General features: G+C 66.5%; 52 protein-coding genes and 2 tRNA genes (2 of these 54 only partly in view). 25 read left to right on the top strand and 29 right to left on the bottom strand.

Features of this window, described 5'->3' with window-relative positions:
* A protein-coding gene (locus KXZ72_RS01190; protein WP_226081926.1) for an Rne/Rng family ribonuclease crosses the window boundary here: on the bottom strand, positions 1 to 2714 show its 5' portion. Its footprint begins 361 nt before the window's first position; the window shows 2714 of its 3075 coding nt (coding positions 1-2714); it begins with the start codon at positions 2712 to 2714; its stop codon lies beyond the left edge, outside the window.
* A 301-nt stretch (positions 2715 to 3015) separates the two neighbouring features.
* Between KXZ72_RS01190 and KXZ72_RS01185 the strand changes: the two genes are divergently transcribed.
* Positions 3016 to 3615, top strand: a complete 600-nt coding sequence (locus KXZ72_RS01185) for a vitamin K epoxide reductase family protein (RefSeq protein WP_226081925.1) — start codon at positions 3016 to 3018, stop codon at positions 3613 to 3615.
* 71 nt (positions 3616 to 3686) lie between these two features.
* Here the strand turns inward: KXZ72_RS01185 and KXZ72_RS14685 are convergent, their stop codons facing one another.
* From KXZ72_RS14685 to ileS, 7 genes are all read right to left on the bottom strand, one after another.
* Positions 3687 to 3818: a hypothetical protein gene (locus KXZ72_RS14685; protein WP_264159426.1), complete on the bottom strand. Its 132-nt coding sequence runs from the start codon at positions 3816 to 3818 to the stop codon at positions 3687 to 3689.
* Positions 3811 to 4482: a DsbA family oxidoreductase gene (locus KXZ72_RS01180; RefSeq protein WP_226081924.1), complete on the bottom strand. Its 672-nt coding sequence runs from the start codon at positions 4480 to 4482 to the stop codon at positions 3811 to 3813. The genes KXZ72_RS14685 and KXZ72_RS01180 overlap by 8 nt, the downstream gene beginning before the upstream one ends.
* A gap of 50 nt (positions 4483 to 4532) precedes the next feature.
* Positions 4533 to 5615, bottom strand: coding sequence for an NAD(P)-dependent alcohol dehydrogenase (locus KXZ72_RS01175; RefSeq protein ID WP_226081923.1), 1083 nt, complete (start codon positions 5613 to 5615; stop codon positions 4533 to 4535).
* Between the two features lie 139 nt (positions 5616 to 5754).
* The gene (ndk, locus tag KXZ72_RS01170; RefSeq protein WP_226081921.1) at positions 5755 to 6171 is read right to left on the bottom strand and encodes a nucleoside-diphosphate kinase; all 417 of its coding nucleotides are present in this window, start codon (positions 6169 to 6171) and stop codon (positions 5755 to 5757) included.
* Positions 6172 to 6176: 5 nt separating this feature from the next.
* Positions 6177 to 6572 (bottom strand): DUF4233 domain-containing protein, encoded by a 396-nt coding sequence (locus KXZ72_RS01165; protein ID WP_226081919.1) that lies wholly within the window; start codon positions 6570 to 6572, stop codon positions 6177 to 6179.
* Complete coding sequence (locus KXZ72_RS01160) at positions 6572 to 7918, bottom strand: bifunctional folylpolyglutamate synthase/dihydrofolate synthase (RefSeq protein ID WP_404823674.1); 1347 nt, start codon at positions 7916 to 7918, stop codon at positions 6572 to 6574. The genes KXZ72_RS01165 and KXZ72_RS01160 overlap by 1 nt, the downstream gene beginning before the upstream one ends.
* A gap of 148 nt (positions 7919 to 8066) precedes the next feature.
* Entirely contained in the window at positions 8067 to 11462 is a 3396-nt protein-coding gene (gene ileS / locus KXZ72_RS01155; protein WP_226081915.1) for an isoleucine--tRNA ligase, read from the bottom strand.
* A 302-nt stretch (positions 11463 to 11764) separates the two neighbouring features.
* On the opposite strand from ileS, the gene KXZ72_RS01150 reads away from it, so the two are divergent.
* The 4 genes from KXZ72_RS01150 (at position 11765) to KXZ72_RS01135 (ending at position 14662) form a co-directional block, all read left to right on the top strand.
* Positions 11765 to 12475 carry a M50 family metallopeptidase gene (locus tag KXZ72_RS01150; protein ID WP_226081910.1) on the top strand — a complete coding sequence of 237 codons (711 nt, stop codon included), beginning with the start codon at positions 11765 to 11767 and terminating at the stop codon, positions 12473 to 12475.
* A 486-nt stretch (positions 12476 to 12961) separates the two neighbouring features.
* Complete coding sequence (locus KXZ72_RS01145; RefSeq protein ID WP_226081908.1) at positions 12962 to 13528, top strand: hypothetical protein; 567 nt, start codon at positions 12962 to 12964, stop codon at positions 13526 to 13528.
* A gap of 263 nt (positions 13529 to 13791) precedes the next feature.
* On the top strand, positions 13792 to 14112 hold the full coding sequence (locus KXZ72_RS01140; protein ID WP_226081905.1) for a hypothetical protein: 321 nt from the start codon (positions 13792 to 13794) through the stop codon (positions 14110 to 14112).
* Between the two features lie 55 nt (positions 14113 to 14167).
* Positions 14168 to 14662 (top strand): hypothetical protein, encoded by a 495-nt coding sequence (locus KXZ72_RS01135; RefSeq protein WP_226081904.1) that lies wholly within the window; start codon positions 14168 to 14170, stop codon positions 14660 to 14662.
* 170 nt (positions 14663 to 14832) lie between these two features.
* On the opposite strand, the gene KXZ72_RS01130 is transcribed toward KXZ72_RS01135, so the two are convergent.
* Positions 14833 to 15468 (bottom strand): hypothetical protein, encoded by a 636-nt coding sequence (locus KXZ72_RS01130; protein WP_226081903.1) that lies wholly within the window; start codon positions 15466 to 15468, stop codon positions 14833 to 14835.
* A complete protein-coding gene (locus KXZ72_RS01125; RefSeq protein ID WP_226081901.1) occupies positions 15465 to 16070 on the bottom strand; it encodes a TetR/AcrR family transcriptional regulator in 606 nt (201 codons plus the stop codon). The genes KXZ72_RS01130 and KXZ72_RS01125 overlap by 4 nt, the downstream gene beginning before the upstream one ends.
* Positions 16071 to 16211: 141 nt before the next feature.
* Here KXZ72_RS01125 and KXZ72_RS01120 point away from each other — a divergent pair, with 141 nt between their 5' ends.
* From KXZ72_RS01120 to KXZ72_RS01105, 4 genes are read left to right on the top strand one after another with little or no spacing between them, the layout of a single operon-like run.
* On the top strand, positions 16212 to 17858 hold the full coding sequence (locus KXZ72_RS01120) for an ABC transporter substrate-binding protein (RefSeq protein WP_404823657.1): 1647 nt from the start codon (positions 16212 to 16214) through the stop codon (positions 17856 to 17858).
* A 2-nt stretch (positions 17859 to 17860) separates the two neighbouring features.
* Positions 17861 to 18820, top strand: coding sequence for an ABC transporter permease (locus KXZ72_RS01115; RefSeq protein WP_226081899.1), 960 nt, complete (start codon positions 17861 to 17863; stop codon positions 18818 to 18820).
* Positions 18820 to 19626, top strand: coding sequence for an ABC transporter permease (locus tag KXZ72_RS01110; RefSeq protein WP_226081897.1), 807 nt, complete (start codon positions 18820 to 18822; stop codon positions 19624 to 19626). The genes KXZ72_RS01115 and KXZ72_RS01110 overlap by 1 nt, the downstream gene beginning before the upstream one ends.
* The gene (locus KXZ72_RS01105; RefSeq protein ID WP_226081895.1) at positions 19623 to 21248 is read left to right on the top strand and encodes an ATP-binding cassette domain-containing protein; all 1626 of its coding nucleotides are present in this window, start codon (positions 19623 to 19625) and stop codon (positions 21246 to 21248) included. Before KXZ72_RS01110 ends, KXZ72_RS01105 begins: the two co-directional genes overlap by 4 nt.
* On the opposite strand, the gene KXZ72_RS01100 is transcribed toward KXZ72_RS01105, so the two are convergent.
* A complete protein-coding gene (locus tag KXZ72_RS01100) occupies positions 21226 to 22596 on the bottom strand; it encodes a hypothetical protein (protein ID WP_226081894.1) in 1371 nt (456 codons plus the stop codon). The two genes, KXZ72_RS01105 and KXZ72_RS01100, sit on opposite strands and share 23 nt — an antisense overlap.
* Positions 22597 to 22873: 277 nt before the next feature.
* On the opposite strand from KXZ72_RS01100, the gene valS reads away from it, so the two are divergent.
* From valS to KXZ72_RS01080, 4 genes are read left to right on the top strand one after another with little or no spacing between them, the layout of a single operon-like run.
* Positions 22874 to 25459, top strand: a complete 2586-nt coding sequence (gene valS, locus KXZ72_RS01095; RefSeq protein ID WP_226081892.1) for a valine--tRNA ligase — start codon at positions 22874 to 22876, stop codon at positions 25457 to 25459.
* Positions 25456 to 25905, top strand: coding sequence for a GNAT family N-acetyltransferase (locus KXZ72_RS01090; protein WP_226081891.1), 450 nt, complete (start codon positions 25456 to 25458; stop codon positions 25903 to 25905). Before valS ends, KXZ72_RS01090 begins: the two co-directional genes overlap by 4 nt.
* Positions 25905 to 26171 (top strand): hypothetical protein, encoded by a 267-nt coding sequence (locus KXZ72_RS01085; protein WP_226081889.1) that lies wholly within the window; start codon positions 25905 to 25907, stop codon positions 26169 to 26171. The genes KXZ72_RS01090 and KXZ72_RS01085 overlap by 1 nt, the downstream gene beginning before the upstream one ends.
* A gap of 25 nt (positions 26172 to 26196) precedes the next feature.
* Positions 26197 to 26622 (top strand): VOC family protein, encoded by a 426-nt coding sequence (locus KXZ72_RS01080; protein WP_226081887.1) that lies wholly within the window; start codon positions 26197 to 26199, stop codon positions 26620 to 26622.
* A 42-nt stretch (positions 26623 to 26664) separates the two neighbouring features.
* Here KXZ72_RS01080 and KXZ72_RS01075 read toward each other — a convergent pair whose 3' ends face one another.
* The 8 genes from KXZ72_RS01075 to KXZ72_RS01040 form a co-directional block, all read right to left on the bottom strand.
* A complete protein-coding gene (locus KXZ72_RS01075; protein WP_226083384.1) occupies positions 26665 to 27465 on the bottom strand; it encodes a methyltransferase domain-containing protein in 801 nt (266 codons plus the stop codon).
* 311 nt (positions 27466 to 27776) lie between these two features.
* Positions 27777 to 29054, bottom strand: coding sequence for an ATP-dependent Clp protease ATP-binding subunit ClpX (gene clpX, locus KXZ72_RS01070; RefSeq protein WP_226081885.1), 1278 nt, complete (start codon positions 29052 to 29054; stop codon positions 27777 to 27779).
* Positions 29055 to 29255: 201 nt separating this feature from the next.
* Positions 29256 to 29918 (bottom strand): ATP-dependent Clp protease proteolytic subunit, encoded by a 663-nt coding sequence (locus KXZ72_RS01065; protein ID WP_226081882.1) that lies wholly within the window; start codon positions 29916 to 29918, stop codon positions 29256 to 29258.
* 29 nt (positions 29919 to 29947) lie between these two features.
* A complete protein-coding gene (locus KXZ72_RS01060; protein WP_226081880.1) occupies positions 29948 to 30529 on the bottom strand; it encodes an ATP-dependent Clp protease proteolytic subunit in 582 nt (193 codons plus the stop codon).
* A 90-nt stretch (positions 30530 to 30619) separates the two neighbouring features.
* Positions 30620 to 32092 (bottom strand): SulP family inorganic anion transporter, encoded by a 1473-nt coding sequence (locus KXZ72_RS01055; RefSeq protein ID WP_226081879.1) that lies wholly within the window; start codon positions 32090 to 32092, stop codon positions 30620 to 30622.
* A 151-nt stretch (positions 32093 to 32243) separates the two neighbouring features.
* Entirely contained in the window at positions 32244 to 32693 is a 450-nt protein-coding gene (locus KXZ72_RS01050) for a hypothetical protein (protein ID WP_226081878.1), read from the bottom strand.
* A 74-nt stretch (positions 32694 to 32767) separates the two neighbouring features.
* The gene (gene tig / locus KXZ72_RS01045) at positions 32768 to 34090 is read right to left on the bottom strand and encodes a trigger factor (protein ID WP_226081877.1); all 1323 of its coding nucleotides are present in this window, start codon (positions 34088 to 34090) and stop codon (positions 32768 to 32770) included.
* 55 nt (positions 34091 to 34145) lie between these two features.
* Positions 34146 to 34219: transfer RNA gene (locus KXZ72_RS01040), tRNA-Pro, on the bottom strand.
* A 230-nt stretch (positions 34220 to 34449) separates the two neighbouring features.
* Between KXZ72_RS01040 and KXZ72_RS01035 the strand changes: the two genes are divergently transcribed.
* The 3 genes from KXZ72_RS01035 to KXZ72_RS01025 all read left to right on the top strand — a co-directional run bounded on the left by KXZ72_RS01035 (position 34450) and on the right by KXZ72_RS01025 (position 36202).
* Positions 34450 to 34523, top strand: a tRNA-Gly gene (locus tag KXZ72_RS01035).
* Between the two features lie 825 nt (positions 34524 to 35348).
* Positions 35349 to 35846 carry a hypothetical protein gene (locus KXZ72_RS01030; protein ID WP_226081876.1) on the top strand — a complete coding sequence of 166 codons (498 nt, stop codon included), beginning with the start codon at positions 35349 to 35351 and terminating at the stop codon, positions 35844 to 35846.
* On the top strand, positions 35846 to 36202 hold the full coding sequence (locus KXZ72_RS01025; protein ID WP_226081874.1) for a hypothetical protein: 357 nt from the start codon (positions 35846 to 35848) through the stop codon (positions 36200 to 36202). Before KXZ72_RS01030 ends, KXZ72_RS01025 begins: the two co-directional genes overlap by 1 nt.
* A 397-nt stretch (positions 36203 to 36599) precedes the next feature.
* Here the strand turns inward: KXZ72_RS01025 and KXZ72_RS01020 are convergent, their stop codons facing one another.
* On the bottom strand, positions 36600 to 37844 hold the full coding sequence (locus tag KXZ72_RS01020; protein ID WP_226081873.1) for an amidohydrolase: 1245 nt from the start codon (positions 37842 to 37844) through the stop codon (positions 36600 to 36602).
* Between the two features lie 80 nt (positions 37845 to 37924).
* On the opposite strand from KXZ72_RS01020, the gene KXZ72_RS01015 reads away from it, so the two are divergent.
* From KXZ72_RS01015 to KXZ72_RS01000, 4 genes are all read left to right on the top strand, one after another.
* A complete protein-coding gene (locus KXZ72_RS01015; RefSeq protein ID WP_226081871.1) occupies positions 37925 to 38929 on the top strand; it encodes an FUSC family protein in 1005 nt (334 codons plus the stop codon).
* A 128-nt stretch (positions 38930 to 39057) separates the two neighbouring features.
* Complete coding sequence (locus KXZ72_RS01010; protein WP_226081870.1) at positions 39058 to 40701, top strand: leucine-rich repeat domain-containing protein; 1644 nt, start codon at positions 39058 to 39060, stop codon at positions 40699 to 40701.
* Between the two features lie 162 nt (positions 40702 to 40863).
* Positions 40864 to 41418: a hypothetical protein gene (locus tag KXZ72_RS01005; RefSeq protein WP_226081868.1), complete on the top strand. Its 555-nt coding sequence runs from the start codon at positions 40864 to 40866 to the stop codon at positions 41416 to 41418.
* Positions 41419 to 41560: 142 nt separating this feature from the next.
* Positions 41561 to 41755, top strand: coding sequence for a hypothetical protein (locus KXZ72_RS01000; protein WP_226081866.1), 195 nt, complete (start codon positions 41561 to 41563; stop codon positions 41753 to 41755).
* Between the two features lie 20 nt (positions 41756 to 41775).
* On the opposite strand, the gene KXZ72_RS00995 is transcribed toward KXZ72_RS01000, so the two are convergent.
* A complete protein-coding gene (locus tag KXZ72_RS00995; RefSeq protein WP_226081864.1) occupies positions 41776 to 42309 on the bottom strand; it encodes a gamma carbonic anhydrase family protein in 534 nt (177 codons plus the stop codon).
* Positions 42310 to 42444: 135 nt separating this feature from the next.
* Between KXZ72_RS00995 and KXZ72_RS00990 the strand changes: the two genes are divergently transcribed.
* Both KXZ72_RS00990 and KXZ72_RS00985 read left to right on the top strand, forming a co-directional pair.
* Positions 42445 to 42930: a Dps family protein gene (locus tag KXZ72_RS00990; protein ID WP_226081863.1), complete on the top strand. Its 486-nt coding sequence runs from the start codon at positions 42445 to 42447 to the stop codon at positions 42928 to 42930.
* Between the two features lie 174 nt (positions 42931 to 43104).
* Positions 43105 to 46908, top strand: coding sequence for an SCO7613 C-terminal domain-containing membrane protein (locus tag KXZ72_RS00985; protein ID WP_226081861.1), 3804 nt, complete (start codon positions 43105 to 43107; stop codon positions 46906 to 46908).
* Between the two features lie 46 nt (positions 46909 to 46954).
* On the opposite strand, the gene KXZ72_RS00980 is transcribed toward KXZ72_RS00985, so the two are convergent.
* From KXZ72_RS00980 to KXZ72_RS00955, 6 genes are read right to left on the bottom strand one after another with little or no spacing between them, the layout of a single operon-like run.
* Complete coding sequence (locus KXZ72_RS00980) at positions 46955 to 47950, bottom strand: Fpg/Nei family DNA glycosylase (RefSeq protein ID WP_226081860.1); 996 nt, start codon at positions 47948 to 47950, stop codon at positions 46955 to 46957.
* A gap of 3 nt (positions 47951 to 47953) precedes the next feature.
* On the bottom strand, positions 47954 to 48451 hold the full coding sequence (locus tag KXZ72_RS00975) for a ribose-5-phosphate isomerase (protein WP_226081858.1): 498 nt from the start codon (positions 48449 to 48451) through the stop codon (positions 47954 to 47956).
* 15 nt (positions 48452 to 48466) lie between these two features.
* A complete protein-coding gene (locus tag KXZ72_RS00970; RefSeq protein ID WP_226081856.1) occupies positions 48467 to 49081 on the bottom strand; it encodes a mycothiol-dependent nitroreductase Rv2466c family protein in 615 nt (204 codons plus the stop codon).
* 47 nt (positions 49082 to 49128) lie between these two features.
* The gene (locus KXZ72_RS00965; RefSeq protein WP_226081854.1) at positions 49129 to 49614 is read right to left on the bottom strand and encodes a hypothetical protein; all 486 of its coding nucleotides are present in this window, start codon (positions 49612 to 49614) and stop codon (positions 49129 to 49131) included.
* On the bottom strand, positions 49611 to 50660 hold the full coding sequence (locus tag KXZ72_RS00960) for a DUF1648 domain-containing protein (protein WP_226081849.1): 1050 nt from the start codon (positions 50658 to 50660) through the stop codon (positions 49611 to 49613). The genes KXZ72_RS00965 and KXZ72_RS00960 overlap by 4 nt, the downstream gene beginning before the upstream one ends.
* A gap of 35 nt (positions 50661 to 50695) precedes the next feature.
* Entirely contained in the window at positions 50696 to 51046 is a 351-nt protein-coding gene (locus tag KXZ72_RS00955) for a GntR family transcriptional regulator (RefSeq protein WP_226081847.1), read from the bottom strand.
* 203 nt (positions 51047 to 51249) lie between these two features.
* Between KXZ72_RS00955 and pepN the strand changes: the two genes are divergently transcribed.
* The 3 genes from pepN (at position 51250) to KXZ72_RS00940 (ending at position 55707) form a co-directional block, all read left to right on the top strand.
* Positions 51250 to 53799 carry an aminopeptidase N gene (pepN, locus tag KXZ72_RS00950; protein ID WP_226081844.1) on the top strand — a complete coding sequence of 850 codons (2550 nt, stop codon included), beginning with the start codon at positions 51250 to 51252 and terminating at the stop codon, positions 53797 to 53799.
* A gap of 133 nt (positions 53800 to 53932) precedes the next feature.
* Complete coding sequence (locus KXZ72_RS00945; RefSeq protein ID WP_226081841.1) at positions 53933 to 55213, top strand: mechanosensitive ion channel family protein; 1281 nt, start codon at positions 53933 to 53935, stop codon at positions 55211 to 55213.
* A gap of 125 nt (positions 55214 to 55338) precedes the next feature.
* The gene (locus KXZ72_RS00940) at positions 55339 to 55707 is read left to right on the top strand and encodes a globin (protein ID WP_226083383.1); all 369 of its coding nucleotides are present in this window, start codon (positions 55339 to 55341) and stop codon (positions 55705 to 55707) included.
* Here the strand turns inward: KXZ72_RS00940 and KXZ72_RS00935 are convergent.
* Complete coding sequence (locus KXZ72_RS00935) at positions 55704 to 56252, bottom strand: GNAT family N-acetyltransferase (RefSeq protein ID WP_226081839.1); 549 nt, start codon at positions 56250 to 56252, stop codon at positions 55704 to 55706. The genes KXZ72_RS00940 and KXZ72_RS00935 overlap by 4 nt on opposite strands.
* 55 nt (positions 56253 to 56307) lie before the next feature.
* A protein-coding gene (locus KXZ72_RS00930; protein WP_226083382.1) for a hypothetical protein crosses the window boundary here: on the bottom strand, positions 56308 to 56463 show its end. 510 nt of this gene lie beyond the right edge of the window; the window shows 156 of its 666 coding nt (coding positions 511-666); the start codon falls outside the window, past its right edge; the stop codon is at positions 56308 to 56310.

Raw genomic sequence — 56463 nt, 5'->3', positions numbered from 1 at the left:
GCGGGTGCGCTCCAGTCGTTGCCACCCGAGCGGGCGCGGCGCGAACCGGAGACACGCTCCGAGGCGGCGGGGGCCTCCTCTGCGGCGGACTCCACGCTCTCCTCGGCGGCCGACTCGGCGGCACCCTCGGTGCCCGTCGATCCGGCATCGCGGTTCTTTCCGCCGCGGCGACGCTTCTTGCGTCCCTCGGGCGTTCCCGAACCCGTGTGCTCGGCCTCCGCGGTGTCCTCGTGGGTCACCGGGAGCGTGCTCGCCGCGATCTGGGCGAGGGCGTTTTTGGCGTCATCGGTGATGGCGTGCGCGGCGGAGACCTTCGGGGCGGCCGCGGGGGCGGCCTGGTTTCCCTGCGAGGCGCCGGAACCGTTCTGCGCACCCGAGTTCTGTGCACCGGAGTTCTGCTTGCCGCTGCGGCGACGCTCGGGCTGCGGGGTCTGCTTATGCTTAACCACCGGGTCGTGGTGCACAATCACACCGCGGCCGGCGCAGGTCTCGCAGGGCTCGCTGAAGGATTCCAGCAGGCCCAGACCCAGCTTCTTGCGGGTCATCTGCACCAGGCCCAGCGAGGTGACCTCGGCCACCTGGTGCTTGGTGCGGTCGCGGCTCAGGCACTCGATCACGCGGCGCAACACCAGATCGCGGTTGGATTCCAGGACCATATCGATGAAGTCCACCACGATGATTCCGCCGATATCGCGCAGCCGCATCTGGCGCACGATCTCCTCGGCGGCCTCGAGGTTATTCTTGGTGACCGTCTCCTCGAGGTTGCCCCCCGAGCCCACAAACTTGCCCGTGTTCACGTCGATCACGGTCATCGCCTCGGTGCGGTCGATTACCAGCGAACCACCCGAGGGCAGCCAGACCTTGCGATCCAGGGCCTTCTCGATCTGCTCGGTGATGCGGTACTCATCAAAGACATCCTTGCTGCCCTCATAGCGCTCCACGCGGTCCACCAGATCGGGGGCCACCTGCTCGAGGTAGCTCGCGATCGTGACCCGGGCGTCATCGCCGGCGATGACCATCTTCTGGAAGTCCTCGTTGAAAACATCGCGGACGATCTTCACCAGCAGATCGGGCTCGCTGTGCAGCAGCGCCGGGGCGTTGGCCTTCTTCAGCTGCTCGCTGATATAGGTCCACTGGCCGGTGAGGCGGTTCACGTCGAGCGTGAGCTGCTCCTCGGTGGCGCCCTCGGCGGCGGTGCGCACGATCACGCCGGTATTCTCCGGCAGGACCTCCTTGAGGATCTTCTTCAGGCGCGCACGCTCGGTATCGGGCAGCTTGCGCGAGATACCGGACATCGAGCCATTGGGCACATAGACCAGGTAGCGGCCGGGCAGCGAGACCTGGCTCGTGAGGCGGGCACCCTTATGGCCCACGGGGTCCTTGGTGACCTGGACGAGGATCTTATCGCCGGGCTTCAGGGCCAGCTCGATGCGGCGGGGCTGGTTGCCGGTGGTGCCGGCGGCCTCCCAGTCGACCTCACCCGAGTAGAGCACGGCGTTGCGGCCGCGTCCGATATCAACAAAGGCTGCCTCCATCGAGGGCAGCACGTTCTGCACGCGACCGAGGTAGACGTTGCCGATCAGCGACGCCTCCTCGTTGCGGGCCACATAGTGCTCCACGAGGACGCTGTCCTCCAGCACGCCGATCTGGATCTTCTGGTTCTTCTCGCGAACCACCATGGTGCGGTCCACGGACTCGCGGCGAGCGAGGAACTCGGCCTCGGTGACCACGGGACGGCGGCGACCGGCATCGCGGCCATCGCGGCGGCGCTGCTTTTTGGCCTCGAGGCGGGTGGAGCCCTTGATCTTCTGCGGCTCGGTGATCAGCGCAACCTCGCGCGGGGCGCGGCCGGAGCGGGACTGCTCGGAATCGCGAGCGCCACGGTCATCGCGCTCGTTGCGGTCATCGCGCGAATTGCGGTCGTTGCGGTCATCGCGGGTATTGCGGTTATCGCGCTGGTTCTCCCGCAGGCCGCGCTCCTCGCGGGAGTTCTCGGGGCGCTGCGGCTCGCGACGGTCATCGCCGCGACGACGCGAGCGGCGGCGGTTGCCGCCGAAGTCGTCCTCGTCCTCGGCCTCGTGCTCCTCGTGGCGGCTGCGCGGGGGCAGCGGCGGCAGATCGGGGGCGAGGAAGATGAGTGCGGTGGAGGGGGCGGAGATAAACGGCTCGGGAAGAATCGAGACGACCGGGGCGGACTCGGCGACAGCCTCGGCGGCCTCCGCGGCCTCGACGATCTCGGTGGCCTCGGCCAGCACGCCGGCCTCCTCGATGGCAAGTTCCTCGGCCACCACGATGGCGAGCTCCTCGACGACGGCCTCCTCGGCGGCCTCCTCTACTGCGGCCTCCTCGGCCGCGGCGGATTCGCTCTCGGCGGGGGCCTCCGGCTCGGCGGCGGCACGCGCACTGCGCGGGGCTCGGCCCCGGGCGGGTGCGGCCGGGGCGGGTGCGGCCGGGGCGGCCTCGGCGGGAGCCTCGGCCTCGGCGACCGGCTCGGACTCCGCGGCGGGCTCGGCCTCGGAGGCGGCACGCGCACTGCGCGGCGCACTCTTCTTGGCGGCGCCACCCGCGGCGCGGGAGCGGCGCGGGGCCTTCTGGGTGGGCTTTTCCGCGGAGGTATCCGCGGCGGCCGCACCGGCATCGGCGGCCGTGGCCTGGGTGGATGTAGCTTCTGACTGCTCAACCGAATCGGCCGAGGTATTTTCTTTTTTCACCATTCCTGGTGCACTCCTCATCCGGTAGATGGCCGCGCCATTTTCCGGGAACTCGTGAGCGGGTCTTCGCCGAGGCGTTGAACCCACTAAATCCTGTGCACTACAGTGATCGGCCCTGTGGCTCTAATCACTTTGTGGAGATCAATTCACGACCCCCACGAATCAGGCCAACTCTGTGCCTAATAAGCCTTCTTTGTTTCCCCCCAGCGCGGCTGAGGCGAACCTCTCTTATTATCGCACGCTCAGCGATCAATGCGGGCTTTGCGCGGAATATTTTTCAGCCCGCTATGCAATAATTCAGGGCATGACCACCTTGGAATCCCGTCGTTCCCCGCGCCTTCTTGCCGCCTTTATGATCCTGGCCGGGGTCATCGGCTGGTGGGCGGCCTTCAGCCTCACCCTAGAGAAATTTGCGCTGGCCGATGATTCCTCCGCGGCCATCGGCTGCGACTTCAGCATCCTGGTGCAGTGCAGCGCAAACCTCACGTCCTGGCAGGGCAGCCTATTTGGCTTCCCCAACCCGATCATCGGCCTCGGCGCCTGGGTCGCCCCGATCGTGGTGGGTGTCGCCATTTTCGCGGGAGCCCGCTTTGCGCGCTGGTTCTGGGCGCTGTTTAACCTCGGCCTGGCCGGCGCGATGGCCTTTGTGATCTGGCTGATGTCGCAGAGCATCTTTGAGCTCAATACGCTGTGCCCGTGGTGCATGGTGACGTGGTCGGTCACGATCCCGCTCTTCCTGGCCGTGACGTTTTATAACCTGCGCGAGGGCAACCTGCCCGCGGGCCCGCGCACGCGCCGCGTCGCCGGCGCCCTGCTGCAGTGGATCGTGGTGGTAACCCTCGCGGCCTACCTCATCGTGGCCGTGATCGCGCAGCTGCGCCTCGACGTGATTTCCTACCTGTAGATTTCCCCGGTGCCGGGCGTGTCGCCCCGCACCAATAACGGCCCCGGGAGTGCTCCCAGGGCCGTTATTTTTTAGTCCTCGCGCGGGGAGGCCGGGCGCGGAAACTCGCAGCCCTCGGGGCCGCAGGCCTCGGCATCGCCCGAGCCCAGCACGATCAGCGGTGGGGCCGGGACCGGCACCGCTCCCCCGGCCGCGTTAGTCATCGCCGAGCTCCTCGTCCACCTGGGTCAGTACCTGGGCGAAGGATTCGGGGGCCTGCGCACCCGAGACGCCGTATTTACCCTGGACCACAAAAAACGGCACACCCTGGATGCCAAACGCCTGTGCCTGCGCCTGATCGGCGCGCACAGCGGGCAGGTATTCATTGCCCTCGAGCGAGGCCCGCAGCGCCTCGGCGTCGAGGCCCACCGCGGAGCCAAGCTCCACCAGGGTATCGATCCGGCCGAGGTGGCGGCCCTGCGTGAAATACGCGGTGAAGAGGGCCTCGGAGAGTTCCAGCTGCTTGCCGTGGGCCTTGGCGAAGTGCAGGGCCTGATGGGCGAGCACGGTATTGGTGTGCTTGAGGATATCGAAGTGGTAGTCGAGGCCCACCGAGGCGGCCACACCGGTGACCTGCTCCAGCATGGGGCGCAACTGCTCGATGCTCATGCCCTTATGCTGCGCGAGGAAATCCTCCTCGGAGCCGTCAAAATCTACCGGGGTATCGGGGGCCAGTTCGAAGGAGTGATACTCCACCTCGACGGGCGTGGCCGAGGTGCGCGAGAATTCCTCGACTCCGGCCTCAAATTTGCGCTTGCCAATGAAGCACCACGGACACGCAATATCGGACCAAATATCGACCTTGATGGGGGTGAGGGAGTCTGTCATACCGGGGACAACACGGGTGCCCCCGGTAATATTCCAGACTCCCCCGCCGGTTACATCGTGAGGATGGCCTTAATCGCCGCACCCGACTGGGTATCGGCAATTGCGCGCTGAATATCCGCAAACGGATAGAACGTCACGAGCTCATCAAACGGGAACAGGCCCGCGCGGTGCAGGGATACCAGGCGCGGAATGAAATCGCGCGGTACCGCGTCGCCCTCGATCACGCCGACGATGGTCTTGCCGGGGATCATCACGATCGGCAGCGTGGCCTCGGGCTTGGACACACCGATCAGGCCCACGGTGGCGCCAAAGGTGGTGGCGGCGATGATGTTCTGGATCACAAACTGATTGCCCGTGGTATCCAGCGCATAGCGCGCCCCGCCCGCGGTGATCTTCTGGATCTGCTCCACCACATCCGCGTCCTTGCCGTTGATGGCATGGGTCGCGCCGAAGTGCAGCGCGCTCTCCAGCCGGGCCGGAATGATATCCACGGCGATGATGATCGCGGCACCCGCGGCCTTTGCGGCCATGATCGCGGAGAGGCCCACCGCGCCGGTGCCGGAAACCACGATGCTGGAACCGGCGGGCACGTTCAGGGTATTCAGGACCGCACCGGCACCGGTCTGGATTCCGCAGCCGAGCGGGCCGGCCAGCCGAAGCGGCAGGTCATCGGGAACCTTCACGGCATTATGCTGCGATACCAGCGAGTATTCGGCGAAGCTCGACTGGCCAAAGAAGCTGCCGTGCACGGCGCGCCCCTCGGAATCGGTCAGGGTCAGGCTGCCATCGGCGCGCGCTCCCCCGAAGTTGAGCTCCATCATGCGCGAGCAATAGGCGGCGCGGCCCACCAGACAGTTGGCGCAGATGCCACAGGAGGCGAAGGACATCGCCACGTGATCACCCACGGCAAAATCGGTCACGGCCGAACCGATGGCCACCACCTCCCCGGCACCCTCGTGGCCGAGGACCACCGGCAGGGGCGAGGGGATATCGCCGTCCACGACCGCAAGATCGGTATGGCACAGGCCGGCGGCGGTGATTTTCACCACCAGTTCATCGGCTCGGGGTTCGTCCAGGGTGATGTCTTCAAAGAGAAATTCACCGTGCTGTTCTCGGATCACTGCAGCCTTCATGATGAGGCATCCTTTCATCGATAACTCCTCCCATTATCTCCTATTCAGATGAATAGTTCCTGGATCGGGGTGAATACCGGGCAAGAAAAAAGCGGCGGCCCCGACCCGAGGGTCGAGGCCGCCGCTATGCGGTGAGGGATTAGTTAAACCACAGTGCGAGCTCGCGCGTGGCGGACTCCACGCTATCCGAGCCGTGCACCAGATTCTGCTGCACCTTAAGGCCCCAGTCGCGGCCAAAATCGCCGCGGATGGTGCCCGGGGCGGCCAGCGTGGGATCGGTGGTTCCCGCGAGCACGCGGAAGCCCTCGATCACGCGGTTACCGGCCACCCGAATGGCCACAACCGGGCCCTCCAGCATGAACTCCACGAGGGGCTCATAAAACGGCTTTCCCTCGTGCTCGGCATAGTGGGCCTCGAGGCGCGTGCGGTCGGGCTGGACCATGCGCAGGTCCACTACCGAATAGCCCTTGGCCTCGATGCGGCGGATGATCTCACCGGTGAGCTTGCGGGCAACACCGTCCGGCTTGACCAGGACGAGGGTTTCTTCAACGGCCATGAAATTTATTCTCCCTGAGTGGTGGTGCCTTGGTTTTCCGCCTCCTGAGCGCGGAAGGCGGCATTGCGTTCGTCGAGCTGGGCGCCCTTATAGTTTCCGTAGATCCAGAGGGCCAGGAACATCGCGGCCACAAAATAGATCTGGGCAACCAGGAGGCCCGATAACACCATAACAATTTGCACGGCCCAGCCGAGAATCACCCCGGCGCGGCGGCCCATGAGGGCCAGCGCGATGATCATCACCACGATCACCACACCGCCGCCCACCAGCGCATACCAGGGCTCGCCCGGCGCGGCCTTCAGGCCAAAAACCACGAGGGCGGTCAGGCCCACCACGATGATCTCAAAGCCCAGGACAATCGACAGCAGGGACTCGCGCACCGTGCGCGTGCGGCCGCGCATTAGGGCTTCCACTCGCGGTCGAGGGCGGTCTCGATGGCCTCGCCACCGAGGATGATCGACCCGGCCACCAGCACGAGGCGGCGCGGCTTCTGATCGGCCCAGTCGCGGGCCTCGATCAGGGCGTCCACGATCGACTCATAGGGGGCCACCGCGCGATCCGGCAGCAGCTCGGCCGCGAGGGCGGCGAGCTGCTCCGCGGGAATCGAACGCTCCGATTCGGACTGCGTGGCGAGCACGGTGGTGGCGATCGGTGCGAGCTCGGTGAGGATGCCCGCGGCATCCTTATCGGCCAGCACCCCGATCACCAGGGCCACCTCGTCCACGTCAAAATAGCGCTCGATGGCCGCGCGCAGGCTGCGGGCACCATGCGGGTTATGGGCGGCATCCACGAGGATCGTGGGCTCCACCCCGATCAGCTGCAACCGGCCCGGGGAGGTGGCCTCGGCCAGCCCCTCCGTAAGCGGATCCTCGCCGAGCGGCGCGGTGCCATCGCCGAAGAAGGCCTCCACCGCGGTCAGTGCCACGGCGGCATTCTGTGCCTGATGATCGCCATAGAGCGGCAGGTAGAGCTGCTCATAGCTGCCCGCGCGGCCGCGCACGCTTATCTGCTGGCCACCCACGGCCACGAGGTCCTCGGTGAGCGCAAAATCGCGGTCCTGCAAGACCAGGGTGGCCCCCATCGCCTCCACACGCGCCTGAATTTCGGCGAGGGCGGCGGCGGGCTGGGCCGCGGAGATCACGGTGGCCCCGGCCTTGATGATGCCCGATTTGGTGCGGGCAATCTCGGCAATGGTCGAGCCAAGACGCTGGGTATGATCCAGGTCGATCGGCGTGAGCACGGCGATCTGGGCATCGGCCACATTGGTGGAATCCCATTCGCCGCCCATTCCCACCTCGATCACGGCCACATCCACGGGGGCGTCCGCGAAGCACGCAAAGGCGAGCACGGTGAGCGCCTCAAAAAACGTGATCCGCGGCTCGCCGCGCGATTCCAGCTCGGAGTCCACGAGGTCCAGGAACGGGGAGATATCCTCCCAGTTATCGGCCACCACGGAGTCCGCGATCGGCAGCCCGTCGATCGAGATGCGCTCGGTGAAGCGCACGAGGTGCGGGCTGGTGAACAGGCCCGTGCGCAGCCCGTGGGCGCGCAGGGTGGACTCGATCAGGCGCGAGGTGCTCGTTTTGCCGTTGGTGCCGGTGAGCTGGATGACCGGATAGGAAGCCTGCGGGTCGCCCAGCAGCTCCAGGACGCGCGCGGTCGCGGCCAGGCGCGGCTCGGGGGCCGCCTCCCCGGTGCGGCTGAGCAGCTCGGAGAACACCCGATCGGCACGATCGGTGGCCTCCACATCGGCCTCAAAGCTCGCCGCATCGGGTTCGCCCGGACCGAAGGCATCGGGGTCCCCCGCCACGGGCAGGCCGAGGGGCCCGCCCAGAGCGGCGAGTTCGGCGACATCCTCGGGGAGGGCGTCGGCGGGCAGATCGAGATCGTTCGGGTTAGACATCGTAGGTCCTCTCCATGCGCGAAACCGACACGATAAAGCGGCCGGCGTTGGCAAATTTCTCGGCGGGCACCGACTGGAAGAACTCGGCGTTATGGCCGGTCTCGGCGGCGAGCCACTCCACGGGTACCTGCACCTCGCGCTGCGAGACCACCAGCGGGTCCAGGCCCACGATGGCAAACTCGGTCGCGAGGGTTTCCCCCGCGATATCCACCAGCTCGGAGGCCACGGTCACGGCCGCGGCATCCGCCTCGTTAAAGAATACGAGGTCGAGGTGGATGCGGTCGGATATGTCAAAGCCGGCGGCCTTGCGGGTGTCCTGCACGGCGCGGATCACGTCGCGGGCCAGGCCCTCGGCCTCCAGCTCGGGGGTCGTGGCGGTGTGCAGCAGGACAAAACCACCCTCGGGCAGCAGGGCGAGCGCCGTCTCGGCGGCCCCTCCCGCATCGGCCACCTCGAGGGTGAGGTCATACTCGCTGGGCTCCAGCGCGATGCCGCCGGCGGTCACGACGCCGTTGGTTTCGCTCCAGTCGCCGGCGCGGGCGGCCTTGATCACCGTCTGCACCTCCTTACCCAGGCGCGGACCCGCGGCGCGGGCGTTCACGGCCAGGCGCGACGTGATGCCATAATTGGCGGCGCTATCGGCCTCCAGCTCCACAAATTCCACGGCCTTCACGTTGAGCTCATCGCGCAGGATGGCCTCGAAGCGGGCGAGGGACTCGGAGCCCGCGGCGACCACCGTGAGCGAGGCGAGCGGCAGGCGCACCCGCAGGCCCGCCTTCTTGCGCAGCGCAAGCGAGGTGGAGCTGATCGCACGCACCTGGTCCATCGCGCGCACCAGGGCCTCATCCGCGGGCAGCGCATCGGCCTCGGGATAATCGGTCAGGTGCACGCTGCGCCCGCCGGTGAGATCCTTCCAGATGCGCTCGGTCACGAGCGGGAGGAACGGCGCGGCCACGCGGGTCAGCGTCTCCAGCACGGTATAAAGCGTGTCAAAGGCGGCGGAACCGCTGCCATCGGCGGCCACTCCGGCCCAGAAACGATCGCGCGAGCGACGCACATACCAGTTGGTGAGTACATCGGCGAAGTCGCGTAGAGCGGCGGCGGCCAGCGGCGTATCGAAGTTATCCAGGTGTCCGGTGACCTCCTCCACAAGCGCGCGGGTCTTGGCGAGGATATAGCGGTCGAGCACGTCCTCCGAGGAGGTATCGATCTTCGCGGTATAACCGCCCTCGCATGCGAGGTTGGCGTACATGGCAAAGAAGTACCAGCTATTCCACATCGGCAGCAGCACCGAGCGCACACCCTCGCGGATGCCCTCCTCGGTGACCACCAGGTTGCCGCCGCGGATCACGGAGCTGGACATCAGGAACCAGCGCATGGCATCCGAGCCATCGCGGTTAAAGACCTCCATCACATCGGGATAATTGCGCAGCGATTTGGACATCTTCTGGCCGTCATTGCCGAGCACGATGCCGTGGCTGATGACGTTCTTAAACGCCGGGCGGTCAAAGAGGGCGGTGGAGAGCACGTGCAGGGTATAGAACCAGCCGCGGGTCTGTCCGATGTACTCCACGATGAAATCGGCCGGGTTATGGCTCTCGAACCACTCCTGGTTTTCGAAGGGGTAGTGCACCTGGGCGAAGGGCATCGATCCCGAGTCAAACCAGACGTCGAGAACGTCCTCGATGCGGCGCATCGTGGACGCCCCCGTGGGGTCATCGGGGTTGGGGCGGGTCAGCTCGTCGATATACGGGCGGTGCAGATCGGTGGGACGCACGCCAAAATCGGCCTCAAGCTCGTCCAGCGAACCATAAACGTCGATGCGCGGATACTCAGGGTTATCGCTCTTCCAGACCGGGATCGGGGAGCCCCAGTAGCGGTTGCGGCTGATCGACCAATCGCGGGCGCCGGCCACCCACTTACCAAACTGGCCGTCCTTCACGTTTTCGGGGACCCAGTTGATGTCCTGGTTGAGCTCGCCCATCCGACCCTTAAACTCGGGAACGCGGATGAACCAGCTGGACACGGCCTTATAGATCAGCGGGTTGCGGCAGCGCCAGCAGTGCGGATAGGAGTGCACATAGCTGGCCTGGCGCAGCAGGCGGCCCTTTTCCTTGATCAGCGCGGTGAGCGGCTTATTGCCGTCCATCCAGAGCTGCCCGGCCACATCGGTGACCTCGGGCAGGAAGCGACCACCGGCGTCCACCGAGAGGATCACGGGGATGCCCGCGGCCATACAGATCCGCTGGTCGTCCTCACCATAGGCGGGGGCCTGGTGCACGATGCCGGTGCCGTCGGTGGTGGTGACGTAGTCATCGGAGAGGATCTGCCAGGCATTGGACATATCGCGCTCCTCGGAGCTGGCGTAATAGTCAAACAGCGGCTGATAGCGCACGCCCACCAGCTCGGAGCCGGGCAGGTGCCGGGTGACCGCGGCGAGCGCCTCGGCGGGCTCGGCATAACCGAGGTCCTTGGCATAGCCGGAGAGCAGATCGGCGGCCAGCAGATAGGACACCGCGCCGTCTCCGCCGTCGTGGGCGCCGGCCTCGGCGGCGGGAACCACCACATAGTCGATCTCGGGGCCCACCACGAGGGCCACGTTGGTGGGCAGGGTCCACGGGGTTGTGGTCCAGGCCAGGGCGCGCACGCCGTCCAGGCCAAGCTTCTCGGCGCGGTCCCCGCGCATCGGGAAGGTCACGGTGACCGTCTGGTCCTGGCGGTCCTGATAGACGTCATCGTCCATCCGCAGCTCGTGATTGGACAGCGGGGTCTGATCGCGCCAGCAATACGGCAGCACCCGGTAGCCCTCATAGGCGAGGCCCTTATCGTGCAGGCGCTTAAACGCCCAGATCACGCTCTCCATGAACGTGATGTCGAGGGTCTTATAGTCGTTTTCGAAGTCCACCCAGCGCGCCTGCCGGGTGACATAGGTCTCCCAGTCATCGGTATAGCGCAGCACCGATTCCTTGGCCGCGGCGTTAAACGCGGCGAGGCCCATCTCCTCGATCTGGCTCTTATCGGTGATGCCCAGCTGACGCTCGGCCTCAAGCTCGGCGGGCAGGCCGTGGGTATCCCAGCCGAAGCGGCGGTGTACCTGCTTGCCGCGCATGGTCTGATAGCGGGGGAAGAGATCCTTGGCATAGCCGGTCAGGAGGTGGCCGTAGTGCGGCAGGCCGTTGGCAAACGGGGGGCCGTCGTAGAAGGTCCACTCGGTATTGCCCTCGCGGTTATCAATCGAGGCCTGGAACGTGTTGTCGTTTTTCCAGAACGCGAGGATGTCCTCCTCGATCGCGGGGAAGCGCGGTGAGGCCTGCACGCCGAAGGCGGCTCCGGGGGCCGGGGCGGCGCCCGCGGCGTCGGCCGGGTTCGAGGACTGGGGGTAGGGCATTTTGACTCCTGGCAGGTGATAGGGATCTCCTGCGAGGACGACGTGTGCCGCGGTACCACCTCGCTTGCCCCGCATCCGGTAGCTACCGGGCGTGGGGCCGCTTCATTGGGCTGTGACGGGCCTACCCGTTTGGTTCTACCCCGCTCGCCGTGGGGGCCGGGCGGATCTTCCAAAGGCTCCCCGGTGATGGCCGGATCGCTGCCGATTGCCCCAGTCTACCCCACCGCGGGTTTGCCCCATACCCGGGATTCTCCGGCCGGGACGTGGCACAATCGACGGGTCCCCCGAGTTCAGGAATCCTCATGATCGATCTGCCTACGCTATTTGGCCATACCGCGCCGCCCATGCTCTCCCCCACCGCGATCGCGCTGATTCTGCTCGCCGCGATTGCGCTGAGCGTGCCGCGGGTCACCTGGCGCTGGTTTGGTCTGTTTACCACGCTGGTGCATGAGCTGGGACACGCGCTCTCGGGGGCGCTGCTCGGTCGGCGGGTGCGGGCGATCCGCCTGAATGGCAATCACGGGGGTTCGGCCACCAGTTCGGGCGGAAAATTCAGCGCCGTGGTCTCCGGCTTTTTGGGCTATCCGGCCCCCGCGCTGGTCGGGGCCGGCCTGATCTGGTCGGTATTTTCCGGCTATACCGCGGCCGCCCTGGTGATCGGCGGCGTGCTGATGCTGGCCTCGCTGCTCGTGATCCGCGGCGCGGTGGGTGTGGGTGTGACCCTCGGCTCGGTCGCGATCGCGGGTGCGCTCTGGGCCTGGGCGCCGGTTCCCGTGCAGGCCTATGCGCTGCTCATTCTGGGCATCGCGCTGCTTGTGGGCTCGGTGCGCGCCCTGGGCAACGTGCTGGCCGTGCATACCTCCCGCCGCGCGGAGGTGACCTCCTCGGATGCCCATATTCTGTATCTGCAGACGCATATTCCCTCGCCGGTCTGGCTGCTGGGGTTTTGCGCCGTGATCGGCTGGAGCGTGTGGATCGCCACCCATACCGCGCTGGGCGCGTTCGGGGCCTAGTGCCCGTCCTCGTCCTCGTCCTCGCCGGACCCGCAGGAATGTCCCACGGCGTGGAAGGCGGTGAGGGGATCGCTGAGCGTGTTCTGCGCGATCCCCAAAAGTACTCCGTCGATGGTGACCGATTCATTATTCAGCCACTCATTGCAGAAAAACAGTCAACAAAAGGAGATGGGGCACCAGGGAAGATTTCGACATCGCGTTAGCGGTGGGTGTTGAGCGGACATGTTATCAAGGCTGGCAATAAGGAGGCTTAGCCGAGTGACACCGGTCGAGGTCGAGGCCAAACTGTGCCCGTCAGTCGTCCCGACCGGGTGACTAATAGCTCTCGCCCAGCAATGCGGCAGCACCGTCTCTCCGCGGACTCGTGGCGGGTGCGGCGTGCCCTGCACTCAAAGGGATGAACTTGAGAACTCTAAAAATTCGCCATTGACTAAAAAGTACCCCCCAAATAGGCTACGTATTGCCTTTTACGCACACCGGAGTGATATGTCTAAATTATTGTCAAAGCGCTACCTTTTTCCAGCCTTGCTATCCCTCAGTCTGATTTTGACCACTGCAGTACCTTCTCCCGCCAACGCTGTGGAAATCGATCAACTGCCGGACGAGACACTCGAGACCTGGTCAGATACACCGCTCGTGCCTAGTGACGTCAATAACGAAACCACCGGAACCTTTAGCGAAACTACGGGAGACTCGCTCCGGGCATTGCGGGCAGCACCGATCTACTGCAGAATTTCGCAGGACAACCCGCATCCTTCAAGTACGACGCCACGCACAATCAACACCCATTTGACGGGTGATTGCCCGGTGATTCCCACCGTCCATTCAATTGAGGGATCCTCTTATAGAAATGAGTGGTGGGGATGGGCTCACCAACGTTCGAGTCGCGGTTCAGCTCCGAAAAAATTCTTAAGAATCACCACTCCCTTTCTTTGCAATCCGGGCAGCTATCACCAGTACCGCACCACGGGACGCTACTACACCGCATTTGCTAATGGCTATACAGGGGTCAGTTATCGCACCAAAACCGCCTTTGCGCCGTGCAACGGCTAAACGGATTGAGATCAGCGCTTGCCGCCGTGACCATAATCGCCCTCGGGTTAGCAGTGATATCGTGTGGCGTTATGGCATCAACGCCTCAGTCAGAGTCGGGAGATTCGGTGGACGCAACAGCTAACAACACCGAGTTTCCCACGCTGAAGAGTTTCCCACGCTGGCCTCTCGCTTCAGTAAGCGGCGGATCTCCGCCGATCGTTAACGCGTATTGGGGCGAGGACCTGGCACTTGACCCACCCGGTAGGGTTTATTGGGACGTCATGCTCGCGCCCGATGAACCACTCATCCTCCACACGCGATTTGCGCCGACTGAACTCACCATCACAAATGTATCGACCCTGGATTCTGACGGCATACCTCTGAGCTGGAGCACCCAAGATATCGATTATGCGCCGCAATCCGCGGGGCGCCTGCAGCCCTCCGATCATTCCGAGGTTGTTTACCTCTACCCGGATGCACTCATCCCGCAAGGTTGGACCCACGCGATTATTCAGGTCACCTGGGTGCTGTTAACCGAGGACACCATCCCCGCTCCGTTATCCGTACAGGCCAGCTATGCGCTCGCCCACATTCGAACATAGACTCAGAAAAAGAACGTACCCATTTCACGCCGGGAAAAACGAAAGCGCGGTTACCATGACAGATCCCAACTACGGTCAGTATGACCCGTTTCCGGATTCCACCGTGCCCACACTCGCGATATTTCCCACCTGGCCAGCGGCCACCATATCCGGCACCACGCTCCCCATGTACTACGCAGATTGGGGCAAGAATGAGATTCCCCTCAACTCGTGGCCCCTGGACTGGACGGCGGTGCGCGCGCCCGGCGAAAACCCCGTCATTCACACCGGGCATATGCCGGTCGAGCTGGCCATCAGTATCGTGAGCGCAATCGATGAGTATGGACTTCCCGTCACGCGGACCCTCTACGAACTCGAACTTGGGCATCCCGACGAGCCACAGGATTCCTACGAGATTCGCGGTGACAGCATCATCATCGACCTCGATTCCGTCTTCGACGGAGCCTGGACCCACCTGATTATCCATGCCGCCTGGGCGGTGGCCCCCACCAAAAACAGCGGCCCCGAGGCCCTACAGGTGGCCTACGCCCTGCGCAATCACCGGGATTAACGCGCGCGGGGCAGCGCAATCACGGGTTTTATTCATCGCCCGCGCATTATGAATCCCCGGGGCCCACCCGCGCTCGAGCGTTGTGATCCCCCGACGCATCTCCGGTTTAAATGTCCCCCGGAAACCGCTGGTTTGATCGCCGCCCATACCGCGCCGGGCGCGTTCGGGCCCTAGTGCCCGTCCTCGTCCTCGCCGTGATCCTCGCCCGAGCCGCAGGAATGTCCCACGGCCTGGAAGGCGGTGAGGGGATCGCTGAGCGTGACCGCCCCGGTCGCGGAGGTCTGTTCGATGCGGTATTCCGCGAGCGTGCCAAAGGGATGCGCGAGGAGCACCTCCCCCGGTGACCCCTCGACCGTGCAGCCGCCCTCCCCGGGGGTGGAGTCCTCGGGCGGGGTCCAGCCCAGACGCTCGGAGACCCAGGCCTCGTCCTGTCCCAGCGCGGATCCCACCCGGTAGAGACCCTCGGGGCGCACACTCATATCGTTGCAGTGCACGGCGCCGGTGGCGGAGAAGGGTTCGCAGCGCTGGCCCACGGTGAGGGAACACTCGGTGCCGCCCTCGGGCACCACGCAGGAGCCGATGACCACATGGGTATCCACAAAGGCGGGATTCAGCCGCAGCTGCACAAGACGGGACTCGGAGCCCGCGCCAAGATTCAGCGCGAGCAGCGCGGCCACCGCGGCGAGCACGGGAATCAGGAGCAGCCACGGCCAGCGCCGGCGGCGGCGCGGGGCCACGGGCTCACCCTCGCCGGGGAATACCGGGGAGCTGGGCAGGTTCAGTGGTGCGGGGATTGGTTCACTCATGATTCCTCCCGGAATCCGGCCAGCGCGGGAAGCAGGGCCGCGGCAATATAGGCGTTCAGGGGGTCGCGGCGCACACCCGCGTCGATCCACTCCGCGAGCCCCGCGGCCACGGCACCCACGCTCACGCAGGCCACCGCGCGGATGCGGGCGCGGCCGGACCAGCCCTCCAGGAAGGCCTCGATGGCGCGGGTCTGCGCCGTGAGGCGGGCCAGCGCGGAGGCCTCCAGCTCGGCCCGGGTGCCCATCAGATCGGCCTGGCTCAGCGCCCACGGCACCCGATCGGCGGGATGCCGGGCGGCCACGGCGAGCACGGCGGCGGCAAGCGCGTCGAGGCGCGCGGCCCCGGCCTCGCGCGGGGACTCGGCGAGCGCTGCGGGCAGCAGGGCAATCGAGCGGTCCAGATCGATCCAGAGCAGATCGGATTTGACCCCGAAGTAGTTAAAAAACGTATTGCGGCTGACCCCGGCGCGCTGGGTGATCTGCTCGATGGCCGTGGCGGCATAGCCCTGTTCCAAAAACAGTTCGGCCGCGGCATCCTCGAGCATCTGCTGCGAGGAGCGTCGCGGGCGACCCACGCGGGGCGCGGTGGGGGTCTGGGCCATCGGCGGGCTCCCTTCGATCTCGACTCAGGCTATCGCGTGCCCCCGGTATCGGCGCCGAGAAATACCGGCTAGAGTCTTATTGCACCCCGTCCAATAATACGCTTTTGCGTCGCGACCCCCTCGCCCAACCTCAGGATTCTTGTGAACACAGCCTCGACCGTGCGCCGCCTGGCGCTTCCCGTTCTCGCCGCGGGTCTGGCGCTGGGACTGCTGTCCTGCGCGCAGACCACCCCGGGTAATACCGCCCCCGCGGGCGGCGGCACCCTCACCTATGCCAGCGGAGATGCCGAACCCACCTGCCTGGACCCGCATGTGGGCGGTAACTATCCACAATCGCTGCTGGCCGCGCAGTTCCTCGAACAGCTCGTGACCCTCGATAAAAACGGCGCCGCGGTGCCCTGGCTCGCGAGCGCGTGGACCGAGAGCGAGGACGGCCTGACCTGGACCTTCACCGTGCGCGAGGGCGTCTCCTTCAGCGATGGCACGCCGCTGAACGCCGCCGCCGTGGTGCGCAATATCGAACACGTCCAGGATCCCGCCACCAAATCCTCCACGGGCTATCTCGCGCTGGGCAAGGTCACCGCGGCCGCCGCGAGCGATGAGCACACCGTGACCCTCACCCTGAGCGAACCCGATAGTGCGCTGCTGGAATCGCTGTCGATGCCGTGGCTGGCCATCGAATCCCCCGCCGGGCTCGACCGCAGCCAGGAGGAAAACTGCCAGACACCCGTGGGCACCGGCGCGTTTATCGTGAGCGAGTGGAAGCGCCAGGACCGCGTGGTCCTGACCCGCAATACCGGCTATAACTCGGCCCCCGAGGGAGCCGCCTCGGCCGCCCCGGCACTCGCCGATACCCTCAACTGGCGCTTTATTCCCGATGCCGCCACCCGCTATGCGGCCCTGCAGTCGGGCGATGTCCAGATCATCGATAATGCGCAGCCGGATAATATCGTGGCGGCGGGCAATACCCAGGGGCTTGGCCACCTGGACGCACCCCGGCCCGGCTCGGTAAACCGGATCGAGTTTAATTCCTCGCGCGGCCCGCTCTCCGATATCCGGGTGCGGGAGGCGCTGATCCGCGCGGTGGACCTGGACGCCGGAATCAAAACCCTCTTCTTTGGTACCGCTGAACGCTCCTATTCCCCGCTCTCCAGCGTGGAGCCGCTGGGCCTCACCGATAAGGCCCCCTTTGGCCACGATGCGGCGGCCGCCAATGAGCTGCTGAGCGCCGCGGGCTGGAGCGAACCCAGCGCGGCCAATCCCATCCGCATGCGCGATGGCGAAAAGCTCTCGCTGGCGTTCCCGGTGAGCACCAATCAGTCGATCCCCGCGGAACAGTCGCTATTTGAACAGATTCAGGCGCAGGCCCGCACGGTGGGCATCGAGATCACGCTGGAACCCACGGATCTGTCCACCTGGTACGAGCGCCTCGGCGCAAATGAATACGATCTGGTGAGCGCCCCCTATACCAAGGTGGGCCCGGATGTGCTGCGGATCCTGTACCACTCCTCGGGCATCACCCCGGCACCCAGCGGCTATTTTGCCAATCACGCGCAGATCAACGATCCCGCGTTGGATGAGCTGCTCACGCGCGGCTCCGAGATCACCGCGGAGGATGAGCGCGCCGATCTCTACCGCCGCGCGCAGCAGATTGTGCTCGATGGCTATTACATCCTGCCGCTCTACGATCAGCAGAACCACTTCCTCTACTCGGAGAAGCTCGACGGGATGGGCGAGACCAATAGTGTGGGCAATCCGCTGCTGCGGAGCGTGGCCCCGACCCGGTGAGCATGACCCCCACTAGCCTGGGCAGCATGACCGTGCTGCGCCGAGTGCTCCCGCGTCTCGCGGGGGCACTCGGCGTGCTCTGGGCCGCCGCGACCGTGACGTTTTTTGCCGTCCGGCTGATCCCCGGGGATCCCGCCCAGGCCCTGCTGGGCGGGCCGGGCTCGCAGGCCAGCGCCGAGGCACTCGCCCGGGTCCGGGCCGAAAACGGCCTCGATCTGCCGCTCTTCACCCAGTATCTGGCGTTCCTCGGGCGCCTGCTGCGCGGCGACCTCGGCCAGTCCTATTCCCTGCACGAGGGCGTGGCCGCGGTGATCGGCGAACAGCTCGGCGGCACGCTGATCCTCGCGCTCTGCGCCCTCGCCGCCGCCTGGGCGCTGGCGCTCGCCCTGGCCCTGTGGTCGGTGGCCGCCGGCCCGCTCGCCTCGCGCGTGGCCGCTGGGCTGGAGATGACCGCCGCCTCGCTGCCGCATTTTTGGCTCGGGAGCGCCCTGATCCTGCTCTTTTCCTCCACGCTGGGTTGGCTTCCGGCGATCGGCACGGGCGATGCGCGCGGCCTCATCCTGCCCACCCTGACACTCGCGATCCCCCTCGCCGGTTTTCTCGCGCAGCTGCTGCGCGAATCGCTGCTCGCGGCCGCCGAGGAGCCGTTTATCCTGACCGCGCGCTCGCGCGGGGAATCCGAGGCGGGTATTTTTCTGCGCCATACGCTGCGCCACGCAGCCCCGCCCGCGATCGGGATCACCGGGTGGGCATTTGGTTCGCTGCTGAGCGGCGCCGTGGTGGTGGAGACGATCTTCGCCCGGCCCGGCCTCGGCCGCACCCTGGTGGGCGCCACCCAGGTGCGCGATGTGCCGCTTGTGGTGGGCATCGTGCTGATCGCCGCAGCCGCCTATCTGCTGGTCTCCCTGGTCTCGGATCTGACCGAGCGCGCGCTGATTCCCACCGTGCGGGGGCGCTCCTGATGCGCGGCCTGCGTGCGCCCGAATGGGTGAGTCTCGCGCTGCTGCTGGCGCTCACGCTCGCGGCCGCCCTGCCGGGGCTATTTGCGCCGGGAGATCCGCTCGCAATTGACCCCGCCGCGGGCTTTTTACCCCCGAGCCTGGCCCACCCGTTTGGCACGGATGCCTCGGGCCGCGGAATCTATACCCGCGTGATCCACGGCGCGGGACCCTCGCTGCTGATCGGCCTGCTGGCCACCGCGATCGGCATCGGCCTGGCCACGATCCTCGGCTTCCTCGCGGGGCTCGGCCCGCGCTGGCTGGATTTTTCCACCACGCGCGTGATTGAGGTGATGCTGGCGTTCCCCGGGCTGATCCTCGCACTGCTGATCATCACGATTGCCGGGCCCGGGATTTTCAGCGCCACCGTGGCCGTGGGCCTGGCCACCGCCCCCGGCTATGCGCGGATCGTGCGCACCCGCGTGCGGGAAATCTCCGGCTCCGGATATGTGGAGGCCGCGATCGTGCAGGGCCGCTCGGGCGCGCGCATCCTCACCCGGCATCTCCTCCCCAATGTGGCTCGCCCGCTGCTGGCGCTGCTCACGCTGGGCATCGGCCAGTCCATCGTCTGGGTCTGCGCGCTGAGCTTCCTCGGGCTGGGCGCGGTGCCACCCGCCGCCGAATGGGGGGCGATGCTCGCCGATGGGCGGCAATATATTTCCAGCTTCTGGTGGATGACCTTTTTCCCGGGCCTGTTTATCGTGCTGACAGCCGTGTGCTCCACGGTGCTCGGCCGCGCGCTGGCCTCCCCCGAACGGAGACGCGGATGACTCAGAGTCGGCTTTCCATCCGCGATCTGCGGGTAGGTTTTGGCCCGGATAGGGCCGTGGACGGGCTCTCGCTGGAGATCGCGGCGGGCGAGTGTGTGGCACTGGTGGGCGAGTCCGGCTCGGGCAAAAGCGTGACCGGGCGCGCAATCCTGGGACTCACCGGCGGGAGCGTGAGCGCCACCCGGCTGAGCGTGGACGGGATCTCCGTTCCGGACCTCGGGCCGCGCGCGCTGCGCCGGCTGCGCGGCGGAACCGTGGCCCTGATCCCGCAGGACGCGCTGCTCGGGCTGGATCCGCTGCGCCCGATCGGCCGCGAAATCTCCACCACGCTGCAACTGCATACCGGGCTGGATGCGCGCGGCCGGGCCGGGCGCGTGCGCGAGCTGCTGGAGCGGGTGGGCATGCCCGATCCCGCTGCGCGCGCCGCCTCCCGCCCCGGGGAACTCTCGGGGGGCCTGCGTCAGCGCGCGCTGATTGCCGCGGCCCTGGCCGGGGACCCCGCGCTGCTGATCGCGGATGAACCCACCACGGCGCTGGATGCGCGGGTGCGCCGCGGCATTCTGGAACTCCTGGGCTCGCTGACCGCGGACGGCCGTTCGGTGTTGCTGATCAGCCACGACCTGGTCGCGGTGCGCGGCATCGCCGATCGGGTGGCGGTAATGAGCGCCGGCAGGATCGTGGAACAGGGTCCCACCGAGCGGGTCCTGAACGCGCCGGAACACCCGTATACGCGCTCGCTGCTGGCCGCCTCCCCCGCGGGGCGTGCCCGCGGAACCCTGCTGCTGGGCGAGACCCCCGCCGCGCCCAGTCCCGCACCCCCGCGGGCGGCAGCGGCCACCCCGATCCTGGAGGCCAGCGCGGTATCGCGCACGTTCCGCCGCTCGGGCCTGCGGGTCGAGGCCGTGCGCGCGGCCTCGCTGAGCCTGCGCGCGGGCAGCACCCTGGGCCTGATCGGCGAATCGGGCTCGGGAAAAAGCACCCTCGCGCGCATCCTGCTGGGCCTGGATACCCCCGGGGGCGGGCAGGTGCGGCTCGACGGGCAGCCCTGGGTGCCGCTACCCGAACGCGAGCGGCGCGCGCGTCGGCACCGGATCGGCGCGATCTCCCAGGATCCGCTGGGCTCATTTGATCCGCGCCTGAACGTGGAACAGCTGCTCACGGAGGCCCTCTCCGCGGGACAGACCATCCGGCCCCGCGGCCACGAGGGTACGCTCGTCGCGGCGCTGGACGCGGTGGGCCTGGCCCGTTCCCTGCGCACCCGACGCCCGCTCACGCTCTCGGGCGGCCAGCGGCAGCGCCTCGCGATCGCGCGGGCCCTCGCCGCGGACCCGGAGATACTGCTGTGTGATGAGCCCGTCTCGGCGCTGGATCTTGGCGTGCAGGCGCAGGTTTTGGATCTCCTGAACGAAATCCAGCGCGAGCGCGGCCTGACGATGCTTTTTATCACCCACGACCTGGATGTGGTGCGCCATATGAGCGATGACCTGGCCGTGATGTATGCCGGGCAGATCGTGGAGACCGGTCCCACCGAGCGGCTCTTCTCCGCTCCGCGGGCCGAGTACACCCGCGCGCTGCTCGCCGCGGGCCTCGGCCCAGCGCCTAGCTCGTTTCCCGGTCGGTGACGGTGCGTTCGAGGGCGCTATAGGGCGGCTTTGAGGTCCCATAAAACGATCGTTTCCGGGTGTAGTTCCGCATTCCGTAGACCAGATCCTCCCAGGCCTCCTCGATCTCCTCGGCAGCGGTATTTCGACGCAAATACACCTCGATCAGGTGTTCCTCCACATCCCGGGCCGGCCATACCTGATCCGTATCGTTGGTGAGGATGGCCCGTTCCAACTCGTTGATATCCTCGGCACCCAGGGATTTTGAGAGCGAGATGAGGAGGTGGATGGCCTCGGCCGCCTCCTCATAGGACGCGCTCTGCCGCACCGCTTTGAGCACCGGAGGGATGAAGTGCTCCGAGGGAACACCCGTGGCGAGGATCGGCTTCAGCCCATCCAGGTCCAGCGTCGCGAGCCGCTCCCGATACTGCTGCGCGCAGAAGTCATCCGCGGGCACACCTCCGTTAAAGAATCCCGCCTCGATCAACTGGCCGGCCTCGGCCCCCGCCAGCAGCGCCTCCAGGCGGCTGCGCGCGGTATCGGGCAGCGCCGAGACCATTATCGAGCTCTGCCCAAACGCCCCCACGAGCCGCAGCAGGGTGTCATCATCGTTGCTATTGGAGCGTTCCCAGGCCGCGAGGACGTGGGTGAGCCCCCGCTCCATGAGGCCCGGTTCGCGCTCGATCAGGGCACGGGCAGCGGCCCGATGCCGCGCCATAGTACGTTCCGGATGGGTGCAGGAGGGCTCTTTGAGACAGCCCTTAATCAACACGCGGGTGAGATTATCTCGCGCGGACTCGCGCGTATTTCGAAAAAACCGCTCCATGAGATAGGCCCCGATATCGGGCGTATCGGGCCAGGACTCACCCTGAATCTCGCTCATAAAATAGGCCAAAACCTGTTTGCCGATGATCGGGCGCTGGGAAAACAGCGCCCGATGCGCGCTGACAATATGATTACGTACCAGCTCCGAGCCCGGGGTGAATTGGTCCGCGGCATCCAAAAAATTCGGGTGGGCACACAGATTGCGATCGCGCGCGAGCCGCTGCAGCTCCTCCGCCTCACGATTATTAAGCAGCGGGAGTGTGGTGGAGATAAAAACCAGCAGCGAGCTTTCCAGGTCCTGCATCTTCCGCATATTTTGTGTGCGGGCGGCCTCGTCGATCTCCTTCACCTTGGCCACGGCCGCGGCATCCTGCGAATCGGCCAGGTGTCGGATCTTGATAATCGCATCCGAGCACACGGCTACCCATAGCGCCACAATCGAGGCCCGAAAGGCCCCCGCACGATAGGCGTCGATGGATTCCCGGAGCAGGATTTTTGTCTCCGGCTCCTCCACCGTGGTCGTGAGCGTATCAAGATCTATCATGGGTTCCTCCGCGGCGGTGCAGGGCATACGCATACATTCGGCAGCGTTCGTTTCGGGGCGGACTTGCCCCGGCTCAATCCCACGGTGCCCATCCGCGACCCCAAAAACAAGGCCACTGTCGCAAACCGTCGCACCCCTCCGTATGGCATATCCGGCGACGGAAACGCCCAGGAACCCGCGGACTCTCCCCCGCCGCTTTCTTCCGCTAAACTGGGCCACAATCACATCTTCAGGCACGTTCACACGGTGCCGCCCATAGCGAAAACGGAGTTAAGCGATGACCACGCATGTCCCTGATAAGCCCGCCCTCGAAGGACTGGAAGCCAAGTGGGGCGCCGAGTGGGACTCCTCCGGCACCTATCGCTTTAACCGCGCCGCGGCCCTCGCCGGCGGCCACGACTGCGTCTACTCGATCGATACCCCGCCGCCCACGGCCTCGGGTTCGTTGCACATCGGGCACGTATTCAGCTATACCCATACCGATGTTATCGCCCGCTTCCAGCGCATGCGCGGCAAGCAGGTGTTCTATCCGATGGGCTGGGACGATAACGGCCTGCCCACCGAGCGTCGCGTGCAGAACTACTACGGTGTGCGCTGCGATCCCACGCTCCCCTATACCGAAAACTTTGTGCCTCCGCACGAGGGCGGCGACGGCAAGTCCGCCAAGGCCGCCGATCAGCTGCCCATCTCGCGCCGCAATTTCATCGAGCTCTGCGAGAAGCTGACCGTCGAGGACGAGAAGCTCTTTGAATCGCTGTGGCGCGACCTCGGCCTGTCCGTGGACTGGGACCAGAGCTACCGCACCATCTCCCCCGAGGCCATCCGCACCAGCCAGCTGGCCTTCCTGCGCAACCTCGAGCGCGGCGAGGCCTATCAGGCCATGGCCCCCACGCTGTGGGATGTCACGTTCCGCACCGCCGTGGCCCAGGCCGAGCTGGAGGATAAGGACCAGCCGGCCGCCTATCACCGCCTGGCGTTCACCAAGCCCGATGGCTCCACGATCGAGATCGAGACCACCCGTCCCGAGCTGCTCGCCGCCTGTGTGGCCCTCGTGGCACACCCGGATGACGAGCGCTTCCAGGGCCTCTTTGGTACCACCGTGACCACCCCGGTCTTCGGCGTGGAGGTGCCCGTTCTTGCGCACCACCTCGCGCAGCCCGATAAGGGTGCCGGTATCGCCATGATCTGTACCTTCGGTGACCTCACCGACGTGATCTGGTGGCGCGAACTGGACCTGCCCAACCGCACGATCATCGGCAAGGACGGCCGCATCCTGGCCGAGGCCCCCGATGTCATCACGAGCGAGGCCGGCCTCGCCGCCTTCGCCCAGCTCGCGGGCAAAACCGTATTCAGCGCCAAGGCCGCAATCGTGGACCTGCTGACCGCGGAGGGCTCGCTGATCGGCGAACCCAAGAAGATCACCCACCCCGTGAAGTTCTTCGAAAAGGGCGATCGCCCGCTGGAGATCGTCTCCACCCGGCAGTGGTATATCCGCAACGGTGCGCGCGATGAAAACCTGCGCGCGCGGCTGCTTGAGCTGGGTGCCGAGCTGAACTGGCACCCCGAGTTTATGAAGGTGCGCTACGACAACTGGGTCAACGGCCTCTCGGGCGATTGGCTGATCTCCCGCCAGCGCTTCTTTGGTGTGGCCCTGCCGCTGTGGTATCCGCTGGACGAGAACGGCGAACCGCGCTATGACGCGCCGATCGCCGCCACCGTGGAGTCCCTGCCCGTGGACCCGAGCGTGGATCCCGCGCCCGGCTTTGAGGAGTCCCAGCGCGGCGTGGCCGGCGGATTCATCGGCGAGGTGGACGTCATGGACACCTGGGCCACATCCTCGCTCACCCCGCAGCTCGCGGGTGGCTGGGAGCGCGATCCCGAGCTGTGGAACCTGGTGGCGCCGTTTAGCCTGCGCCCGCAGGGTCAGGACATCATCCGCACCTGGCTGTTCACCACGATGCTGCGCTCGGCGCTGGAGGACAACCGCAAGCCGTGGAGCGATGCGGCACTATCCGGATGGATCCTCGACCCCGACCGCAAAAAGATGTCCAAGTCCAAGGGCAACGTGGTCACGCCCGCCGATATCCTGGAAAAGCACGGCTCGGATGCGGTGCGCTATTGGGCCGCGACCAGCCGTCTCGGCACCGATGCGGGCTTTGATCCGCAGAACCCCACGCAGATTAAGATCGGCCGCCGCCTGGCCATTAAGGTCCTGAACGCCACCAAGTTCATCCTGGGTATCGAGGGTTCGGCCGAGGCCGAGATCACCGAGGCCCTGGACCTGAGCCTGCTCGCGACGCTCTCGCGCGTGGTGGCCGAGGCCACCGCCGCGTTTGAATCCTATGACCACGCCAAGGCACTGGAGCTCACCGAGACCTTCTTCTGGGAGTTCTGCGATGACTATCTGGAGCTGGTCAAGGAGCGCGCCTATGACCCCAATGACCCCGGTCAGGCCTCGGCCGCGGCCACGCTGCGGGTGGCACTGAACGTGCTGCTGCGCATGTTTGCGCCGTTCATTCCGTTTGCCACCGAGGAGGCGTGGTCCTGGTTCCAGGAGGGTACGATCCACACCACCTCCTGGCCCGCCGCCGATGAGGTTCCCGCGCAGGGCGATCCCGCGCTGCTCTCGCTGGCAAGCGCCACGCTGATCGGTATTCGCCGCGCGAAGACCGATGCCAAGGCCTCGCAGAAGACCGCCGTGGCCCATGCCACTATCTCCGGCACCCCCGAGCAGCTGGTGCTGCTGGGCCTCGCGGCACACGATCTGAAGGGTGTGGGTCGCATCAGCGAGCTGCACACCGTGGCCGGCGAGGACCTCGCCGTGACCGAGATCGTTTTTGCCGAGACCGAGGAAACCGCGTGATCATTCGCCCCGTGAAATCCGGCGAGTTTTTCGCCTGGTACGGCCTCTACGAGCAGTATGCGGAGTTTTATGGCACCGCGCTGGGCGATGAGCATGCCGTGCGGGTGTGGGGCTGGATCGATCGGGGCGAGCACGCGATGCGTGCGCTGGTGGCCGAGAACGCCTCCGGGGAGCTGGTTGGGCTCGCGCATGTGCGCGGGTTCGCCCGGCCCCTCGCGGGCGAACTGGGCCTCTATCTGGACGATCTTTTTGTGGCGCCCGCGGCCCGCTCCGCCGGCGTCGCGACCGCGCTGATCGAGGAGGCCTCGCGGTTGGCATCCGCCGAGGGCGCCGGCGTGCTGCGCTGGGTCACCGCCCCCGATAATACTGTGGCGCGTCGGCTCTATGACCGCCTCGCCACCGCGACCGAGTGGGTCACCTATGACCGCGCCGTGGCGGGTGCCTGATGCAGCTCGGTACGCGCTGGAATTTTGGCGGAACACCGCCGGCCGCACTGCCGGCCGCGGCCGGGCCCACGCTCGCCGCAATCGAGGCCAACCTCGTTGCCGCGGGGCCCGCGGCGGGGCTGGAATCCGCGCGCTGGACGCTCACCTGGCTGGAGGGCCGGGCGCGCCTGGAATTGGATGACGGCACGCGCGTGGTGCTGCACGCCGATGGCAGTCTCGCGGAGCTGCTGCCCGCGGACGCCCCCGATCCCGATGACGACTGGTAAGCCCTCCCCGAGTTAAGGTGTTCCCATGATGATCCCATCCCCCACCCCGGCCCGCGATGCGCAGGTTCCGGATTCTGGTTTTGGGCTGGGCCTGCAACACGTCCTGCTGGCCATGCCGCGCGGGCGCGAGGATGAGGCGCGCGCGTTTTTCCGCGATCTGCTGGGCATGACCGAGGTGCGCAAGCCCACGGTCCTGGTGCCGCGCGGCGGCGTGTGGTTCCGCGCCGATGCGCTGGAAATCCACCTCGGGGTGGAGGACCCCTTCCGCCCCTCGCGGCGCGCCCGCCCGGGCATCACGGTGAACGATCTGGATCTGCTGGCGATCCGCCTCGCCGATGCCGGCCACGAGGTGGAGATGGACGAGTTTTTCCCGCCCTATCGCCGCCTGATCACGGCCGACCCGTTTGGTAACCTGCTGGAGTTTCTTACGCCGCGCGGTAACGCGGGCTAGGGTGCGGCGCGGGGAGGGAGTCCTCCCCGCGCCGCTACCGGGCTAGGCCCGGGCGATGATCTCGCCGTGCGGCATTCCGTACCAGCCGGCGTTGGTCTCGACCCACTCGGTCCAGGCCGCGGCCACTGCCGCCACCTGGGTTTCGGTGGCGATGCCGCTGGCCACCGCGTCCGGGCCCCAATTGGAGGCCACGGCCCGCTCGGCCCAGGCGCCGCCCCACCATTCGCGCTCCTCGCGCTCGGAGAAGCACCAGATCGAGGCCCCGGCGTTCACCTCGGAGAACCCGGCCTCCAGGGCCCAGGCCTTCAGGAAACGACCCCCGTTGGGTTCGCCCCCGTTATGCCGGGCAAGGCCCTGATAGATGCGCATCCATTCGTCCAGCCCCGGCAGCAGCGGATACCAGCTGGCCGAACCGTAGATCACGTCACGAGCCGCCACGATGCCGCCGGGCTTCGTGACGCGGCGCATTTCCCGGAGTGCGGCGACCGGATCGGCGAGGTGCTGGAGGACCTGATGTGCGTGCACCACGTCAAAACTGTCATCGGGGAAGGGCAGGGAATAGGCATCGCCCGCCACAAAGGTCACGTTGCCGATGCCGGCCTGTACCGCGCGGGCATTGGCCTGCTCGGTCACGGATACGGAGGCGTCTAAACCAAAAACATCGCCGGGAAAAACTCTCTCGGCGATGTCGGTGGTGATGGTACCCGGTCCACTACCCACATCTAACACGCGACAGCCCTCGACAAGGTACGGCAGCAAATATGCTGCCGAGTTCTCTGCCGTGCGCCAGGAGTGTGTGCGTAGGACGCTGGGGTGATGCCCAAGCGTGTACCGTTCCATCATTTCCATGGTTTGAGCCTACGACCCAATGGATCACGACCGTCAAATGTGTCGTCACGAAACCCCGCCCGGATCGCGGGGCGCATTCGGGCAAAAAATCCGCGGAATTCCGGGTATTCCCGCGGCCACCAAGATGACGTAACACGCCGGAGCGCCTCAACGCGAGCCTCGCGCCGCGCTCCCCGCACGCGAGTTATGGGGTGCCCGTGTTTTTAAGTGCCCCGGCGAAGGCCAGCGGGGATCCGTGCCTTCCCCGAGCACGCTCCCCCACACCTCCGGGGCACTCGCGCGCAGGGCGCGGGGCCGCGGGCGGGTTAGGCGGATTTTTCGCGCACGCGCAGCGTGCGCGGCAGCAGCCGGGGTGCGGCGTTATCCAGCACCGAGGCGCGCGTGACGATCACGGTGCCCACCTCATCGGTGGACGGGACCTCAAACATGATGGGCCCCAGGACCTCTTCCATGATGGCGCGCAGACCACGCGCGCCGGTCTTGCGCAGCACCGCCAGATCGGCGATGGCCTCGATGGCATCGGGCTCAAACTCGAGCGCCACGCCGTCCAGCGAGAACATGCGCTGATACTGCTTCACGAGGGCGTTTTTGGGAACCGTGAGGATCTCCATGAGCGCCTCCTGGTCGAGGGGGGTCACGGCGGTCACCACGGGGAGGCGGCCGATGAACTCGGGGATCAGCCCAAATTTATGCAGGTCCTCGGGCAGCACATCGGCAAACCAGTCGGTTTCATCGGAGTTGGAGTGCAGGGGCGCACCAAAGCCGATGCCCTTTTTACCGGCACGGGCCGAGATGATCTCCTCCAGCCCGGCAAAGGCACCCGCCACGATGAATAGAACATTGGTGGTGTCGATCTGGATGAACTCCTGATTGGGGTGCTTGCGCCCGCCCTGCGGCGGCACCGAGGCCACCGTGCCCTCCAGGATCTTCAGCAGCGCCTGCTGCACACCCTCGCCCGAGACATCGCGGGTGATGGAGGGGTTCTCCGATTTACGGGCGATCTTATCCACCTCGTCCACGTAGATGATGCCGGTCTCGGCGCGCTTGACATCAAAATCGGCGGCCTGCAGCAGCTTAAGCAGGATGTTCTCAACGTCTTCGCCCACATAACCGGCCTCGGTCAGGGACGTGGCATCGGCCACCGCAAACGGGACGTTAAGCTGCTTGGCGAGGGTTTGCGCCAGATAGGTTTTGCCACAACCGGTGGGGCCGATCATGAGGATATTGCTCTTGGCAATCTCGACCTCCTCGGCGCGATCTTCCGCGCTGGCGAGGGCGGTCTTGGACTGCACGCGCTTATAGTGGTTATATACCGCCACGGCGAGGGCCTTCTTGGCGGCGTCCTGGCCGATCACATACTCCTCAAGGAAGTTATAAATTTCCTTGGGCTTGGGAAGCTCAAACTCGGCGGATTCCTCCACGCCGGCCTCGGCGAGGCGCTCCTCGATGATTTCGTTGCACAGCTCCACGCACTCATCGCAGATATATACGCCCGGACCGGCGATCAGCTGCTGGACCTGCTTTTGGCTTTTTCCACAGAAGGAACACTTCAGCAGATCGGCGCTTTCCCCAATTCGAGCCATCGTTCCTCCTATAGTTGAACATCATCCGTGATGCGTGCGGTGTTCCGAGCCTACCCCGAGCCCCCGACACTGCGGAATTGCCCCGCCGTTTTCCGTCACGCCCGGCAAAAATAGCGTGTCATCCCGAGATAAACGCTGCGCCAATGGGAACGCCCGGAACCCCGCCAATGGCGGGATCCCGGGCGCATCCACACGGGGAACCTAGGCCGTGATGGCCGGCGGGTTCTTGCGGGTCTCGAGGACCTGGTCGATCAGACCATACTCCAGCGCCTCGGCGGCGGAGAGGATCTTATCGCGGTCGATGTCCTTATGGACCTCCTCCACGGTGCGCTTGGTGTGGTGGGCAAGGGTCTGCTCCAGCCATACCCGCATGCGCGCCATCTCGGCGGCCTGGATCTCGATATCCGAGGCCTGTCCGCCACCCTGGCCCACGGCCGGCTGGTGGATCAGGATCCGGGCGTTGGGTAGCGCGAGGCGCTTACCCGGGGTTCCACCCGCGGTGATGACCGCGGCGGCCGAGGCCGCCTGGCCGAGCACAACCGTCTGGATATGCGGGCGAATGTACTGCATGGTGTCATAGATCGCCGTCATCGCGGTGAACGAGCCACCGGGAGAGTTGATATACATCTGGATATCGCGGTCGGGGTCCATCGACTCGAGCACGAGGAGCTGGGCCATAACGTCATCGGCGGAGGCGTCGTCCACCTGCACACCGAGGAAGATGATGCGATCCTCGAAGAGCTTGGCGTAGGGGTCCTGGCGCTTATAACCATAGGCCGTGCGCTCCTCGAAGCTCGGCAGGATATAGCGCGAGCTCGGGGACTGGAGAACGTTACCGGCCGCGGCGAAAGTAGGTGTCTGCATGATAAGTGATTCCTGTCTTTCTTCGGCGGTTATTTGGTGCCGCCGCCGCCGGCGACGTCGGAGGCGGAGGAACGGATGTGGTCAACAAAACCGTATTCGAGGGCCTCCTCGGCGGTGAACCAGCGATCGCGGTCACCATCCTCGTTCACCTGCTCAACGCTCTTGCCGGTCTGGTCGGCGGTGATCTGGGCGAGGCGCTGCTTCATGTCGTTAATCAGCGCGGCCTGGGTCTGGATATCGGAGGAGGTTCCGCCGAAGCCACCGTGGGGCTGGTGCAGGAGGACGCGGGCATTGGGCGTGATATAGCGCTTGCCCTTGGTTCCGGCGGTCAGCAGCAGCTGCCCCATCGAGGCGGCCATACCGATTCCCACAGTGACGATGTCATTGGGGACGAACTGCATGGTGTCGTAGATGGCCATACCGGCGGTGATCGAACCACCGGGAGAGTTGATGTAGAGGTAGATATCGGCCTCGGAGTCCTCGGCGGCAAGGAGAAGCAGCTTGGCTGCGATCTCGTTTGCGTTATCGTCGCGGACTTCGGAACCGAGCCAGATGATACGGTCCTTCAGAAGTCGGTCAAAAACACCGGGCTGCAGTGTCGGTTCGGCCATGTCGCGCTCCATTCCATTTTGTGCGTCGCATTGAATCTATCGCGCCGGGCGGCCCGGCGCAGGCATGTTCGCCCACGGCGTGCGCCGAGTCTAGAGCGTGCCGCTTAACCGGCGGCGCAGGTCGGCACTGCGGGCGTTCAGCCCGGTCAGTGTCACGGTGATGCCGCGCCGGGCATAGCGTTCCTCGATGCCGTCCAGTGCGGCCACGGTCGAGGCATCCCAGATCTCCGCGCCGGTGAAATCGATCACCACCGTGGCGGGGTCCTCGGCATAGGAGAACTGGGTGACCAGGTCGTTGCTGGAGGCAAAAAAGAGCGCACCCCGCACCCGATAATATGCGGTGTCGGCACGCAGCTCGCGCTGCACCGTGGCCAGGTGCGCAACCCGGCGGGCAAACACGGTCATGGCCGCGAGCACCCCCGCGATCACGCCGATCGCGAGGTTCTCGGTGGCGACCACCACGATCACGGTGAGCAGCATCACGCCGGTCTCCCCGGGCGGCATCCGGCGCAGCGTGGCCGGCGCAAAGCTGTGCCAGTCAAACGTATCCACCGAGACCATGATCATCACGGCCACCAGCGCGGCCATCGGGATCACCGCCACAATATCCCCTAAAAACACCACCAGCGCAAGCAAAAATACGCCCGCGGCAAACGTGGAGAGCCGGGTGCGTGCGCCCGAGGCCTTCACGTTCACCATGGTCTGGCCGATCATCGCGCAGCCGCCCATCCCACCAAAAAGGCCGGAGAGAATATTGGACACCCCCTGGCCCCAGGACTCGCGGGTCTTATTGGAGCCGGTATCGGTGATCTCGTCCACGAGTTTTGCCGTCATGAGCGATTCCAGGAGCCCCACCAGCGCCATCGCGAGCGCATAGGGCGCGATGATCCCGAGCGTCTCCAGGGTGGGGGGAACATGCGGAAGAAAAAACTCGGGCAGGCTGCGCGGAAGTGCCCCCTGATCACCCACGGTGGGTATCTGCGCGCCCGAGAGCACCACGATCAGCGTGACCACCACGATCGCCACGAGGGGCGCCGGAACCGCGCGGGTCACGCGCGGCAGCAGCACCAGGATCGCGATTGCGAGGGCCACCAGGGGATAGACCAGCCACGGCACACCCACGAGGTGTCGCACCTGGGCCAGCACCACAAGAATCGCGAGGGCGTTCACAAAGCCGATCATCACGCTGCGCGGAATAAAGCGCAGCAGCCGGGTGACGCCGATCGCCGCGAGCACCACCTGGAAGAGCCCGGCCAGGATCACCGTGGCGATAAAATAATCCACCCCGTATTCGCGCGCAACCGGCGCGATCACAAGCGCCACGGCGCCCGTGGCGGCACTGATCATTGCGGGCCGACCGCCCAGCACGGAGATCGAAACCGCCATGATAAACGAGGAGAACAGGCCATAGCGCGGGTCCACCCCGGCGATGATCGAAAAGGAGATCGCCTCGGGAATCAGCGCGACCGCAACCACCAACCCGGCGAGGAGTTCGCGGGTGAGCAGGCGCGGGCTGCGCAGGGCTGTGCGCACGGTGGGGGCACTGGGGATTGCTATGGTCATGGGGCTTCCCGGGAGGGCAGGCGGTCCCGGAGGGGACGGCGGCGGCGTGGAGGAGAACGGTCGCGGTCGGGGAGGAAATCCGGCGGCCGGGAAACCCTATCCTAGCCTCCCGGTCCGCGCCGCCCCGGGGTGGCCCGCGGGCGGCGTGCAGCTAGGGGCGCCGCGCGGCGAGGCGGAAGGCGCGCACGTTGCGATAGGCGAGGATGCCCGGCAGATAGGCGATGGGGATCAGCAGGATGATGACGAGGACCGCATCGCTGCCGCCCTGCACGGCGTCCAGGATGGCCGCGGCCACCGGGATCAGCAGGGCCAGGATAAACAGCACCAGGTTGCTACGCCGCGCCAGCACGGGGCGCTCGGGGCGCTCGCGAAGGTGGCGCAGCACCAGGAGCACGGCGGCACACAGCGCCTCGGCGAGGATTCCCAAACCCAGGGCGATCATCAGCCCGCGCTCCAGATAGAGGGCATCGGCCACGGGGTCGAGCCCGCCGGCCAGGGCGCTCGCGCCGAGGGCGGCCAGCAGGGCCGTCAGGATCACGCCAACGAGGGTCCACATGCGCACGGTATATCCGCTCTTTCCGCGGATTTTGGTGCCCGCCACTCCCCCAGGATATCGCAGGAAAAAAACGACCCGCCCGGAAAACCGGGCGGGTCGTTTATGACGCTACGGGGAGACTACTTCTCCTCGGCTACCTCTGCGGTCTCGGCCTCGGCCTCGTCCTCTTCGGTGGGGATGAATCCGGTGAGGTCAACGGCTGCGCCGTTGGTGTCTACAACCTTGACCTTGCCCAGGACAACGGCGAGGGCCTTATTGCGGGCAACCTCTCCGACCATCGCGGGGATCTGGCCGTTCTGGTCCAGAACCTGGATGAACTCGCCCGGCTCCATGCCGTACTGAGCGGCACCCTGGATGAGGTACTGGGTGAGCTCCTCCTGGCTGACCTTAACCTGCTCGGTCTCGGCCACGGCGTCCAGAAGGATCTGGCTGCGGAAGGTCTTCTCGGAGGACTCGGTGACCTCGGCGCGGTGCTCATCGTCCTCGAGACGACCCTCACCCTCGAGGTGACGGTTCACCTCGTCTTCAACAACCTTGGCGGGAACGGGGATCTCGACGGCCTCGAGCAGCAGCTCAACAAGCTTATTGCGGGCCTCGGAACCCTGTCCGAAGGCCTTCTTGCTGGCGGCCTGCTCCTTGAGCGACTCGGTCAGCTCGGCGATGGTGTCGAACTCGGAGGCGATCTGAGCGAACTCGTCATCGGCCTCGGGCAGCTCGCGCTCCTTGACGGCGGTCAGGGTCACGGCGATCTCCGCGTCCTTACCGGCGTACTCGCCACCGAGCAGCGGGGCGGAGAAGGTGGTGGACTCGCCAGCGGTGAGCGTGTCGAGGGCCTCGTCGATGCCCTCGATGAGCTCGCCGGAGCCGATCTCATAGGAGATGCCGGAGGCGTTATCGACCTCGGCGCCGTCGATCGTGGCGATCAGGTCGATCTGGGCGAAGTCGCCCTTGGCGGCGGGACGCTCTACCGTGACCAGCGTGCCGAAGCGGGTGCGCAGGGCCTCCAGCTCCTCGGCGACGTCGGCGTCGGTGACCTCGGCGGCCTCCACCTCGACGGTGATTCCGTCATAGGCGGGCAGCGTGATCTCGGGACGCACGTCAACCTCGATGGTGACCTTCAGGTCGCCCGACATGTCCTTCTCGGAGGGCCAGTCGGTGATGTCCGCCTGGGGACGACCCAGAACGCGCACACCGTGCTCCTCGACGGCCGCACGGTAGAAACCGTCCAGACCCTCGTTGGCGGCCTGCTCGATTACGGCACCCTTACCGACGCGCTGGTCGATGAGAGCGGCGGGGACCTTACCCTTGCGGAAACCGGGCACGTTGATCTGCTCGGCAATCTGGGCATAGGCACGCTTGATGGCGGGCTGCAGGTCCTCCGGGCTAACCTCAATGTTGAGCTTGACGCGGGTGGGGCTGAGCTGTTCGACCGTCGACTTCACGATGATGTGTTCTCCTGAATGGTTGGATTTGTCCTCGGTTGAGGAGTGGGCCTCGTCGGGGCGACAGGATTCGAACCTGCGACCTCCCGCTCCCAAAGCGGGCGCTCTACCAAGCTGAGCTACGCCCCGGCAGTAAAGCCGGTGATGATCAATTCCGCAATAAAGCGGCAGGCTAATTGACCTCCGTCAGTCTAGCCGACAATTGCACCGGTACCGTTACCAAAAACAAAACGCGGCTCGGATTACCCCTCGAAGTTCCTGCGCCGCGCCCGGGGTGCGCGGCCGTGTTCACACCCGGGGCAAACCTGTACTACTATGAATAACGCACCACCGAGGAGGGCTCAAAAGCCCGCCGCAGTGGGGATGTAGCTTAGTGGTAAAGCCTCAGTCTTCCAAACTGATGATGCGAGTTCGATTCTCGTCATCCCCTCCAAATAATCAATAAAGATCAACAGAACATATCCCCCGACCGGGTCTCAACTCGGAGGGGGATTTTTGCATCCGGGGTCGTCTCCCCCGCTGGGAAAACTTCCCCTTGGCTCCGCCCTCAGTCCGACAAAACTCGTATGACTCGAACCTGATGTAAATCATGGCTAATGCGCATATTGCCAAGACAAAAGTCCGTAACGCTGGGCCAGTAGACCAAGTTACCCGACGAGATACCGCAACGACTGTGCTCCCGCATACCGGGAAGCTAAACCCATGATCAAGTAACGCTCCCGATTCGGAAGGACTCGCATCATCTCCCAGATGAGCGCTCTAGACCCATAGAACGAGTCACCACCGAAATAGGCAGAGGTAGGGCAGCTCCGGTAGAAGCGCCCCATTTTTATTGCGGAACGCGTCACAGCGCCACCGCAAGGCGATGGTCAGCCAGCTAGCTTCCGACCTACTTGATCACCAGATTCTGGGCGACCGGGAGGCGCAGGGCGGCCACACCCGCACAAATTCGCGAGCGATCGAAGGGCTGGCAATCGAACTGAATAACTTCTGACCGAACCCCGGTATGAGGTGGGCAATTTTCGAAAGCATCTAGCGAAAAAAGCTTCACACTCTTATCCTTGCTCCACGGGGGCAAAGACCCCCAAAGGGGGTACTTATGAAAAGTTTTAGAATCACAACAACCGCAATTTCATTGGCTGCTTTACTTCTCGTCCCGACATCGGCGCACGCCACGGCTGGCATTCCCGACCCTCTCGAGGTTGACTCCCAAACTGTAATCGTGTGGGGAGTCGAACCAGGAACACCTGGGGAAGAGGTGAGTAAAACAGAACTCATCCAACACGCTAGTGAAGCAGGGCAAGACATCCGCCCGCAGCTACGCGGCGAATCTCCTCGAGATTTCGAGGCCTATTTGGAACCAAAGTCCGAACTAAAAACGCGGGCAGCAAACCCCGCCTATGTCCCAGTGAAGGCCTGGTGGGACAATAAGAGCAGCCGCGTAGCGATTCGTCAGGGGAATGCTTCCTGGGGCTGGACTCACGTGGGCAAACATAATGTCAGTATGGCAATGATGGAAAAAGCCACACGCTTTCCTCAATCGCGAGTGCGCCAAGGCGTGGACACACTGGTTTACAGAACTCCGGCAAACGAGTACCGCTGTTGGCTCGCTGTCTGTAAAATTTACCAATCAATGACCGTCGTAGTGGTCGTCAACACTCAGCCGCTCAGCGATGGACTCCCAAAAGGAGTCATCACAACATATTGCGCAGGTCCAACGGTCTGCGCGGCCTGGGTGCGAAAGGCTGCTGGATAGTGAGCGCTCCACTCATCGATGAAATTATCAAAAGTATTTATGCCGAGTTTTCCTCGACCGGTTTCTTCTCGATTCTTGACAACGGGATGACGCTGGATCAGATCACAACCGGGCCCGACTCGGTCACGATTGACTTCCACGTGGACTCACCGGCACCGCGGAACTTCAGCCTGAGGCTGAGCATCCCTCGGGCCCGAGGCGACGATATTTGGAATAGGTACGACCCCGACTCCGAAGATATCTCGCAGTGGGTGCGCTGGAGCATCTCCGTACCACTTCTTGAAACATTTGAAACCCGCTCTTCGCAGGCGGTTTATCACCCCACCACGGACAGGTGGATTCTCCCCTCTCCATAGCCGCGCCTGCATCGCCGACAGAGGCCCCGCCTCGATGCACACGCTGGGGCGGTTCCCGTGGGAACCGCCCCACTATAAACATTGCACGAACCCGGCAACATAGCCGCCCCGCACACCCGTTGCTCGTTCCAGCACGCTGCGAGCGCGGCGTCACTTTCCGTCCCGGATCAACCACGGGGCACATTCATCGCAGATGCCCTCGCCGCCGATCAAAAGACCTCCGCCTAGACAGATTCGATCTTCGCACCTGCCATTTTTCCGGCGCGCGATCGGCCCGCCGGGAAACACGGAGGATGCGGGTTTGACTCTTTTCGTCCCCTCCCAAAATGCCCCGGATACTCAATGAGTATCCGGGGCATTTCGTGCCGAGTTTATCCCGGGGCGAGCACCAGCGGCGCTAGTGCGCGGCGGGCGCGAGCCAGGTGCGCGCGGCCGTGGCCAGCGCGTTGATGCCGATCTCGAGCGTGGGCTCAATCACCGGGGCGAATTTTGGCGAGTGATTGGAGGGCAGCGATGCCACCACCTTGGTGAGGTCATCAATCGTCTTCGCCTGGGCAAATTTGGCCGGATCGGCCCCGCCGAGCAGCCAGTACACACACGGTGCACCCGCGGCCTCGGCGAGCATCCCGACATCCTCGCTCCCGGTCACCACGCCGGGATCCACCACCCGAACCTGCGGCAGCACCCGGGCGAACTCGGCACTCACGCGGTCGCCCGCGGGGGCATCGTTCACGACGGAGGGGAAGGAGTGAATGAACTCGATCTCCGGCTTGCGCGGGGCGCCGGCGGTCTCGGCCTCGCCGTTGACGATCCGGGTCACGGCATCCAGAACCCGGGTGCGCACATCCGGGTCAAAGGTGCGGATGCTCAGCTCCAGCACCGCGGAATCGGGAATGATATTGGCGGCATCACCCGCGCGCAGCATTCCCACGGTGACCACGGCGGTCTCGGTTCCGGCGACCTCGCGCGACACAATCGTCTGCAACCGCATCACAACCGAGGCCGCGAGCACCACGGTATCCACCGTGGTCTCGGGGCGGGAACCGTGCCCGCCGCGGCCATGCAGCGTAATGCGCAGTCCGTCCGAGGCGGCAAAGGCGGCACCCTCGCGCAGGCCAATCACGCCCGCCGGCAGCGGGGCAACATGCTGACCCAGCACCACATCGGGGGTACCAAAGCGGGAGATCAGGCCATCCTCGATCATCGCGATTGCGCCCTTACCAATTTCCTCCGAGGGCTGGAATACCAGGATGAGCTTGCCGACCCAGGACGGGTCCCCGGCGAGCTCCTCGGCAGCGCCCAGCAGGGCGGTGGTGTGGACATCGTGGCCGCAGGCATGCATCACGGGCACCTCGAGGCCGTTTGCGTTGGTCGCGGTCACGGTGCTGGCATAGGGCAGCCCGGTCGCCTCGAGTACGGGAAGCGCATCCATATCCGCACGCAGCATGACGGTGGCCCCGGCACCACGATCCAGGACACCCACCACACCGGTCTGACCCACACCCGTGGTGACCGTATAGCCCAGCGCCGTCAGCCGATCGGCGACGATTCCGGCGGTGCGATGCTCCTGGAAACTCAGTTCCGGATGCCGGTGCAGATCACGATAGACCTCGTGAAATTCATCTAACCGTGATTTTTCCATACCCACTCCTTTGAATAACTGGTTACAGTAGGTTCAATATTGACAAATAGCCGCAGGAACCAACACCCCGGAGGCAGATTTTGACCGACATTAGGCAGATATTTTCCCTGCCCAAGGGGGCGTTTCTTTTTGCGATCGGGGGCGTGATTCTCGCGCTGCTGCTCCTCGCGCCGCTAGCACTATTTGTGGGCCCCACGGCCGCCCAGGCAGCCTATCTGGGCGCACTGTTATTTTTGGGACCCTCGCGGCACCTCCCGGGAACCTGGGTACTCGGCGCGGCGGCATGGGCGATGGGCATCTCGATCCTCGGCTATCTGATCGGCCCGCTGGGCCTCGGCCCGCTCACCCTCGCGCTGATCGTGGTGAGCCTGGGCCAGGGGCTGTTCCGGCTGGACTCGGTGGCGGCCCTGACCCGCTCCCCCGTGAACCTGGTGGTCTACGCCGGCCTGGCCGATTCACGCCCCGATGTGCCGCTCTGGCATGTTGTGCTGGGCACCCTGGTGGGTGTGGCAATTGTGCTCGGGGCCGGGCGCATCCTGGAGGCGCACTCCAAGCCGATCATCACGGCCGCGCCCGCGCCGATGACGATCCGCTACCGCCTGCGCTACGGGACCATGCTGGCCGCGGGCGGCGCGGCGATCCTCCTCATCTCGGAGCTGGTCCACTTCCCCTATGCCCCGTGGGCACTGCTCTCGTTCTGCCTGATCCTCGCGGTGGATGAACACGATCGTTCGCGGCTGGCCGGCAACCGCGTCCTGGGCACCGTGGCCGGGGTGCTCCTGGCCACGGCCGCAACCCTGGTGCCGCAGCCCGGGCCGATGATCCTGGCCGTGCTGAGCGCACTGGCCTGTGTGGCCTATCTGCGGGTGGGTAAATACGGCCCGTTCATGATGTTCCTGACCCCCACGATTATCCTCACCACATCCTCGGATCAGCCGGGCTATGTGCTGGGCATCGAGCGCATCGCCGCGATCGCCGCCTCGGCCATCATCGCCCTGGCCTGCACCTGGGTCGCGGGGATGCTGGACCGCCGCCGCCACCTCGGCCCGCGCGCCACCCGGGAGCTCGTGACCGGCGAGGACTAGGCACCCGACGCGATAACAACCGTTTTGCGACAGGTTTCTTGTCCCCCATACGGGTGACACCGGATCATGGGTGTTATGTGCCCGCGCCACCCTCGGCCGGCACCACGAAACCGAGGTCTCCTTCCCCCATGAGTCACCTGTCCCCCCGCACCCGGGGCGGCGCTATTGCCGCTGCCCTGATTCTCCTCGCCGCCGGATTTGGGGCCGCGCCGGCACTCGCGGCCACGGCCGCGACCCCCGCGACGCTGAACTCGATTGCCCCGGACGCCGCGAGCGGACTCGGCGGCACTCCCCCGACGCCCGCGCCGCGACCGCAGCCGCGCGCCGCGCTCCCCGATGACGCCGAACTCGTCACCATTCCCGATGCCGTACTGCGCCGCGCCATTGCCGCGCGCATCGGGGCGGGCAATACCGAGACCCTCACCCGTGGACAGCTGCGCACCGTGCAGAGCCTCACCATCAAGGACGCGGGCCTGAGCGATCTGACCGGCCTGGAATATGCCGCCAACCTGGATCTGCTCTATATCGACAACAACCAGGTGAGCAGCCTGGAACCGCTGCGCGGCCTCTCCGTCATGCGCCAGATCACGGCCAGCCGTAACCCGATCACCGATATCGCGCCGCTCGCCACCCTTCCCAATGTGAACTGGCTGGAGCTGAACTGGACCTCGATCTCCTCGCTCGAACCGCTGCGCAATAACGAGAAGCTGTCCTGGCTGCAGATCGCCTATACCAATGTGACCTCGCTGGAGCCGATCACGGGCCAGGCCACGCTGACCGATATCAACTTCCAAAATACCGGCATCTCCGATCTGACCCCGCTGGCCGGAATCGAGCGGCTGTACTCGATCGCGGCGCCGAGCGCACAGATCTCCGATCTGACCCCGCTGACCGGGCTGCCCCGCCTGAACCTGCTGAACGTGAACTATAACCACGTGACCGATCTGTCGATGCTGGATAGCTGGCCCAATATCTCCACGGTGGGATTTGGCCGCCAGACCGTGACCGGACAGCCCCTGCTGGTGCCCGTCGCCGCCACGGAATACCGGGCGGCCGATGTGGTGTCCGGATTCCGGATGGCCTTTGGCCTCACGCAGGCAGTGTCCTCGGGTGCAACCCCCACCGAGGACGGGCGGGGCGCAATCTGGAGCGATGTGGACCCCGCGGACACGGAGCTTGAGGTTTTCCTCTCGCAGCCGGTGGTACCCGGCGGGCCGGCATTCTCGGCCACCGTCACCTCGCCGATCCTGCGCGCCGATTTCACCACCGAGGCACCGCCCGCAACCCGGGTGGACGCGGACTATAGCTTCGCTTTTGACACCACGACGGGCTTTATCACGGACGCCGCCGCGGGCTATACCCTGACCGCCGGTGACGTGCCCGGGCTCACGCTCGCGACCGATGGCACCCTCGCGGGAATCGCCACCACCGCGGGCGAATATCCGCTCAGCGTGCGCGCCACCGACGCCTCCGGAAATATTCTGGAGCGCGACTATACGCTGGTCGTGCGCGATGCCGAGATCATCCCGCCGACCGATCCGATCACGCCGGTTCCCCCGGTCGACCCGGCCACCCCTGTAGATCCCTCCCCCGTGGCCCCGCCCGTCGTGGGCTCCCCCGAAAATACCGCCTCCGGCACACACGCGGACTCCCCCGCGGGCCTGGCCCGCACCGGGCTCGATGCCTGGGCCGGAATCGCGCTGCCCGCCGGAATTCTCCTGCTCGGGCTCGGGGCCGCACTCACCGTGCTGAACCGCCGCCGCACCGCCTAATCCGCGGGCTGTGCCGGGGCGGGTGTCCCGCCGCGCCCCGGCGCGGCGGGACACCCGCCCAAAAAATGCTTCGCACACAAACGGTTTCGAATTTCGGGTCATAATGGGAGACATGCGGGCCGCGCCGCCCGCCTGTCCCCAACACAGAGGAACCGATACAGCGTGAGTACCGAGGCCGCCCCCTCCCTGCCCGAGCCCGTCCGCAGCCCCGGGAACGGCATATTTGGCATCATCGCCGCGATCATCGGCATCCTGGTGGGCGCCTGGATGACCGCGGGCCGCGTGCTCTTTGGGATCGACGGCTCGCTGATTCTCTGGTTTGCGCTCTCGCTCGCGCCCGTGGTGCTGGTCATCCAGGTACTCACGGGTCGCAATATTCGGCGCACCTCCCTCCGCGGCTATCGGATGCGCCCCGCGACCCTCGCGACCCTCATCTCCTCCTGGGTGCTGGGGATTCTCTTTGGGCTCATGGTGCCCGAGGCCACCGCGGAGGGCCTGCACTCGATCCTCGGCCTGCTGGCCGGGCCCGTGGCCCAGGAAATCGGCATCGGCGTCTGCAATCCACTCGGGGTCATCAGCGTGGGAATCTCGATTTTTTCCCTGGTGCTCTCCGCGGGGGACGCCCGCGGGCCGCGCCCCGCACCCACCGAGGAGGATCCCGGGGCCGAGGAATATATCCCCTATTTTTCCCCCGCGGCCCGCGAAAACCGGCCCTGAGCCTCCCCGGCCGGCCCGGTTTCGCGAGTCCCGACCGGGGTGGCATACTGGGCGCAGGGTGAAACGCAATGGCGCATTTCACCCGCTAACGTAATCGTCCCGGGGTGAGGGTCTTAACCGGGACCAAAATAAAGGAAATACTATGCGCCGCCGCCTGGGAGTGGGTCTGTATACGATCCTCGGCTGCGCACTCTTTCTCCTCGCGGGTTTTTTCCTCGTCTCGGGCCGCTTTGGCCCCGGCGTGCTGCTGATGGCCGCCGCCGCCGTCTTCCTGGGAACCGCGAGTGCGGCCGATCGCCGCCGCCGCCGGGCCGCCCGGGACCGCGCCGGTTCCTAGGCCCGCGGGCGAGGGCCGGGCTATTCCGCGGCCGCGTGCCGCAGGGCGTTGGCCCGATAATTGGTGGCGTTCCCCAGGATCCCGGCGATCTCCTCGGCGGTGAGCTCCCGGCGCACCTTACCCGGGACGCCGGCCACGAGCGATCCGGCGGGGATCTGTGCGCCCTCCAATACCACCGCGCCCCCCGCGATCAGCACGTTATCTCCGATCACCGCGCCGTTAAGAACCACGGCGCCCATTCCGATCAGCACGTTATCTCCCACGGTGGCCCCGTGCACCACGGCATTATGGCCGACCGAAACATTACGCCCGATGACCACGGGAAATCCCGGGTCGGCATGCACGGCCACGCCGTCCTGCAGGTTGCTGCCGGGGCCAAGCGTGATCGCCGCGGAATCGCCGCGCAGCACGGCGTTATACCAAACGCTGCTGCCCTCGTGCAGCGTCACATCCCCGATAATCCGGGCCCCGCGGGCCACAAAGGCCGAATCGGGCACCACGGGGGCCGGGGAATCGGGCAGAAATACCAGCGAGGAAATATCCTGAACAGTCATATCCCCACCCTAACGATTGACCCCGATTTTGGTGTTTTTCCCGGTCAGAATTCGAATAAGCCGAGGCTTATCTTGCTTGCGGAATCTTTTCAGACGCGTACCGTTGTAAATAACGTTCGAGGAAAGAAGGAAAAAATGACCAAGACCAATACCGTCGCAACCAGCTCCGTGAGTGCCGATGTGGCAGCCGGAGTTGCCCAGTTCCTGAGCCCCGTAGTCCTGGACCTGCAGGCCCTGGTGATTAACGGCAAGCAGGCCCACTGGCACGTGCGCGGCCATAACTTCATCGGAATCCACGAGCTCTTTGATACCGTCGTGGCCAACGCCCAGGACTGGTCCGATCTGGCCGCCGAGCGCATCATCGCCCTGGGCCTCCCGGTGGACGCCCGCCTGAGCACCGTGGCCGCCAAGGCCAGCAACCCCGAGCTCACCGCCGGGTTTGTCCAGTCCGACCAGTCCATCGCCGAGGTCATTGCCCAGATCGACGCCGCCAGCGCCTCGCTGCGCATCGCGATCGACGAGCTGGGAGAGATCGACCCCTCGAGCCAGGACGTCGCCATCGAGATCGCCCGCGGCCTGGATAAGGACCGCTGGTTCCTGGTGGCCCACCTCAGCAAGTAATCCCCCGGGGGCGTGAGCTCCCGGCCTCGACGAGGCGCCGTCCCTCCCGCATATAGCCGGGAAGGGCGGCGCTTTTTCCGTTATATGCCCGCGGGGGAAAGAGCTACCGTTATTGTTGGAAATCCGGGGGGACACGGATTTTATCCTGCACCCCGCGCCAAACGACGAGGGATCATGACTGCACAGCCACCGATTATCTGGCCGCCAAGCGCCGACGCCCTGGGCGATTCCGCCCGCTGCCCATCCTGTTTCACCGCGCTCGCCTCCTCGGTCTGTGCCGCGTGTGGGCTGGACCTGCGCGGCGAGGACGCGCGCCACCTCTCCGCGATTGCCCGCGAGATGATGGCCGCCGATGGCCGCCGCGTGGGCCAGATCTCCGCGATGCGCCGCGCCCAGGGGCTCGACGCCCCGCCCGCACCCGCCGCGGCCCCGCGCCCCGCGCAGCCCAGCACGGAGGCGCATACCCTGGTGGATCGTTTTATTACGGGCGTTCCCGTTCCTCCCGCATCGCCGCCGGCCCCGGAGATTCCCGCGCCCGAGCACGCGGTGCCGGTGGGTATCGTGCGCCCGCCGTTCCCGGGCCGACCCGAGGGTGCGGCACCCGCACCGCTGCCCGCCCCCGCCCCGTATCTTGCCCCCGCGCCGGCGCACCCCGCCCCCGCCGTTCCCGCCGCGCCGGGCCGCTCGGGCGTACAGGTGCTGCTGCTCACGCTTGGTGTGGTGCTCGTGAGCGTGGCCGCGATCTTCTTCGCTACCCTCGCCTATCTGGTGACCTCACCCCCGCTGCGTGCCGTGATCCTCCTGGTCGTGGCGATCGCCATCGCCGCGGTCGCGGCCCGGCTCCAGCGCCGCCTGCCCGGCACCGCGCAGTTCCTCGCGATCCTGAGCGTGTTAATCGCGCTGATCGACGGGGCAATGGTGCGCTCGCTGGGGCTCTGGGGCACCGCCCCGCTCGACCCGCTGCTCTTTGCCGGGCTGCTGGCGCTTCTGCTCGCGGCCGCGTGCCTCGGCGCCGCGCGGCTGACCCGCGTCCCCGCCTTTTATTTCCAGGCCCTGGTCCTTGTCCCCGTGGCCGGATTTGGCATCCTGGGCGGGCTGGGCACCACGGCCGAGCTCACGTTCTGGCTCGGCGGGCTGGGCGGCGCAATTGCGGTGCTGGCCTGGGGTGCCGCGCGCCGACGCACCGGCTCCGCGCCGGGAGCAATCGAGGAGACGCTGCAGCGCAGCCTCGAGATCGGCCTGGCCGCGATCGCGACCCTCGCGCTGCCCGCGCTGGCGCCCGCCGCGATCGCGGGCAGCGACCCGCTGCCCACGGGCCTGTGTGTGCTGGTGACCGCGGCACTCTGGTTCCAGATCATGGCCGTACAGGAGCGGCACTCCCTCGTGCTGACCGCCGCGATCCCCGGCGGAATCCTGGCCACCCTGGCCCCGCTGGCCTGGGCGGTCCGGGAAAATACCACCTCCTGGTATCTCACGGCGCTCCTGCTCTCCTCCGCGCTGATTGCCGCCGCCCTCGCCGCCGTGGCCGCGCGCTCGCGCCGCAATACTCTCGGGGCCACCGCCGCCGCCCGCGCCGCGCTGATCACCGCGACCGCGGTCTCCGCACTCTCCGCGTTCCCGCTCCTCCTGGAGGCCCTGGGCACGATCCTGATCGCCTCGGCCGAGCCCGTGCTCTGGGGCCACAGCGGCTATCGTTTTTATCCCGAAGAGGGGATCGCCCTGCGGCCCGAGATGCTTCTTGCGGTCCTGGGCACACTCGCCCTGATCGGGGCGGGCATCACCGCGCTGGGCCGCCTGCGCCGCTACCGGACGGCCCTGGCCACCGGCCTGGCCGGCGTGATCATCCTGATCGCGATCCTCCTGCCCGGGATCTGGGTGGCCGCCACGGTGCTCACGGTCCTGGCCGCCGCCGGAATCCTGGCGCTGCCGCGCGCCCCGCGGCCCGTGCCCCGCGGCATCGCCGTGGGCCTGATCCTGGTCGCGCTGGGCTCCGCCGCGATGCTCTCGCATGCGCAGTGGACGCTGTGGGCCTGCATCGCCGCCGCGCATATCCTGCTGCTGCTGTTCTGGCGCGCGCGCAGCCCCGAGGCGTGGCTGCGCACGGCGCTCTCCGCGCTCGCCTTTATCATCCTGCTGCGGGCCGGCGCGGAGGTCACGGGCGTCCTGCGCCTCGAGACCGATGTGGTACTCACCCCGGCGCTGAGCGTGGCATTCCTCGCGCTGCTGCTGTGCGCGCTTCTGGGCCTCGCGGGACGCCGCGCCCAGGCGCGCCCCGCGGCGGGCCTGGAGCCGCGGGTCCTCTCCGGGCTCGCCCTGCTCACGGTCGCGGTATCCGGGACCCTCGCGCTGGTCCCCTACGCGACACCCGCCCTGCGCCCGTGGCAGTGTGCGCTGCTGCTGGCCGCCGCCGCGGTGGGCCTGATCCGGGTCGCGCTGCCGCATCCATACCTCGCGATCTCCCGGGTAATCTTCGCCGTGCTGACCCCCGCGGCCCTGCTGGGCGCAGTGGCCCTGATCGGGCTCCCCTCGGCCTGGCTCTGGCCCGTGCAGGCGGGCCTGATCCTGGCCCTGGCGCTGATCGCGCGGCCGCTCCTCCCGCTCGGCTCACCGCGCTGGCTTCTCCCCGCCTGGTATCTGGCCCCCGCCGCCTATGGCCTTGTACTGGGAGGCATCGCGGGCTGGTGGAACCGCCCCCACGGCTGGATCGAGCTGCTGCTCCTGGCCGCGGCGGCCCTCGTGGCCGGCGGCACACGCGGCAATCCGCTGCGCTCCGATTCCGGGCCGTGGCGCTATGCCTCCTGGCCGGCGCTGCCCGCCGTCGTCTCGGCCTGGTGGATGATCATGGATAACCTGCGGGTCACGCTGCTGGAGGCCCGGACCGTGCCGGTGGCCCTGCTCCTGCTGGCCCTCGCCGCGGGCCTGGCCCTCGCCGATCGCGGGGCCGCCGCGGGGCCTGCGCGCGCCGGGCGCAGCATCCTCGCCACCCTCGGGCTGCTGCTGCTCCTGCTCCCCAGCACCTGGCCCGGCGATCCCGGCCGCCTCCTGCTGATCTGTGCGCTGGCCCTGATCCTGTGTGGCCTCGCGCTCTTCCTGGCCCCGGCTCGGTGGCGCGGAATCCTCGTGCGCATCCCCGCGCTGCTGATCGGGGTATTCCTGGTGCTGGGAACCGCGCTGCTGCGCGGCCTGCTGGACGGCATCACATTCGAGTTCCCCGCCCCCGTGGACGGCTGGGCGATGGTGCTGATTCTGCTCACAGCGCTGCTGACCGCGGCGAGCGTGCGCGGGATACCTGCACGCGGGCCCGAGGTGCGGCTCATTCCCGTGCTCGCGGCGCTGAGCCTCGCGGCCGCGGGTGTGCTCCTGCTCGCCGCCACGATCTTCGCCGCGGGCGATCCCGTGCGGCCCCTGATCGGGCTGGTCCTGCTCGGGGCCATCGCGGTGGCCGCGCTGCTGGGCCCCGACCGCACGCGCATCCTGCTGTGGGTTGCGCTGACCGTGCAGCCGCTGCTTGCGCTGATCGCCGCCGCGGAACATCCGCGGATCGCCCCCGAGGCCTTTAGCCTCCCGGTGGCCCTGACCGCGCTCGCGCTGGGTGTACTGCATGTGGCCCGCACCCCGGGCGCGCGCACGATGCCCTGGATCGGGCCGGGCCTGGCAATCCTGCTGCTGCCCTCGCTGCTGCTGTCCTGGATCGAGCCCGAGATGTGGCGCCTCGTGGGCCTCGGCGTGGTCTCGCTCGCGGTGCTGCTCCTCGGCGTCTTCCGCGGCTGGCAGGCCCCCGTGGTGCTCGGCGGTGGTGTGCTGTTGATCCACGCGCTTGTGCAGCTCTTCCCCGCGATCCGCGTGCTCTACGAGAGTGTGCCCTGGGGCATCTGGGCCGCGCTGGGCGGCGCCCTGCTGATCGTGGTGGGGGCCACCTATGAGTCGCGGGTGCGCCAGGCGCGCATCATCGGCCGCCGGATCTCCGCCCTGCGCTAAGAAGAACGCCCGCCCGGAATATCCGGGCGGGCGTTTTATCTCGGCCCTAGAGCTGACAGCCCGGGCACCAGTACAGCTTGCGGGCCTGCATTACCTCGAGGGCAATATTGGTTCCGCAGCGGCGGCAGGGCAAACCCTCGCGCTTATAAACCCAGTGCCGATCCCCCAGATTGGCCATCGCGTTGACATAGTCCTCGTGGCTGAGGTTATCCATCGTCATCATCTGGCCGGTCTCCACGCCGATCGTGAGCAGCACGCTCCAGTCCCGCCACAGCGCGCGCAGCACGTCCTCGGGGATCAGCTTGCCCGGGGTATGCGGGCTGAGCCGGGCACGAAAGAGAATCTCCGCGCGATAAACATTGCCGATTCCGGCCACCACCGACTGGTCCATAAGCAGCTGGCCGATGGCCACACCGCGGCGGCGCACGGCTTCCACAAATTTTTGTTCCGCGGCCGCCGAATCATCCATCAGCGGGTCCGGGCCGAGCCGATCGATCACGGCGTTCACCTGCGCGGGGGTTAATAATTCGCAGGCCGTGGGGCCGCGCAAATCGGCCACGGCCGTCTCGGTCAGCAGTCGCAGCCGCACCGCACCGATCGGCGCGGGCGGGAAGGACTCGTCCTCGGGGCCGGCCAGGTTTCGGGTCTGCTCGGACATCCGCATCCGGGTATTGCGGGGCGCACCGATGCTCGCAATCGAGTCCTCGCCGCCGCGGTCGATCAGATCCGATTCCAGGAACGTGCCGCGCAGATTGGTCTGTCCCATCCGCCCACTCGCGCTTGCGATGGTCGGATCGGTGCTGATCATTCCGGCAAAATCCCAGGCCCCGTAGAGCCCGAGGTGCACGCGCAGCCAGAGGTCGCCGTCGAACTCGGCGAACATCTGCTTACCCACGGCGTCCACCCGGTGCAGGCTGCGCCCGCTCAGGACCTCCGCGCCCTCGGCAAAGCGCCCCTGCGGGCTGGACGCGGTGATCGGAGCGTCCAGGAAATTACGCCGAAACTGCCGCGCAATGCGGTGGACGGAGTGACCCTCGGGCACCGGTTAGGCCTGGACCGCGTGAATACCCTTGCCGGCGATGGTGCCGGTGGCCTCATATTCGGCGAGCTGCGCGATCCGGCGGGCGTGCCGCTCCTCGCCGCTGAAGGGCTCGTTGATGAAGGCGTCAACAAACGCGATCACCTCGGATTCCTCGTGCTGGCGGGCACCAATCGAGATGACGTTGGCGTCGTTATGTTCGCGGGCGAGCTCGGCGGTGGCGAGGTTCCAGACCAGGGCGGCGCGCGCGCCGTGCACCTTATTGGCGGCGATCTGCTCGCCGTTGCCCGAGCCGCCAAAGACCACGCCGAGCGCGGGGATACCGGCGGCCCGATCGGCCACCACGGCGGCGGCGGCGTTAATGCAGAACGCCGGATAGTCGTCCAGGGCGTCGTATTCGCGGGGGCCGTGGTCGATGACCTCGTGCCCGGCGGAGCTCAGGTGGTCCTGCAGGGCCCGGCTAAAGTCGAGGCCGGCGTGATCGGTGGCGACGTGAATGCGCATGAAGAGTCAGTTCCTTTAGTTGAAGATCGGGCCAACGGTACGCGACCGCTTAAGCTCAAAGAAGCCAGGATATGAGGATACCGCGACCACGCCGTCCCAGAGGCGCAGCGCCTCCTCGCCGGAGGGGGCCGGGGAGATCACGGGGCCAAAGAAGGCCACGCCGTTGATCGCGATGACAGGGGTTCCCACGTCCTGACCCACCAGGTTAATGCCCGCCGCGTGGCTCTCGCGCAGTGCGGCATCGTGGGCTTCGGAATCGGCCAGCGCCGCAAATCGGGCGTCCAGGCCCACCTCGGCGAGTGCCTCTGCGATCACGGCGTCCTGGTCCTCGCGCCCACCCGGGTGGATGCGGCTGCCGAGGGCATCATAAAGCGGCTTCACGTGCTCGGGTCCGGCCTCCTCGGAGACGCCGGTGACCAGGCGGTTATAGCGCAGGACCACGCGCAGGCGCTCGGTCCACTCCTCGTCGAGGTCGTTATTTTCGTTGAGTACCGCGAGGCTCATCGGATGCCAGGTGATATTAAGTTCCCGCTGTGCGGCCACGTTATCCACCCAGCGGGACGTCATCCACGCCCAGGGGCAGCTCGGGTCAAACCAAAAATCTACGGTGGGGATTGCGTCTTCGCTCATGCTCCCATTCTGTCCTATCCGGGCGAGTAGCACAGCGGCGTTGGGCGTTACTCGGCCGCGCGGGCCGGAATCCGCGAGAAGATCAGGCCGATGATGATCGCCACGACCGCCCAGATTACGCCGCCCACCAGGATGCCCGGCACCTGCTCCTCCCAGACCAGGCCGGGCAGCTCGCGCTGAAGCGTGGTGACGGACAGGATCAGGACCGAACCAAAGCCGGAGACCAGCGCGCCGAACGCGATCGAGATGGCCCCCTGTCGTGAATCCGCCCCGCGACGATAATTCCGGGCCGCGGGAATGGTCACGATCGATCCCACCAGCGCCGCCAGCAGGAGGGGAAATACGATGGCCAGGGCCCGCGGCATCACGCTCGCGGGAACCCCCGCGGTGGTCCACTGCGTGACCACCTCCGCGGGGAGCGTGGGCCCCCAGAATAAGAGAACTCCCGTCGCGATGAGGCCCGCGAGCAGCGGTGTTCCGAGGCCAATCGCCCAGATCAGCCCCTCATGCTCGCCCCGCTCCCGGCCGCTCACGCGGTGCCGTTCTCCGCGCGCCGGGTGAGCGCGTTCAGCAGGGCCGCGGCGGTGGCCGGATCGCTGGTTGTAATCACCAGGCTGGATCCGCTGCGGCGGCGAATCTCCAGCGCGGGCCCGGAGGACAGCACGATGCCAAAGCGGCCGCGGCCGCCCGAGCGCAGGCCCCAGCCGCCAAAATCGCGCGTGGGGTCCACGTCAATCACGCGGGCCGAGGCCACCTGGGACAGCGGCACCCGGAACACGGGAAAGCCAAATTTGGCGCGGGCCACCACACCCGTCTGGTCCACGCGCACGCGCCAGGCCAGCGTGCTGGAGACCAACCCCAGGATCACGCAGACCAGGGCGAGAATCCACAGCGCGGCGTCCATGCGCCCGGGGCCGGTGATCAGCGTATAGGCGATAAAAAGCAGCGGCAGATAGACCACCGCGGAGATGAGGATCTCCCCGAGCGGGCGCATCCGGGCCGAGCCGATCCACACGGCGCGCTCATTTGCGGCGAGCCCGATGATCGGCTCCGTGCCCTCGTGGTCCGGGCCCAGCTCGCGCGCGGGGATGCGCGCGAGCAGGATGCCGGCAACCACGGTCAGCACGGCCCAGACCCCGGCGATCACCAGGATCGGCGTGAGTGCCGCGGCGTCCGATTGCCCGGGGCCCGTGCGCTGGCGCACGGTGGTGGCCAGCAGCAGGATCGATACCAGCCCGGGCACACCCATGCTCACGGCCCCGAGCAGGGCCACATTGCCGCGCGAGCCTCCCGTGCGATAGCTATGCCGGGTCATCAGCCCCATCAGCAGGCCCAGGCCCACGGCAAAAAACAGCGGCATGAGAATGGCCCAACCCACGCCCATCCAGCCATTGGGTTCCCCCGCGGTGCCCCAGTGTGTAATAACCTCGGCGGGCAGATCCGCGCGCCAGGACGCCATCACGGCGGTGGCGAGGACCCCGGAGAGCACGGGGAGCACCACGGCAATCGTGGTGATCAGGCGCTGCGCGCGCAGCTCCCCGGCATCGAGGGGGCGCACGGGGGTTTTCTGGGTGGTCATGCGGGGACCTTTCGGTGACGTTGATGAAGCGGACATTAGCGCAGCCGGGCGCGGACGAGGGCGAGGGTGGTCTCGGCGCCGAGCCCCGCGCGGGTGCTCGCGGCGACCAGCGCGTCGAGGGCGGCCTCCACCTCGGTGAGGTTTTGGGCGGGGGCGGTGATCACGGCGCCGCGGCCGCGGCGCAGATCCAGCAGCCCCTCATCGCGCAGATCGCCATAGGCGCGAAGGACTGTATGAATATTCAGGTCCAGGGAGGCGGCCAGCTCGCGCGCGCTCGGCAGGCGCTCACCATCGGCGATGCTGCCGTCCACGATCCCGGCGCGCACCCCCGCCGCGAGCTGCTCATAAAGCGGGGCCGCCGATTGCGGATCTACGCTGAGTAACATCTCTCCCCCATTGTTCTAGTTCACCTATAACAATAGCCGCGCGGGTGTGCGCGGGCAAACCCGAGCCCCCGGCCGAGCCACCCGCGGTTGCGCCCTCGGCGTAATCGCCGCCCGCCGCCCCCGAATGCCGGGCGCGCTCTCCGCGGGTGCGCGCTACGCTGGGGGTGGACACAATCCCCCATACACACACTCAAGGAGTCACGTTGCCCGGAGAAAACCTCACCCGAATCGAGGCCGCCGAGCGCGCGGCCATCGTCTCGACCCGGTCCTATAACATCAGCATCGACCTCACCCGCGGCGACGAGGTCTTCCGCACGGTCTCCACCGTGGACTTCCAGGCCACCGCCGGGGCCTCCACGTTCATCGACGCCATCACGCGCACCGTGCACTCGGTCACGCTAAACGGCGTGGCCCTGGACGTGAACGATGTGAACGACGGCGTTCGCATCCGCCTGGACAACCTGGCCGCCGAAAACACCCTCGTGGTCGATGCCGACCACGCCTATACCAATACCGGCCAGGGCCTGCACCGCTTTGTGGATCCCGCCGATAACGAGGTTTACCTCTACAGCCAGTTTGAGGTCCCCGATTCCCGCCAGGTCTATGCGGTTTTTGAGCAGCCCGATCTGAAGGCCGATTTTACGTTCACCGTGACCGCCCCGCTGGCCTGGCAGATCATCTCCAACTCGGTCACCCCCGAGCCGGTAGACAACGGCGATGGCTCGGGCACCTGGAGCTTCGAGCCCACCGAGCGCATGTCCAGCTATATCACCGCACTGGTGGCGGGGCCGTATCAGGTCTGGCGCAGCGAACTCACCAGCTCCGATGGCCGGATCATCCCGCTGGGCGTATTTGCCCGCGCCTCGATGGCCGAGTATATGGACGCCGATTACATCTTCGATAAGACCCGCGAGGGCTTTGCGTTCTTCGAGTCCAAATTTGATGTGCCCTATCCCTTCCCCAAATACGACCAGATGTTTGTCCCCGAGTACAACATGGGCGCGATGGAAAACGCGGGAGCGGTCACGTTCACCGAGACCTATGTATTCCGTTCCAAGGTCACCGATGCCGTGAAGGAGCGTCGTGTGGTCACGATCCTGCACGAGCTCGCCCATATGTGGTTTGGCGACCTGGTCACCATGAAGTGGTGGAACGACCTGTGGCTGAACGAGTCCTTCGCCGAGTGGGCCTCCACCATCGCCACCGCCGAGGCCACCGAGTGGACCGAGGCGTGGACCACGTTTGCCGCGATGGAAAAGGCCTGGGCCTATCGCCAGGACCAGCTGCCCAGCACGCACCCGATTGTTGCCGAGATCAACGATCTTGAGGACGTCCTGGTGAACTTCGACGGCATCACCTATGCCAAGGGCGGCTCGGTACTTAAGCAGCTCGCGGCCTGGGTGGGTATCGACGCCTTCTACCAGGGTGTCTCGGCCTATTTCAAGAAGCACGCCTGGGGCAATACCGTCCTCGGCGATCTGCTTGTGGAGCTGGAGGCCGCGAGCGGCCGCGATCTGTCCGAGTGGTCGGCCCTGTGGCTGGAGACCGCGGGGGTCAACACCCTGCGCCCCGAGCTCACCGTCTCGGCCGAGGGTGTCATCGAGGAGTTTGCCATCGTGCAGACCGCCCCCGAGGACTATCCCACGATCCGCCCGCACCGCCTCGCAATCGGCTTCTATAACCTCCGCGATGGTGCGCTCGTGCGCGAGAGCCGCGTGGAGCTGGACATCGACGGTGGCCGCACCGAGATCGCCGAGCTGATCGGCCGCACCCGCCCCGACCTGATCCTGCTCAACGATGACGACCTGGCCTATGCCAAGATCCGCCTGGACGAGCCCTCCCTCGCGGTTGCCACCGAGCACCTCGCGCAGATCTCCGATCCGCTGGCCCGCGCCCTGGTCTGGGGCAGCGCCTGGGATGCCGCGCGCGATGCCGAGACCCCGGCCCGGGATTATGTCCGCCTGGTGCTTAATAACATCGCCACCGAGACCGAGTCCACCACGCTGCGCACCACGCTCAGCCAGGTGATTCTGGCCGCGAGCGCCTATGCCGCGGAGGACGTGCGGGTGGCCCTGCTGGAGGAGATCGGCGATACCCTGCTACGCTTTGCCCGCGAGGCCGAGGCCGGGAGCGACGCCCAGTTCCAGTTTGTGAAGTATTTTGCCCAGGTGGCCTCCACCCCCGCGCAGCTGGACGCAATCGAGGCCCTGGCCTCGGGCGCCGAGAAGCTCGCCGGGCTCGACGTGGATACCGACCTGAACTGGGAGCTGCTGACCGCCCTCGCGGCGAATTCTCGTGCCGATAACGCCGAGATCGACGCCGCACTGGCAGCAGATAACACCGCCAATGGCGCCAAGGCCGCGGCCCAGGCCCGGGCCGCCCTGCCCACCGCCGAGGCCAAGGCCCGCGCCTGGGCAAGCGTTGTGGAGGATGACTCGGCAGCCAATGCCATCGTCAGCGCCACCACGATCGGCTTCCAGCGTGCCTCCGATAAGGACGTGCTGCGCTCCTATGTCGCGCCCTATTTTGAGGCCATCGTGCCGCTGTGGGAGTCCCGCGCGTATCACATCGCCGAGCCGCTGATCTCGGGCCTGTACCCCTCGCCCCTCGTGGGCACCGAGTTGCGCGATGCGGCCGTGGCCTGGCTGAACGCGAACTCGGAGCAGCCCGCCGCGCTGCGCCGGATCGTGCTGGAGGCCCTCGCGGGCACCCAGCGCGCGCTGGACGCCCGGGAGCGTGACGCCCGCGCCTAGGCCGGAACCGTCATCAAAACGGGGGCGGGTGCCCACGCAGCAGCTGCGTGGGCACCCGCCCCCGTTGTTTAAGAAGGTACCCAATTCGGGCGGTACCCAGGGTTGTTTGGGTGCCCGCCACTATGCTGGGGTCATGGCAGCAACCCCCGATCCGAACGCCCCCGCTACCCCGACCGATAACGTCATCCAGGGGATCTGGGACGCAATCGACGCGTTTTTTAAATCCCCCTTTGGTGCTCTCGCCTGGACCCTCGTGGTCATCGTGGGCGCGGTCATCGTGTCCTGGATTCTGCGCCTGCTGATTCGCCGCGTGGTGGTCCAGATCGTTAACGGCGTCAAGAAGAATCAGGGCGCCGAGGATACCCAGGCGCTGAGCGTATCCCCCCTCGCGGCCGTGCGCCTCGTGCAGCGCACCCGCACGCTGGGGAGTGTGCTGAGCAATATTGTCAACGTCACGGTGGTTATCATCGCCGTGGTCATGATCGTGAACCGGCTCGACTCCGGGCTGATCGGCTCGCTGGCGCTGCTCACAGCCGCGCTTGGTGCCGGCCTGGGTTTTGGTGCGCAGAATATCGTCAAGGACGTCTTTAACGGCCTGTTTATGGTCATGGAGGATCAGCTCGGCGTGGGCGATGTGGTGGACCTCGGCTCCACCGTGCCCTTCGCCACGGGGGTGGTGGAGCGCGTGGGTATCCGCGTGACCCAGCTGCGCGATGTCAACGGCACGCTCTGGTTTGTGCGCAACGGAGAGATTCTGCGCGTGGGCAATATGTCCCAGGGCTGGGCGCGCGTCATCGTGGACCTCGCCGTGCCCTATGACTCCGATATAAACCTCGCCCAGGAGCAGGCCCTCGCCACCGCCACCACGCTCGCGCAGGAGCCCAAGTGGCGCTCGCGGATCGTGGAGCGCCCCGAGATGTGGGGCATCGAATCGGTCTCCGATGAGGCCCTCGTGATCCGCGTGGTAATCAAGACCCGCACCACTGCCAAGGACGACGTGAGCCGCGAATTGCGCGCCCGACTCTTCCGTGATTTTGAGGCCCAGGGCATCCACCTCCCCTCGCTCGAGGGTGTGGTCCTGCAGGGCTTTGATAGCGCCGGCAGCGTGATGGGGGCCAAGCCGCCGCGCACCCGCCCGGTATCCACGCAGGATCGTTCCCTGACCAAACCCCCGCCCAGCCGGAAGACCCTCCCCAAAAAATCCGCGGCGGAATCCGCGGCCGAGGCCCGCATTGCGCCGGGCACACAGCCGGCCACCAAGCATCCGAGCCAGTTCACCGCGCCCGATGCCACCCGTCCCACCACCATCCAGCCCCCGGCGCCCGGCGCGTCTCGGCGTGAGTCGCGCGATACCGCTCACCCCGATACCCCGGATACCCCGCCCGCATCCACAGAAGGGTCCGATTCCCGATGACCACCCCCACTCCCGATAACCCCGGGGCCCGCACGGGTCCCGTGGAGGCCCCCACCGCCGCCGGTCGCCCCGTGCCCCCGCCGCTGCCGGTCCCCGCGGGCAGCGAGAACCTCCTCACGCCCAGCATGTATGAGCGCTTCGGCGGCCGCCCCGCGTTTGAGACGCTCGTGAACGAGTTTTATCGCGGCATCGCCGATGACCCGGTGCTGCGCCCGATGTACCCGGAGGAGGACCTCGGTCCGGCCACCGAGCGCATGCTGCTCTTCCTGGAGCAGTACTGGGGAGGCCCCGGAACCTATAGCGAACGCCGCGGCCACCCGCGCCTGCGGATGCGCCATAACGCCTTTAAGGTCAATCCCGAGGCGCGGGATCGCTGGCTGCTGCATATGCGCGCGGGCGTGGATAAGATGGCGCTTCCGCCCGCCGATGAGGCCATCCTCTGGGACTACCTCTCCCGCGCGGCCGTGGCGATGGTTAATACGTTTGAGGACTAGCCCCGCGGGGCATGCCGGGTGAAGGTATCCATCGGTGTGCGCGTGCGCGCATCGGTGATACCGCGCTCGGTGAGGGTATAGCCCGCGGCGCGGGCGAGTGCGCGGGACGCGGAGTTTTCCGGGTCAATGCGCAGATATACGCGCTCGAGTCCCACGAGGCCCAGCGCGTATTCGCTCAGGGCATCCAGCGTGGCGGTGGCATAGCCGCGGCCGCGCGCGGGAGCGGCGATCCAATAGCCGATCTCCGCCGCCGATTCCTCGGGCGAATAGCCCACAAAGCCAAAGGACCCGATGGGTTCGTCCCGCGCGGGATCCACCAGCGCCAGCGACCCGCCCGCCCCCGAGGCCCAGGCATCACGGGTGAGGCCCAGGAAAAATACGGCATCCTCGGGGGTATACGGCGACGGTACCGTGGTCCAGCGCTGAATCTCCGCCTCGTTGCAGGCACGATAGATGGCATCGCTATCGGAATCGCGCCACGGACGCAGCCGCAGATCCGCGCGCACCGGAATGGTGGGGGGCACGGTGGGCAGCACGGAGTTCACTCCCCCATTATGGGCCACGCCCGGCGCGGTCCGCACGGAAAATCCACGAGTCATCTCAGAGCAGGCCGCCGCCGCGGCGAATCAGGACGTGCCCACGCACGCTCGACGCGCGCAGCCACGCACCCGAACCCCAGACCGCCACCGGTTCGTCCTCCTCGCCGAGGAACCCCAGGCTCTCGGCGGCAAACGCGGCGCCGGCCGGCAGCTCGGG

This window comes from Mycetocola spongiae, from assembly GCF_020424085.1.
Taxonomy (GTDB): Bacteria; Actinomycetota; Actinomycetes; order Actinomycetales; family Microbacteriaceae; genus Mycetocola; species Mycetocola spongiae.
The sequence above is the reverse complement of the archived record's forward strand: the minus strand, read 5'-3'. Positions and strand labels throughout refer to the sequence as shown.

What these genes read in the sequence shown, in the direction of transcription:
- KXZ72_RS01135 (WP_226081904.1), top strand. Translation starts at nt 14,168, where the DNA reads ATGACAGATCCCAACTACGGTCAGTATGACCCGTTTCCGGATTCCACC.
- KXZ72_RS01175 (WP_226081923.1), bottom strand. Translation starts at nt 5,615, where the DNA reads ATGAAGGCTGCAGTGATCCGAGAACAGCACGGTGAATTTCTCTTTGAA.
- KXZ72_RS01000 (WP_226081866.1), top strand. Translation starts at nt 41,561, where the DNA reads ATGCGCCGCCGCCTGGGAGTGGGTCTGTATACGATCCTCGGCTGCGCA.
- KXZ72_RS01115 (WP_226081899.1), top strand. Translation starts at nt 17,861, where the DNA reads ATGACCCCCACTAGCCTGGGCAGCATGACCGTGCTGCGCCGAGTGCTC.
- KXZ72_RS01100 (WP_226081894.1), bottom strand. Translation starts at nt 22,596, where the DNA reads ATGATAGATCTTGATACGCTCACGACCACGGTGGAGGAGCCGGAGACA.
- KXZ72_RS01180 (WP_226081924.1), bottom strand. Translation starts at nt 4,482, where the DNA reads ATGACAGACTCCCTCACCCCCATCAAGGTCGATATTTGGTCCGATATT.
- KXZ72_RS01080 (WP_226081887.1), top strand. Translation starts at nt 26,197, where the DNA reads ATGATGATCCCATCCCCCACCCCGGCCCGCGATGCGCAGGTTCCGGAT.
- KXZ72_RS00985 (WP_226081861.1), top strand. Translation starts at nt 43,105, where the DNA reads ATGACTGCACAGCCACCGATTATCTGGCCGCCAAGCGCCGACGCCCTG.
- KXZ72_RS01140 (WP_226081905.1), top strand. Translation starts at nt 13,792, where the DNA reads ATGCTCGCGCCCGATGAACCACTCATCCTCCACACGCGATTTGCGCCG.
- KXZ72_RS01110 (WP_226081897.1), top strand. Translation starts at nt 18,820, where the DNA reads ATGCGCGGCCTGCGTGCGCCCGAATGGGTGAGTCTCGCGCTGCTGCTG.
- KXZ72_RS01085 (WP_226081889.1), top strand. Translation starts at nt 25,905, where the DNA reads ATGCAGCTCGGTACGCGCTGGAATTTTGGCGGAACACCGCCGGCCGCA.
- KXZ72_RS01010 (WP_226081870.1), top strand. Translation starts at nt 39,058, where the DNA reads ATGAGTCACCTGTCCCCCCGCACCCGGGGCGGCGCTATTGCCGCTGCC.
- KXZ72_RS01055 (WP_226081879.1), bottom strand. Translation starts at nt 32,092, where the DNA reads ATGACCATAGCAATCCCCAGTGCCCCCACCGTGCGCACAGCCCTGCGC.
- ndk (WP_226081921.1), bottom strand. Translation starts at nt 6,171, where the DNA reads ATGGCCGTTGAAGAAACCCTCGTCCTGGTCAAGCCGGACGGTGTTGCC.
- KXZ72_RS14685 (WP_264159426.1), bottom strand. Translation starts at nt 3,818, where the DNA reads ATGACTAACGCGGCCGGGGGAGCGGTGCCGGTCCCGGCCCCACCGCTG.
- KXZ72_RS00955 (WP_226081847.1), bottom strand. Translation starts at nt 51,046, where the DNA reads ATGTTACTCAGCGTAGATCCGCAATCGGCGGCCCCGCTTTATGAGCAG.
- clpX (WP_226081885.1), bottom strand. Translation starts at nt 29,054, where the DNA reads ATGGCTCGAATTGGGGAAAGCGCCGATCTGCTGAAGTGTTCCTTCTGT.
- KXZ72_RS00975 (WP_226081858.1), bottom strand. Translation starts at nt 48,451, where the DNA reads ATGCGCATTCACGTCGCCACCGATCACGCCGGCCTCGACTTTAGCCGG.
- KXZ72_RS01165 (WP_226081919.1), bottom strand. Translation starts at nt 6,572, where the DNA reads ATGCGCGGCCGCACGCGCACGGTGCGCGAGTCCCTGCTGTCGATTGTC.
- KXZ72_RS01075 (WP_226083384.1), bottom strand. Translation starts at nt 27,465, where the DNA reads ATGATGGAACGGTACACGCTTGGGCATCACCCCAGCGTCCTACGCACA.
- KXZ72_RS00940 (WP_226083383.1), top strand. Translation starts at nt 55,339, where the DNA reads ATGTATGAGCGCTTCGGCGGCCGCCCCGCGTTTGAGACGCTCGTGAAC.
- KXZ72_RS00990 (WP_226081863.1), top strand. Translation starts at nt 42,445, where the DNA reads ATGACCAAGACCAATACCGTCGCAACCAGCTCCGTGAGTGCCGATGTG.
- KXZ72_RS01185 (WP_226081925.1), top strand. Translation starts at nt 3,016, where the DNA reads ATGACCACCTTGGAATCCCGTCGTTCCCCGCGCCTTCTTGCCGCCTTT.
- KXZ72_RS01020 (WP_226081873.1), bottom strand. Translation starts at nt 37,844, where the DNA reads ATGGAAAAATCACGGTTAGATGAATTTCACGAGGTCTATCGTGATCTG.
- KXZ72_RS01150 (WP_226081910.1), top strand. Translation starts at nt 11,765, where the DNA reads ATGATCGATCTGCCTACGCTATTTGGCCATACCGCGCCGCCCATGCTC.
- KXZ72_RS01145 (WP_226081908.1), top strand. Translation starts at nt 12,962, where the DNA reads ATGTCTAAATTATTGTCAAAGCGCTACCTTTTTCCAGCCTTGCTATCC.
- KXZ72_RS00970 (WP_226081856.1), bottom strand. Translation starts at nt 49,081, where the DNA reads ATGAGCGAAGACGCAATCCCCACCGTAGATTTTTGGTTTGACCCGAGC.
- valS (WP_226081892.1), top strand. Translation starts at nt 22,874, where the DNA reads ATGACCACGCATGTCCCTGATAAGCCCGCCCTCGAAGGACTGGAAGCC.
- KXZ72_RS01130 (WP_226081903.1), bottom strand. Translation starts at nt 15,468, where the DNA reads ATGAGTGAACCAATCCCCGCACCACTGAACCTGCCCAGCTCCCCGGTA.
- KXZ72_RS00945 (WP_226081841.1), top strand. Translation starts at nt 53,933, where the DNA reads ATGGCAGCAACCCCCGATCCGAACGCCCCCGCTACCCCGACCGATAAC.
- KXZ72_RS01105 (WP_226081895.1), top strand. Translation starts at nt 19,623, where the DNA reads ATGACTCAGAGTCGGCTTTCCATCCGCGATCTGCGGGTAGGTTTTGGC.
- KXZ72_RS01125 (WP_226081901.1), bottom strand. Translation starts at nt 16,070, where the DNA reads ATGGCCCAGACCCCCACCGCGCCCCGCGTGGGTCGCCCGCGACGCTCC.
- KXZ72_RS01065 (WP_226081882.1), bottom strand. Translation starts at nt 29,918, where the DNA reads ATGCAGACACCTACTTTCGCCGCGGCCGGTAACGTTCTCCAGTCCCCG.
- KXZ72_RS01060 (WP_226081880.1), bottom strand. Translation starts at nt 30,529, where the DNA reads ATGGCCGAACCGACACTGCAGCCCGGTGTTTTTGACCGACTTCTGAAG.
- ileS (WP_226081915.1), bottom strand. Translation starts at nt 11,462, where the DNA reads ATGCCCTACCCCCAGTCCTCGAACCCGGCCGACGCCGCGGGCGCCGCC.
- KXZ72_RS00995 (WP_226081864.1), bottom strand. Translation starts at nt 42,309, where the DNA reads ATGACTGTTCAGGATATTTCCTCGCTGGTATTTCTGCCCGATTCCCCG.
- KXZ72_RS00960 (WP_226081849.1), bottom strand. Translation starts at nt 50,660, where the DNA reads ATGACCACCCAGAAAACCCCCGTGCGCCCCCTCGATGCCGGGGAGCTG.